Annotated in this window: 49 protein-coding genes, 2 pseudogenes and 1 riboswitch (2 of these 52 running past the window's edge); of the genes and pseudogenes, 15 read left to right on the top strand and 36 right to left on the bottom strand. The window is 40.9% G+C overall.

The window, feature by feature from the left end; all coding sequences use genetic code 11:
- Positions 1–169: the 5' end (the start) of a LolA family protein gene (locus tag CVD28_RS20570; RefSeq protein WP_101595994.1), read on the bottom strand. It extends 842 nt beyond the left edge of the window; only the first 169 of its 1,011 coding nucleotides appear in the window; it begins with the start codon at positions 167–169; its stop codon lies off the left edge, out of view.
- 145 nt (positions 170–314) lie between these two features.
- Positions 315–671 carry a holo-ACP synthase gene (gene acpS / locus CVD28_RS20565; RefSeq protein ID WP_101595991.1) on the bottom strand — a complete coding sequence of 119 codons (357 nt, stop codon included), beginning with the start codon at positions 669–671 and terminating at the stop codon, positions 315–317.
- Positions 672–996: 325 nt separating this feature from the next.
- On the opposite strand from acpS, the gene CVD28_RS20560 reads away from it, so the two are divergent.
- Positions 997–1,599, top strand: coding sequence for a rhomboid family intramembrane serine protease (locus tag CVD28_RS20560; RefSeq protein ID WP_101595989.1), 603 nt, complete (start codon positions 997–999; stop codon positions 1,597–1,599).
- Positions 1,600–1,668: 69 nt separating this feature from the next.
- On the opposite strand, the gene CVD28_RS20555 is transcribed toward CVD28_RS20560, so the two are convergent.
- From CVD28_RS20555 to CVD28_RS20530, 5 genes are all read right to left on the bottom strand, one after another.
- Positions 1,669–3,126, bottom strand: coding sequence for a PH domain-containing protein (locus CVD28_RS20555; protein ID WP_101595986.1), 1,458 nt, complete (start codon positions 3,124–3,126; stop codon positions 1,669–1,671).
- Positions 3,119–3,592, bottom strand: coding sequence for a PH domain-containing protein (locus CVD28_RS20550; RefSeq protein WP_101595983.1), 474 nt, complete (start codon positions 3,590–3,592; stop codon positions 3,119–3,121). Before CVD28_RS20550 ends, CVD28_RS20555 begins: the two co-directional genes overlap by 8 nt.
- A 169-nt stretch (positions 3,593–3,761) precedes the next feature.
- The gene (gene uvsE / locus CVD28_RS20545) at positions 3,762–4,733 is read right to left on the bottom strand and encodes a UV DNA damage repair endonuclease UvsE (RefSeq protein ID WP_101595981.1); all 972 of its coding nucleotides are present in this window, start codon (positions 4,731–4,733) and stop codon (positions 3,762–3,764) included.
- Positions 4,734–5,122: 389 nt separating this feature from the next.
- Positions 5,123–6,583, bottom strand: coding sequence for a DEAD/DEAH box helicase (locus CVD28_RS20535; RefSeq protein WP_257985938.1), 1,461 nt, complete (start codon positions 6,581–6,583; stop codon positions 5,123–5,125).
- Positions 6,584–7,235: 652 nt separating this feature from the next.
- The gene (locus tag CVD28_RS20530; protein WP_101595975.1) at positions 7,236–8,003 is read right to left on the bottom strand and encodes an alpha/beta hydrolase; all 768 of its coding nucleotides are present in this window, start codon (positions 8,001–8,003) and stop codon (positions 7,236–7,238) included.
- A gap of 191 nt (positions 8,004–8,194) precedes the next feature.
- Here CVD28_RS20530 and CVD28_RS20525 point away from each other — a divergent pair, with 191 nt between their 5' ends.
- Positions 8,195–9,112, top strand: coding sequence for a diacylglycerol/lipid kinase family protein (locus CVD28_RS20525; protein ID WP_101595973.1), 918 nt, complete (start codon positions 8,195–8,197; stop codon positions 9,110–9,112).
- 595 nt (positions 9,113–9,707) lie between these two features.
- Here the strand turns inward: CVD28_RS20525 and CVD28_RS29390 are convergent.
- The 5 genes and pseudogenes from CVD28_RS29390 to CVD28_RS20505 all read right to left on the bottom strand — a co-directional run.
- A pseudogene (locus tag CVD28_RS29390) lies at positions 9,708–10,208 on the bottom strand (methyl-accepting chemotaxis protein); the annotation flags it as partial.
- A gap of 312 nt (positions 10,209–10,520) precedes the next feature.
- Positions 10,521–11,108 (bottom strand): annotated as a pseudogene (locus tag CVD28_RS29385) (protoglobin domain-containing protein); the annotation flags it as partial.
- A 784-nt stretch (positions 11,109–11,892) separates the two neighbouring features.
- A complete protein-coding gene (locus tag CVD28_RS20515) occupies positions 11,893–13,278 on the bottom strand; it encodes a UDP-N-acetylmuramoyl-tripeptide--D-alanyl-D-alanine ligase (protein WP_101595966.1) in 1,386 nt (461 codons plus the stop codon).
- Between the two features lie 170 nt (positions 13,279–13,448).
- Positions 13,449–14,531 carry a D-alanine--D-alanine ligase gene (locus CVD28_RS20510; protein ID WP_101595964.1) on the bottom strand — a complete coding sequence of 361 codons (1,083 nt, stop codon included), beginning with the start codon at positions 14,529–14,531 and terminating at the stop codon, positions 13,449–13,451.
- Between the two features lie 281 nt (positions 14,532–14,812).
- Positions 14,813–15,580 (bottom strand): hypothetical protein, encoded by a 768-nt coding sequence (locus CVD28_RS20505; RefSeq protein ID WP_101595961.1) that lies wholly within the window; start codon positions 15,578–15,580, stop codon positions 14,813–14,815.
- Positions 15,581–15,917: 337 nt separating this feature from the next.
- Between CVD28_RS20505 and CVD28_RS20500 the strand changes: the two genes are divergently transcribed.
- Complete coding sequence (locus tag CVD28_RS20500; protein ID WP_180954252.1) at positions 15,918–16,532, top strand: histidine phosphatase family protein; 615 nt, start codon at positions 15,918–15,920, stop codon at positions 16,530–16,532.
- A gap of 103 nt (positions 16,533–16,635) precedes the next feature.
- Here the strand turns inward: CVD28_RS20500 and CVD28_RS20495 are convergent, their stop codons facing one another.
- From CVD28_RS20495 to CVD28_RS20480, 4 genes are all read right to left on the bottom strand, one after another.
- Positions 16,636–17,889: a cation:dicarboxylate symporter family transporter gene (locus tag CVD28_RS20495; protein ID WP_101595957.1), complete on the bottom strand. Its 1,254-nt coding sequence runs from the start codon at positions 17,887–17,889 to the stop codon at positions 16,636–16,638.
- A gap of 119 nt (positions 17,890–18,008) precedes the next feature.
- A riboswitch (cyclic di-AMP (ydaO/yuaA leader) is annotated at positions 18,009–18,152 on the bottom strand.
- Between the two features lie 235 nt (positions 18,153–18,387).
- The gene (locus CVD28_RS20490; RefSeq protein ID WP_101595954.1) at positions 18,388–19,629 is read right to left on the bottom strand and encodes an efflux RND transporter periplasmic adaptor subunit; all 1,242 of its coding nucleotides are present in this window, start codon (positions 19,627–19,629) and stop codon (positions 18,388–18,390) included.
- 12 nt (positions 19,630–19,641) lie between these two features.
- Positions 19,642–20,304 (bottom strand): hypothetical protein, encoded by a 663-nt coding sequence (locus tag CVD28_RS20485; RefSeq protein ID WP_101595951.1) that lies wholly within the window; start codon positions 20,302–20,304, stop codon positions 19,642–19,644.
- Positions 20,305–20,445: 141 nt separating this feature from the next.
- Positions 20,446–21,351: a YegS/Rv2252/BmrU family lipid kinase gene (locus CVD28_RS20480; protein ID WP_101595949.1), complete on the bottom strand. Its 906-nt coding sequence runs from the start codon at positions 21,349–21,351 to the stop codon at positions 20,446–20,448.
- 423 nt (positions 21,352–21,774) lie between these two features.
- Here CVD28_RS20480 and CVD28_RS20475 point away from each other — a divergent pair, with 423 nt between their 5' ends.
- From CVD28_RS20475 to CVD28_RS20460, 4 genes are all read left to right on the top strand, one after another.
- Positions 21,775–23,538 (top strand): mechanosensitive ion channel, encoded by a 1,764-nt coding sequence (locus CVD28_RS20475; RefSeq protein WP_257985937.1) that lies wholly within the window; start codon positions 21,775–21,777, stop codon positions 23,536–23,538.
- A 252-nt stretch (positions 23,539–23,790) separates the two neighbouring features.
- Positions 23,791–24,555: an alpha/beta hydrolase gene (locus tag CVD28_RS20470; protein WP_101595946.1), complete on the top strand. Its 765-nt coding sequence runs from the start codon at positions 23,791–23,793 to the stop codon at positions 24,553–24,555.
- A 312-nt stretch (positions 24,556–24,867) separates the two neighbouring features.
- On the top strand, positions 24,868–26,010 hold the full coding sequence (locus tag CVD28_RS20465; protein ID WP_101595944.1) for a SpoIIE family protein phosphatase: 1,143 nt from the start codon (positions 24,868–24,870) through the stop codon (positions 26,008–26,010).
- Between the two features lie 220 nt (positions 26,011–26,230).
- Positions 26,231–26,746, top strand: a complete 516-nt coding sequence (locus CVD28_RS20460) for a hypothetical protein (protein ID WP_142384807.1) — start codon at positions 26,231–26,233, stop codon at positions 26,744–26,746.
- A gap of 163 nt (positions 26,747–26,909) precedes the next feature.
- On the opposite strand, the gene CVD28_RS28270 is transcribed toward CVD28_RS20460, so the two are convergent.
- Positions 26,910–27,080 (bottom strand): hypothetical protein, encoded by a 171-nt coding sequence (locus CVD28_RS28270; protein WP_180954251.1) that lies wholly within the window; start codon positions 27,078–27,080, stop codon positions 26,910–26,912.
- A 291-nt stretch (positions 27,081–27,371) separates the two neighbouring features.
- On the opposite strand from CVD28_RS28270, the gene CVD28_RS20455 reads away from it, so the two are divergent.
- The gene (locus CVD28_RS20455; RefSeq protein ID WP_101595939.1) at positions 27,372–27,686 is read left to right on the top strand and encodes a YbjQ family protein; all 315 of its coding nucleotides are present in this window, start codon (positions 27,372–27,374) and stop codon (positions 27,684–27,686) included.
- A 121-nt stretch (positions 27,687–27,807) separates the two neighbouring features.
- On the opposite strand, the gene CVD28_RS20450 is transcribed toward CVD28_RS20455, so the two are convergent.
- From CVD28_RS20450 to CVD28_RS20420, 7 genes are all read right to left on the bottom strand, one after another.
- The gene (locus CVD28_RS20450; protein WP_101595936.1) at positions 27,808–28,641 is read right to left on the bottom strand and encodes a CheR family methyltransferase; all 834 of its coding nucleotides are present in this window, start codon (positions 28,639–28,641) and stop codon (positions 27,808–27,810) included.
- 30 nt (positions 28,642–28,671) lie between these two features.
- Positions 28,672–31,473 carry a sensor histidine kinase gene (locus CVD28_RS20445; RefSeq protein ID WP_101595933.1) on the bottom strand — a complete coding sequence of 934 codons (2,802 nt, stop codon included), beginning with the start codon at positions 31,471–31,473 and terminating at the stop codon, positions 28,672–28,674.
- A 167-nt stretch (positions 31,474–31,640) separates the two neighbouring features.
- Positions 31,641–32,954, bottom strand: coding sequence for a hemolysin family protein (locus CVD28_RS20440; protein WP_101596043.1), 1,314 nt, complete (start codon positions 32,952–32,954; stop codon positions 31,641–31,643).
- Positions 32,955–33,139: 185 nt separating this feature from the next.
- Positions 33,140–33,514: a MerR family transcriptional regulator gene (locus CVD28_RS20435; RefSeq protein ID WP_257985936.1), complete on the bottom strand. Its 375-nt coding sequence runs from the start codon at positions 33,512–33,514 to the stop codon at positions 33,140–33,142.
- Positions 33,515–33,838: 324 nt separating this feature from the next.
- Positions 33,839–34,402: a maltose acetyltransferase domain-containing protein gene (locus tag CVD28_RS20430; protein ID WP_101596041.1), complete on the bottom strand. Its 564-nt coding sequence runs from the start codon at positions 34,400–34,402 to the stop codon at positions 33,839–33,841.
- Positions 34,403–34,498: 96 nt separating this feature from the next.
- Complete coding sequence (locus CVD28_RS20425; protein ID WP_101596039.1) at positions 34,499–36,115, bottom strand: catalase; 1,617 nt, start codon at positions 36,113–36,115, stop codon at positions 34,499–34,501.
- Positions 36,116–36,260: 145 nt separating this feature from the next.
- Entirely contained in the window at positions 36,261–37,385 is a 1,125-nt protein-coding gene (locus tag CVD28_RS20420) for an NADH-dependent flavin oxidoreductase (RefSeq protein ID WP_101595928.1), read from the bottom strand.
- A 1,084-nt stretch (positions 37,386–38,469) separates the two neighbouring features.
- Between CVD28_RS20420 and CVD28_RS20415 the strand changes: the two genes are divergently transcribed.
- A complete protein-coding gene (locus tag CVD28_RS20415) occupies positions 38,470–39,102 on the top strand; it encodes a nuclease-related domain-containing protein (RefSeq protein WP_101595925.1) in 633 nt (210 codons plus the stop codon).
- Between the two features lie 538 nt (positions 39,103–39,640).
- On the opposite strand, the gene trhO is transcribed toward CVD28_RS20415, so the two are convergent.
- Together trhO and CVD28_RS20405 are read right to left on the bottom strand one after the other, a co-directional pair.
- The gene (gene trhO / locus CVD28_RS20410; RefSeq protein WP_101595923.1) at positions 39,641–40,609 is read right to left on the bottom strand and encodes an oxygen-dependent tRNA uridine(34) hydroxylase TrhO; all 969 of its coding nucleotides are present in this window, start codon (positions 40,607–40,609) and stop codon (positions 39,641–39,643) included.
- 374 nt (positions 40,610–40,983) lie between these two features.
- On the bottom strand, positions 40,984–42,231 hold the full coding sequence (locus CVD28_RS20405; protein ID WP_101595920.1) for a DUF445 domain-containing protein: 1,248 nt from the start codon (positions 42,229–42,231) through the stop codon (positions 40,984–40,986).
- 369 nt (positions 42,232–42,600) lie between these two features.
- Here CVD28_RS20405 and secDF point away from each other — a divergent pair, with 369 nt between their 5' ends.
- Together secDF and CVD28_RS20390 are read left to right on the top strand one after the other, a co-directional pair.
- Positions 42,601–44,865 (top strand): protein translocase subunit SecDF, encoded by a 2,265-nt coding sequence (gene secDF, locus CVD28_RS20400; RefSeq protein WP_101595917.1) that lies wholly within the window; start codon positions 42,601–42,603, stop codon positions 44,863–44,865.
- A gap of 433 nt (positions 44,866–45,298) precedes the next feature.
- Positions 45,299–45,721, top strand: a complete 423-nt coding sequence (locus tag CVD28_RS20390; RefSeq protein WP_101595914.1) for a DoxX family protein — start codon at positions 45,299–45,301, stop codon at positions 45,719–45,721.
- A gap of 32 nt (positions 45,722–45,753) precedes the next feature.
- Here the strand turns inward: CVD28_RS20390 and arsC are convergent, their stop codons facing one another.
- The 9 genes from arsC to CVD28_RS20345 form a co-directional block, all read right to left on the bottom strand.
- On the bottom strand, positions 45,754–46,173 hold the full coding sequence (arsC, locus tag CVD28_RS20385; protein ID WP_101595911.1) for an arsenate reductase (thioredoxin): 420 nt from the start codon (positions 46,171–46,173) through the stop codon (positions 45,754–45,756).
- 19 nt (positions 46,174–46,192) lie between these two features.
- Positions 46,193–47,491: an arsenic transporter gene (locus CVD28_RS20380; RefSeq protein WP_101595908.1), complete on the bottom strand. Its 1,299-nt coding sequence runs from the start codon at positions 47,489–47,491 to the stop codon at positions 46,193–46,195.
- Positions 47,492–47,512: 21 nt separating this feature from the next.
- Positions 47,513–47,860: an ArsR/SmtB family transcription factor gene (locus tag CVD28_RS20375; RefSeq protein ID WP_101595906.1), complete on the bottom strand. Its 348-nt coding sequence runs from the start codon at positions 47,858–47,860 to the stop codon at positions 47,513–47,515.
- Between the two features lie 89 nt (positions 47,861–47,949).
- A complete protein-coding gene (locus CVD28_RS20370; protein WP_101595904.1) occupies positions 47,950–48,936 on the bottom strand; it encodes a glycosyltransferase in 987 nt (328 codons plus the stop codon).
- A 117-nt stretch (positions 48,937–49,053) separates the two neighbouring features.
- A complete protein-coding gene (locus tag CVD28_RS20365) occupies positions 49,054–49,548 on the bottom strand; it encodes an arsinothricin resistance N-acetyltransferase ArsN1 family A (protein WP_101595901.1) in 495 nt (164 codons plus the stop codon).
- Between the two features lie 141 nt (positions 49,549–49,689).
- Positions 49,690–50,913, bottom strand: a complete 1,224-nt coding sequence (locus CVD28_RS20360) for an MDR family MFS transporter (protein WP_101595899.1) — start codon at positions 50,911–50,913, stop codon at positions 49,690–49,692.
- Positions 50,910–51,815, bottom strand: a complete 906-nt coding sequence (locus CVD28_RS20355; RefSeq protein ID WP_101595896.1) for an ArsR/SmtB family transcription factor — start codon at positions 51,813–51,815, stop codon at positions 50,910–50,912. Before CVD28_RS20355 ends, CVD28_RS20360 begins: the two co-directional genes overlap by 4 nt.
- A 174-nt stretch (positions 51,816–51,989) precedes the next feature.
- On the bottom strand, positions 51,990–52,535 hold the full coding sequence (locus CVD28_RS20350) for a cysteine hydrolase family protein (RefSeq protein WP_101595893.1): 546 nt from the start codon (positions 52,533–52,535) through the stop codon (positions 51,990–51,992).
- A gap of 284 nt (positions 52,536–52,819) precedes the next feature.
- Entirely contained in the window at positions 52,820–53,758 is a 939-nt protein-coding gene (locus tag CVD28_RS20345) for an ABC transporter substrate-binding protein (RefSeq protein WP_101595890.1), read from the bottom strand.
- Positions 53,759–53,965: 207 nt separating this feature from the next.
- On the opposite strand from CVD28_RS20345, the gene CVD28_RS20340 reads away from it, so the two are divergent.
- Genes CVD28_RS20340 through CVD28_RS20325 form a run of 4 tightly spaced genes read left to right on the top strand, consistent with a single transcriptional unit; the run spans position 53,966 to position 57,521 of the window.
- On the top strand, positions 53,966–54,994 hold the full coding sequence (locus CVD28_RS20340) for a FecCD family ABC transporter permease (protein WP_101596036.1): 1,029 nt from the start codon (positions 53,966–53,968) through the stop codon (positions 54,992–54,994).
- The gene (locus CVD28_RS20335) at positions 54,991–56,001 is read left to right on the top strand and encodes a FecCD family ABC transporter permease (RefSeq protein ID WP_101595889.1); all 1,011 of its coding nucleotides are present in this window, start codon (positions 54,991–54,993) and stop codon (positions 55,999–56,001) included. Before CVD28_RS20340 ends, CVD28_RS20335 begins: the two co-directional genes overlap by 4 nt.
- Before the next feature lie 11 nt (positions 56,002–56,012).
- Entirely contained in the window at positions 56,013–56,798 is a 786-nt protein-coding gene (locus CVD28_RS20330; RefSeq protein WP_101595887.1) for an ABC transporter ATP-binding protein, read from the top strand.
- Positions 56,799–56,810: 12 nt separating this feature from the next.
- Positions 56,811–57,521 (top strand): (2Fe-2S)-binding protein, encoded by a 711-nt coding sequence (locus CVD28_RS20325; RefSeq protein ID WP_101595884.1) that lies wholly within the window; start codon positions 56,811–56,813, stop codon positions 57,519–57,521.
- Positions 57,522–57,604: 83 nt separating this feature from the next.
- Here the strand turns inward: CVD28_RS20325 and CVD28_RS20320 are convergent, their stop codons facing one another.
- A protein-coding gene (locus tag CVD28_RS20320) for a GNAT family N-acetyltransferase (RefSeq protein ID WP_101595881.1) crosses the window boundary here: on the bottom strand, positions 57,605–57,671 show its final stretch. 428 nt of this gene lie beyond the right edge of the window; only the last 67 of its 495 coding nucleotides appear in the window; its start codon lies off the right edge, out of view; its stop codon occupies positions 57,605–57,607.

The following is a 57,671-nucleotide window of genomic DNA, read 5'->3' as shown; positions in this document are numbered from 1 at the left end:
GCGGGTCTGTACCCATTTTAAGGGTCATTTTAGCATTCGCTTTATATCCCTTCATCTCAGATAGCTTTTCATCAAGGGCACTCACAACATCTTCCTGCGATTTTTGTCCACAGGCTGCAAGTGCAAGCACCATTAGAATACCCGCAAAAAGCACCAAAAACTTTTTCATCTCTTCATCCCCTTTTTGTCATTTGAACGTAAAAGGGAGAGGGTGGTACTTCACCGGGCCTGTCTCCCTATAGCACTATGATTATATGAGGCAGCCTGGACAAATATGTCCGGGGGATGACAAGCTTTTTTAGAAATTATGGCACTTATTCAATTTCTTCTATGATAACCTGGGCGGCAGCATATTCCCTGCTGTGGGTAATCGTAAGATGGACTCCTTTTGAGAAGGGCTTTAACACATACGGCTTTCCTTTGCTGTCTGTGCAAATTTCAATATCGAGGAACGACACCTCTGACCCGATTCCTGTACCGAACGCCTTAGAAAAGGCCTCCTTGGCCGCAAATCTTCCAGCAAGAAATTCTACCTTTCTTCCATCACTAAGCTGAAGATATTTTTCAAGTTCATTCACAGTCAGGATTTTATCAGCAAACCTTGGCTGCCGTTTAATCAGCGTCTCCATACGTTTCATTTCAAGAATATCCATTCCAATTCCTTTTATCATCTCGCTCAACCTTCTAACTTAATTTTTATCGCATATAGCTTATTAAAAGAAATGCGCAAGCTCCCTGGCAGAGGAAGAATGGCTAAAATGCCAGTGTGTAACTTAAATACTGTTACAACCTTCATCCTTTGGCAAACTTCGACGATATATCGCTGCCGCAGGATTCCTTTTCCTGTGCGTCGGGGCTTTATTTTCCTGCGGAAAAACAGTTGCTGGGCGCTGGTGATAGACATCTGTTAATATTAAAACAGTTATATTTTACTTTTTAATAAAGAGTTATCGGTATTGTTGTTATACACTTTTTCTGTTAAAAGGGGTGATCTTTTTGTTTACTAGGACAGAGTCATTTCAGCAATTTATTAAATTCTATCCGGCCGTTACTATTTTTGTCGCTCTTAGTCTTATTGGCTTTTTGCTGACCTCTTCTTGGTTCTTACCCGGCCACTTTTTCTTTGAAAAGCTTGCGGGCGTCAATTTGTATATTTCAGAGGGGGAATACTGGCGGCTGATTACACCTATTTTTGTCCACAGCTCTTTTAGCCACCTTTTATTTAATGCTTTTTCTCTTGTTATATTTGGCCCTGCACTTGAGAGAATGATTGGCAGCTTCTTGTTTCCCTTGTTTTTTCTGTCTTCCGGACTGGCCGCCAATGCTGCCACATACCTGATCCAGCCCCTGACGTTTACGCATGTTGGGGCAAGCGGGGCGATTTATGGCATTCTTGGCTTTTTCCTCTTTCTCGCTTTGTTCAAAAAAGAGCATCTTTCCAGACAAAACTCCCAAACGATTCTCACGCTTGTTGTCGTGGGACTGATCATGACGTTCATCCAGCCGCAAATAAACGTTCTTGGCCACCTCGGGGGCCTTGCAGCCGGATTACTGCTCGCTCCCGCCATCCTATATGCAGTAAAAAACAAACAGAATTAGTATCTTTACAGTATATCTTGGAAGCTCTGTGTATACAAAAACCTTGTCAGCGCTGACAAGGTTTTTGTTTCATCCTTTTTTCGAAAACCATTGCTTAATATTTTCTGCGTCCTGAAGCTCTAAGTCTACAACTTTTCCCATCCGCGGTCCCATTCCGGATTTAATGGTCGCAGAAATGGTAGCGAGCTGTTTCCTCCTTTGGAACCAGCTAATGTTAGAAGCCAGGGACTGAATTCGCCTTTTTTTAACAAATAACGTTTCCTGTGATAAAAAACGGTATCGTAAAAGAAGCTGATCACCGGTAATACACCAGCCTCCTGAACGGTAACAAAGATAAGCCCATCCTGCACTCAGCGGCAAGAGAATAATGGCCGCAAAACCCCACGGTCTTAGAAACAGAAGACAGCCCACTACAACTGGAAGTGCGGTTAACCAATACCTGAATAGATAACGGGAAAAGGAGCGCTTGGGAATCGGCATCATTTTCCCGCCAATTTCAAACTCTGGAACAAACTCCATCAAAAGCAAAGGAATTCTGGTTTTTTTAATCAACGGGAAAAGCATTACCTGCGTACTTTCCTTATCCATCACAGATCCGCCTGCATATTCCACTATCACACTGGCAAACCCAAGTGGCTGACGAATGGCATTTTCGGTAATTCTGATCCCTTGAATTTTATGAAGCGGGATCGTCAGCTGCCTTCTCTCCATCAGCCCTCTGGAAATAATGAGTTCATCCTCTGTTTTTTTTACAGTGAAAAATGCATATTTCATTATGATACCGGCCGTTGCGATTATATACGCTATCAATAGCCCTATGATAACAGCGAGAATAATAAAAAAGACTCCCGTCTGGACAAACTGCTCTACCCCTTTGAAAATTCTCTTATACGGAATCATTTCCTCAAACTGACTGAACAGGGCCATCGCACCTGAGAAAACAACTCCCACTCCCCCGGAAGTGGCCGCCATTAAAAATAGTTCCTTAAACGGCATTTGAAAAACCTGCTCGGGGAATTCAGCGTTTAATTCGTTATCACATCTATCATCAATATTCTGATCCGCTAACCTTCTTTTCTTTTCTTCAGATAAAAGAAGCATAATTTTGTCCGCTTCTTGTTTGGTGATTGCAGTTAAAACAGCATCGGCTTGATCTGCTCCGCTTGAACCTGCAGTTTCCGCCTTTAGCTTCACCAAGCCAAATAGGCGCTGCAAGATCCCTTCCGATACGTCAATGCTTTGAATACGTTCAAATCGTATGTACCGTTTCTTTTTAATAAACACTCCTGACTCAATCCGAAGCTCTCCATCTTCAATCCAGTAGGTAAATCTCATCCAAGAAAGAATTCCAAAGATAAGGATGAAGAGGAGGATAGCAGGAGCCAGGTATAGTTCTATAATGTCCCATTTGGAATCCCGGTTCCCTCCAAACACAAAGAAAATAACAAGGGGGAATATTGCTTCCTTTAATGTACGCAATGAATTAGAGACAGCTGCAATTGGATGGAGTCTTTTTTGCTCAGACATCCTCTTCCTCCACTCTTGCCAATCTTGATATAAAGAATCTCATGCTATCTGCTTCTGTTGTATCCAGTGCCGGAATTTGATGAGAAGTGGCAGCCGTTGAAATTTCTACAGTAGCCAGCCCGTACCTTCTTAATATGGGTCCCTGTTTAGTATCAACGTGCTGTACGCGGGTCATAGGTACAAGGGTTCGCTTAATAACAAAAAATCCGCTTTGTATCTCAATTTCCGATTCCCTTACTTCATATCTCCATCTTTTCCATCTTACAGAAGGAATAAGAAAAATAAATAAATAGGTATCTATTACAGAGATGATCACAATACCCGCTAAAATCCAATCTGGCCAGTCAAAAATATAAGTTAAAACTGCCACAGCTATTGTAATAATCCATCCAAACAAAGAACTTAACAATCCAGTTATGCGCCATACTTTCAGCGCTCTATTTGAAATTCTGTTCTTCAGCTCCAATATTCAGCTTCCCTTCATCAATAATCTGCCAGCCCTAACAAATTATACTACATTATGAATTTAGCAAATACTGAGGACAATAAGTTTTTAACAAATTCAATGAAAAATTCAGTCTTCAGGCTGAATACTAATCAAAATAAAGCCAGGCTTTTACCTGGCTTCATTCTTCTCATTTAATTAGAAAGCTTGCTCCTCCGACAGTTTCAATCCCTGGATCTTTGCGTAAGCCTTCCATTAAGGCAAATAGCGCATTATCCTTCTGTTTCGCCTCGATCATAATATCTATTTGAGGAACAGTCCCCTTAATTTGGTTTATGAATTCCATAAAGGATTTTATTTCAATAAAATCGGCATGTGCCCTAAACTCCTTTTGGGATCTCGGGCTTGAAATGTGCATTTTTAAGGGAAGCGGAGAATCCCCCCAAGTCTCTATTACACGGATCCATTCTTCTTCCCAATTTGTACCGTCCTCAAAGTTTGCCAGGTGATGGTGGTAATCAAACACTAAAGGAATCCCAAGTTTTTCACAAAGATAAAGAGTATCTTTAAGAGTAAATGTAGTATCATCATTTTCAAGCATTATTAACCTCTGAAGAGATACAGGTACAAGCCCCCAATTATGAATAAATTGCTCCAGTGCCTGTTCTTTGTCGTTATAGCCGCCGCCTACATGCAAAACACAGCGATGCTCTGGTTTAATTCCCATTCCCTTAAGCAGCGCTTTATGCATCTGCAAGGTTTTTAGCGAAACCTGAAAAGCATCTGTATTTTTGGTATTCAGGACAACAAAGTGATCTGGATGAAAATCAATACGCATGTCAGGATGTTTATCTAAATAAGTTCCTATTTCGCTAAGTATACCTTTAAGCGGCTTAATATAATTCCAATCAGGAAGATCCGGGTGATTAGCCATAGGAATCAATTTGGAGCTCAACCGAAAGAAATCAATGCCATGAGCTTCATTATGCCTCAAGAGCCGAAGACAGTTCGATGCATTTGAGACCGCTATCCTTTCGAGTTTACTTATTGCTGCTTCCCGGTCCCTAAGCTTGGAGAATTGTGCGTACGTCATCATTTGGGAAGGAGAGCTATTTTTCACATTCATACTCATTGCTACATATCCAAGACGGACTAAAGTCATCTTTCCCGCCTCCTCATAAGGAGTTTCCCCTAAAAATTAGACCTCATCCTCATGAAAAAAAAGCGCAAGCTGCTTTAAGGGACAGAGTAAGGCTCTTTATCCGGTTTAATCATAACGATGCCAGAAAAATGCCCCAGTGGTGTCACTTAAATCCCCTGCATCTGCCAACCGCTGATTGGGGCGGAAGGCGCAAGACTCCTCGGAAATGCTTTGCATTTCCTTCGTGCGGTGTTTATCCACTGATAGAGCAGGTCACAGGGAGACCCCCTGGCGCTAAGCGCTGAGGAGGCTCCCGAACCGCCACTAGAGCGAGGCTCGTTTACCAGCTTTCCTTATTAAAAGTAAAAGCCCCTCATGCATGTGCATGAGAGGCTCTAGTAACATACTGATTATTTACTTGTTCTTTCTCTTCTTTGGCCCGTACTGCGGCTTCTCTTATTTCCATAATCCTTACGGCCCTGAGGAGATGTGCTTCGTCCATTGCGCTGACGATTGGATGAAGACGAAGACCTGTTGCGGTCCCTTCTCATTGGCATTGGAGCTTCCTCTGTCAATTTCACTGGCGTGCTATCCGGCTCTTTTGTCAGCAATTTAAGGACAGATGCAACCAGGTCGCTTGCGGAATACTTCTGTAATAGCTCTTCAGCTGTAGAAGTATATAAGCTTAAATCTTCCTGTTCCACAGTAGAGATAATTCTGTCAGTAACAGCCTTTTGCTGCCCTTCCAAAGCCTCACTCAAGGTTGGAGCTTTCATCTTAATCATACGCTTCTTGGTTGTATTTTCAACCGCATAAAGCTGGCCTCTTTCCCTTGGAGTAACGAATGTGACTGCCATACCCTTTTTCCCCGCTCTTCCTGTACGTCCAATACGGTGAACATAGCTTTCTGGGTCCTGCGGGATATCAAAGTTGTATACGTGTGTAACGCCTGAAATATCAAGTCCGCGGGCAGCTACGTCTGTTGCGACAAGCACATCAATGCTGCCTTCTTTAAATTTCTTTAAAACAGACAAACGCTTAGCCTGGCTTAGGTCACCATGAATCCCTTCAGCCATGTAGCCTCGGATATTAAGTGCCGATGATAGCTCATCAACCCTTCTCTTTGTACGGCCGAATACAATCGCAAGCTCAGGAGTTTGAATATCAAGCAAGCGCGCAAGGGTATCGAACTTTTCACCTTCACGAAGCTCTAAATAATATTGTTCAATGCTTGATACAGTCATTTCCTTGGCTTTTACTTTAACAAGCTTAGGTTCTTTCATAAACTTTTCAGCAATTTTACGGATTGGGTCAGGCATTGTAGCAGAGAAAAGGAGAGTTTGTCTTTCTGCCGGAACATTTGAAAGAATTGATTCAATGTCCTCAATGAAGCCCATATTCAGCATTTCATCTGCTTCATCCAAAACAACTGTTGATACTTCACCCAAACGAATGTTTTTACGGTTGATATGGTCAATGAGTCTTCCAGGAGTCCCAACAATGATATGAGGTTTTTTCTTTAAAGCACGGATTTGACGGTCAATATCCTGTCCGCCATATACTGCAAGTACGCGAGCACGCTTTCCGTAGCCAAGCTTAAATAGCTCTTCAGAAACCTGAATAGCCAATTCGCGTGTAGGCGCAATAACGATTCCTTGAACATGGTCAGCTTTGATATCGATCTTTTCCATTAACGGAATACCGAATGCTGCTGTTTTACCAGTTCCTGTTTGTGCCTGTCCAATAATATCTGATCCTTCAAGCGCAAGCGGAATGGTTTGGGCCTGTATTGGAGTTGCTTCCTCAAACCCCATTTTTTCAATTGATTTCATAGATGACCTGTCAAGTCCTAATTCGCTGAATAATGCCAAATTATACCTACTCCTTTTAAATAAAATTATTGTGTTTATCTTTAGAAAAAGCTTTCTCATTATGCGCCTTATGAATAAAGCGAAACTTGATCAGGAGGACTGCTGCCCCTTCTCTGATAAAAAGCTTCAGCCTCTTGGGTTACCCGTTAGTGGTACCACCCATGCAGCGCCTAAAGGCCGCTGCGCCAAAGTTCCTAACGTAGCCAGGCTACACTACCTGACTGCACAAATAAAACTTGGCCAGCGCCAAGCTTTTTCATACACAAAATAGGCCCTGTAAAGCTGAGTGAAATCCCCAGCAAAAAATCCACACTTCCTATAGTCAAAATAAATACTGCTTACGAGCAGATTATATTGTTCAAGACACGCGGCCTATTTTATCCGAAAGTAATTTATCCAAATTAAAGCTGTGAATGTAACGGAAATCTCTTTCAAAAGACATGGTGGAACATTTATTTGTTCCTGCTTGTGCCAGTATACTCTGGGAATATCAAGCTTTGGCAATTTTGCCATATCAAGTATGTTACCATTTTAACAAACCTAATGCAATAAAGGAAAACTTTTCATTGTGCGATTCTCGCCGTTTTTTCTGCTGTAATCATGACTTGCCTGCTTACAGTATTCCCCAGACCTCGTCTCCCCATTCAATTGTTTACTCTAATGGTCCCGCATGATGCAGTGCCTCACACGTGAGCTTGTTGTCCATTGCCCCTTCTGCTCTCGACCATTCATTAGAACGGTGCAAGAATTCAAGAATTTCTTTAAAAAGGCTTCTCTTTTCCTCACAGTGACAAATTAAATGTTTCGCCTCTTCTACAATTCGCAGCTCCTTTTCTGGCGCATTAATTTTTTCGAATAAAAAAAGTGCACTTCTAGGAGGTACAATGCCATCCTTTTTGCCTTGAGCGATAAAGGTAGGAATCTTAATATCCTGAAAAACCCGGCGGTTTGCTGCTACAAGCAGCCTAAATTGATAAGCAGCTGAAATAGGTGTCTTTACCATTTTGTTTTTATAACGCAAATACAGTTCATTTTTTCCGAGATTGCCTCTCCAGGCATCCCGTACCATTTCTACGGAGTCCAAGGCAAGCTGCCGGGAATTTATGTACCGGGCAGCCGCACTTAAAAGCACCAGCTTCTTTACGGGATATTTTGCAGCCAGATAGCAGGCTATTATCCCCCCCATCGAAAACCCTATTACATAAACTGTATTACATTCCTTTAGTAATGACTGCAGGGCGAGTTCCGCACAATCAATCCATTCAGTGTAATTAATTCCTTTTAACGACCCTTTTTCCTCGTGACCCGGAAGAGTGGGTACAACAATTTTCCAGTCTGTATGGTCCTTCAGGTATTCCGCTAGTGGCTGAACCTCAAAAGGGGAGCCGGTAAACCCATGGATACACAAACAGCCATTCATTTTCATCCCCCATTTATCGACTATATCTGGTAATATATTATACCCCTGAGGCCCAGCCAGAAAACAAAAACAGAGTCATTTTCTATATTCAATCTGTTAAGGGACAAATGATCACAAAGAAAACTTTGTTTAATGAACCTGGAAAAGAGGTACCTTCGTAATAGAGACCTTTTCTACGGAGGCAGCAGTCAATGAAAAAAGCAATGATTATTCTCAACCCATCTTCAGGAAAAGAAAAATCCCGGGAATATTTACCCCGGCTTCAAGAGGTATTACAGCCTTTTTATAAGGAGCTAACCATTAAGGAAACACAGAAAGAGGGAGATGCCATTTTCTACGCAAAGGAGGCATGCCTCCATAGATATGATTCGGTTATATCAATGGGCGGAGATGGAACAATAAGCGAAACGATTAATGGATTTGGTGAAATAGACTTTATCCCTAGACTGGGAATCATCCCGTTTGGAACCATTAATGATTTTGCCCGGGCACTGCATATTCCATTGAATCCTATGGAAGCCATTGAAATGTTAGCCAGTCAAACTACAAAGATGGTTGATATCGGAAAAATAAATAACGGATATTTCATGAATGTATTGGCGGTCGGGGCAATAGCGGAAGCATCTTACAATGTGACTGTTGAACAAAAAACTAAACTTGGTCCAATCGCTTACTTAATTGAGGGTGTAAAAGCCCTTATCAAAAAAACTCCATTTGTATTGAGAATTGAACATGACAGCGGCGCCTGGGAAGGAAAAGCGTATTTAATGATCGCTGCCCTAACTAACTCTGTCGGCGGCTTTGAGTCACTGGAGCCCAACGCCGAAGTAAATGACGGAAAACTCCATATCTTTATCATTAAAGAAATTTCGATCCCAAAAATCTTCAAAATTATCCCTAGCCTGCTTAAGGGTGAGCTGAAATACAATGACCAAGTTGAGTACATTAAGACCTCTGTCTCGTCCATATCCTCATCTGAAGAATTAGCCGTTAATATTGATGGTGATGAAGGAATGCTTTTGCCGATTCAGGCCAATGTTCTAAGGAACCATTTATCTGTCTTTGTCCCGCCATCTAGCCTCGGCAGGCAAAATAATGAAGAAGAATAAGTCTGCTTTAACCTCTAGCCGATGATGTTATTCACATTATTCACTCAGCAAGACTGCAAACGAGCTTTCCTGAATTTCCTTTACAATAGATAATCCTGCCTCCCTTCTGAAGTGTTGATGGAGGCAGGCGCTTTATTACTCGATAGTTACAAATTGGTCCAGCTTGGCAGATTAGCAGTATCCTCCTGACTGATTCGGCAGGATTAGTAACCTTGATTTTCACTCTTTCAGACATTGGATGAAGCCATATGATAAGGAAACTTATTCCAGTTCTAGTCTCCCCTCTGCGGAAGCGCAGCAGCCTTTTGCAAGTTCCGCTTCTAATACCCGGTTTTGCTGCAGGAGTTATTCACTCCTTCTGATCCTAACACAGACATTGGCACTTCCTCATAGCCAGACGCACTTTGCTGCGTGAAACTAACATTGCAGCGAAGACCTTTTTCCCTATGCTAAAAAATATGCGATCTAGTTTTAATAACATTATCATCTTTCTTAAAATCTACTTCTGCAAAATTCCCGGTTTCATCTTAAGAAATCATTTATTTCGTTCATAAGTACTTCTGCAATTTCCTGGACTGATGAAAAACTTCTTCCTTCAAACTTTAAATGAAGCTGCTTCATAGGTCACCTCGGGTCCCTTGAATTTATCTGTTAGTTCATTATTTAAATAACTAAGCTGCTCCGCCATTTCAGCAATTTGAAAGGAAGCTTTTGTTATTTCTTCAAATGTTGTTTTGAAATCATCGACTGTAGAACCGAAAGTTCCAATTCTGGAATCACTGGTTTTAACGCTATTCACCGAGTTATCCAGGATTTCAATAATATTCTTGTTGATTTCTTTGAACAGGCTCGTTTCTCCTACTATAATCTGAAAGCTTTTCTCGAATTTTTCAATGGTTTCCTGAACAGATGAAATTTGGCTTTGGATGTGATCGAGTGCATTCTCCGTCTGGCGGGCCAGCTTCCTGACTTCCTGGGCCACAATCGAAAAACCCCTTCCATGCTCGCCAGCACGGGCTGCCTCAATCGCTGCGTTTAGAGACAATATATTCGTCTGATTAGATATGCCCCTTATAGTCCGTACCACCTGACCAATTTTCGCAGAGCTCTCGCTTAGTTCATGTGTCAGGTTCTTTGTTTTTTCAATTATATTCACGACGCCGTCGACCTTCGTCAAAGAGGATGAGACATTCAGCTTGCCTTCTTCAACCTGCTTGATCATGTGGCTTGAAGACTCCTGAATAGATTCAATTTCCTCGAGCATAGTTTGTACCTGAACCTCTTTACCCGCAATTACAGAGGTTGTTTGCTGTGCGCTTGCTGCCAGCATTGAGGCTGAATCATTCAGCCGGAACTGCAGTTCTTCAATTTCATTTAATTTCATCATTGAGGACGTATAGGATTCAATATAAGTTTCAATCGCGATCTGCATATCAAAGGAACAGAGTTTTTGGAAGGAGATAAAACACTTGGTTACCTCTTCCCAAGAATCAAGCTCCTTTGTTAAAACCAGCAGCATTTCATTTTGAATCAGTGTAAAAGCTCCAATATACCACTCTGGAAACAAACCAATCCTATTATGGACGTTCCCAATGATTTTGCGCCGTATCACATAATCCCGATTAATTTCTCCGGAAAACATATCAAGCAAATACTTTTTTAATGTTAATTTCAGCCTGTCGATGGTGGAATTATCAAGGATGATTTGGGTTAATGCCGGTATTTCCTGGAGCCTCGAATAAAAGGCCTCTACAATGGACACAGCATTTTTCTCAATAACTGGTTGAAGCTGCATTAAATTCACAATATCTTCTTCTTCAAGGCCCACAAATCTTAACTGGACCGATTCATTCCCTTTTAGCAGCTCCCGGAACGTGGAGGACTTTAATTCTGTCTCTTTTGTCCTTTCTGCTGCCTGGTTCACTTCCTTTTTCTTGAACCTGCCTATCGCTCCAGCCTGATTACCAAGCAACCCTTTAAATGGACAGCCACCCATTTAACTTCCCCCTTGAAAATGAGTCTTTTTACCTGCATGTTGCCTCAAGTATACTGGAAAAGCGAACAGTAAATTTGGAAATTATCTAACAAAATTATGAATTATTTAGAAATAAAATCTTTTGCTCCCATTAATGGAGTATTCTAGAATAAAGTGATTTGCTTGAAACCGGCAAGTAAACTGTACCTAATTGATTAAACAATAAGGCAAGAGGAGAATTTATGAAGCTTCTTACCATTAATCATCCTTTATGCGACAAAGTTCGTCTATTACTATCTGAGACTGTCCAAATGTATAGGTAATTTGTCACTATTAAAAGATGACTTTCTTCACTCAAGCCAGCAGGATTTTTCTCCATCAATAATCATGCTTCCTTGTTTTGTTGACCAAACAGAGACAGAAATACCCAATTTAATTGAGTTTGCGGCGCTCAATGATATACCTGTTTTGTTCATCAAAAAATAACTCGGACTTAATAGACAGGATGCTGCTATCCAGAATGAAGCATTCCGAAATTAATGATGCTATTTGCATCATCCTAGGCACTTTATTTTAGCAGCATGAATTTATGGCTGTTCTTGGTCATTAGGTGTAATGCCAATATAAAAGGCCAGCTGAGATAGTCACGCTTTAGCGGCTATCGGAGCTGGCCTTTCCTTTTTTCGCATCAGATTTTTTTATTAGAAGATAGACACAGGGGCCTTCACCGGTAAAAACCTTACCCTATTTCAGTCCTTTAATAAAGACTCTTCCGCTATTTCAACTCATTCATTTTCTGCGTTTATTAGGATTGTCCGCTGAGTTTATGAGCGACTTCCTCCAGCTTCATTCCTCTGGATCCTTTGACAAGCACTAAATCACCAGCAGAGACATGTTTTTTCAATTCATCAACCAATTCACTCTTTTCATCAAAAGCGAACACATTATCTGCAGAAAATCTCTTTTTCGCACCTTCAGCTATAAAGCGGCCCAGCCTGCCAAAGGTAAATACTTTATTAATATGGGCAGGGTTAATTTCCTCTCCAAGTTTATAATGGAACTGTTCTTCTTCAGGACCAAGCTCCAGCATATCGGCAAGCACTGCAATCTTTTGGCCAAAGCCTGTGAGCTCACCGACCAGATCAATCGCTGCTTTCATCGAAGTCGGGCTTGCATTATAAGCGTCATTGATAATTTTTTCTCCACTTAAGCCTTCAACCATTTCCATTCTCATACTCGTCAGTTGGATATTATTTAAACCGCTCTGAAGCAGCGCCTCATCAATATTAAGCGCTCTTGCTGCTGCAATAGCGGCAATCGCATTTAAAACATTATGGGTTCCAAGGACCGGAATAGAAAATTCCTCTGCGTAGCCATTCAATTTAAAAACAGTGTGATCCTGCTCCGTTTGGATGCTTACAGGGTAAAGGTCATTGTTTTCTCCCTTACCAAAAGAAATTGTTTGGAACAGCCGATCTCCATCATCTTCCAGCTTGTCTCTCAGCAATGGCTCATCACCATGATAAATTACTTTACCGCCATTTTGAAGGCCAGACATAATTTCAAGCTTTGCCTCTGCAATTCCTTCGCGGGATCCTAAGTCAAGAAGATGGGCTTCGCCAATATTCGTAATGATTACCACATTCGGGCGGGCAAGCTTTGAGAGAAGTTCAATTTCACCGCGGCCGCTCATTCCCATTTCCAATACGGCAACTTCTGTGTCTTCATCCATGCCTAACATCGTCAGCGGCAGCCCGATATGGTTATTAAAGTTTCCTTTTGTTTTATGAACCTTATAAGCAGTCCCAAGCAGAGAAGCAGTCATATCTTTTGTTGTTGTCTTCCCATTGCTCCCCGTAATACCAACAATCTTCAAAGACAGCTGGTTACGATAATTGTAAGAGAGCTGCTGCAAGGCAGTGAGAGTATTCTCTACAACGATAATGGGCAGTCCCGAAGGAGGATTTGGCACGTCTTGCTGCCACAATGCAGCTGCTGCCCCTTGGCTAATTGCCTTTTCAACGTATTGGTGTCCATCAACATTTTCCCCTTTAAACGGGACAAAGAGATTGCCTGCCCCCACGCTGCGGCTATCGATGGAGACTCCACTAATCTCAGCTGATTGAAATTCACGGATATCATTTAATCCGCCAGCCATTTCATAGATTTGCGCTAATGTCCTCTTAATCATGCTACTCCTCCTATTTCTGTTTCCCGCCAATATAGTAATTGTCACGGATTATTTTTGGGATGCGCTGCAACTGCCGCTTTGGCGTCATCAGCGACCTAACGCAAGCAGAAGCTGCATTCCGTATGCAGCTTCTGCCTGTCTTCCCTTTTGTATTTCCGTTGAGAAATTTATTAGAAACTATGCTTTATTTTTTGTTTTTCCTGGTAGCGTTCCTCCGCGAGAGAAACCAGTTTCTCTATTAGCTGAGGGTACTCAACTCCTGTATGCTTCCAGAGCAATGGGAACATACTGAACGGAGTAAACCCAGGCATCGTGTTCACCTCATTGATATAGGCAGTGCCTTCCTTGGTTAAAAAGAAATCCGCACGTACCAATCCTGAGCAATCCAGCGCCTTGAAAGCAATTTTTGACATCTCACTAAGCATTTCATATTCTTCATCTGTAATCTCAGCCGGGATAACCATAGCTGTATTTCCATCTTCATACTTCGCTTTATAATCATAGAAGTCCTTCTTAGGGATGATTTCACCTGCTACAGAGCATTCGGGTTCATCATTTCCTAAAACACCGATTTCTATTTCTCTCGCTATTACACCTTCTTCGATAATAATCTTTCTATCGAATTGGAAAGCTTCTTCAAATGCTTGTTCAAGCTCCTCAAGATTTGTGCACTTGCTTATTCCGACGCTTGATCCAAGATTTGCAGGCTTGACAAAGCAAGGAAAACCAAGCTCTTCTTCCACTTTTTTATAGGATTCTCTTTTACTTTTCTCCCATTCTGAACGGATAAGCCAAGTATATTTGACTTGCGGCAGACCCGCCTGCGCAAAAATATTCTTCATAATGACCTTATCCATCCCAGCGGAAGAGGCTAGAACGCCGTTGCCGACATATGGCAGATTCAGCAATTCAAGCATACCCTGTACGGTGCCATCCTCGCCATTTGGTCCATGCAGAAGCGGAAATATTACATCAAAGCCCTGTTCGCCCTTTTCTTTTGCTGTCGGGAACAAGCTTGATCCTAACGATGCAGGTACCATTGCTGTTTCATTAGAAAATGTAAGCTCCTTTACATTTTCTGCTGGAGCTTCCAGCTTTGGCCCGTTCACCCAGGTTCCTTCCTCTGTTATGTAAATCGGATGTATGTCAAACTTTTTTAAGTCTAACGCTTTAATTACCGCCAAAGCAGTTTGCAGAGAAACTTTATGTTCAGCTGATTTCCCGCCATAAAGCAGGCCCAATTTTGTTTTCATGATATATAACCTCCATTGCTTATTACCCCATTAATTGTATCACTTATCCTTACAAACGAAAAAGTTTTCTATTAGTAAAGCGAAAAGCGCCATAATGGTAAGGCTCACTTTGGGTTAGTTTTAGAATCTGCACTGTGATTCACACTGTTTGCAAATCTTTATGCTGCTATTTAAGTGATTAAGCGTCTTAATTATTATATGAATACGACAGCTCGCTCCACAACAAAAAAGTGCAGAAAGATAACCCGATAACAGGGTTTTTCTTTTTGCACTTTCCTTAGCTATTGGATGATAACCGACCATTCCTTTGATTTGCGCTGATAAATTAATTTTGCTGCTGGCGGCTGTTTTTTTGCATCATCAAATACTTCCAGCATGTCGTCCATATTCAGAAAATCACCAACAACCCAAATTGGAATTTCCAACCGGCTGCGGTTCTGCTGAATCCCTGCAAATGAAAAAACCGCACCTTCTTCCATTAGCCTGGAAAGCATCAGCAGTACATCACCCGGAACCTGTGTGTACTCATTTTTTTTCTTCATTCCAAGCCATGTTCGGTCAAGCTTGAGCAATTCCAGTTTTAGCGGAAATAAATTGCTGATGATCCGATAAAAGGAATCAATAGATCGATAATAAACTTTATTGAACCAGCCATCATCATGAGCTAAATAAACAAATTGATTGTTCAGCTTTCGATAGAAGGGTATATGTAAATGGTTTTTACAATGCCCCAGATATAGCAGCTCCGCAATTTCGGGGCCATCCAGCTCATCAAGCCCCATTTCTTCATCAAAATCTATCCAGCAAAAATCACCGGTACCATAAACACCTTCCTTTACAAGCTTGGCCACGTACTCACGGGGAACGAATTCAAGTAATGTATTCCTGTTAAACTCAGCTTCTTCAAATTGTGCTTTTAGTAGCAGTATGTTCTGAAGCGGCTGATTGAGTGAATATGTAAACTCTCGAAACGTCATCCCGTAGGAAAGGACAAATCTTTCTGAGGTTTGCAGGTGCAAATATAGGATTTCTCTGATGCCGTTTTTCATTGTATATACCTCCGGACCGGAATAGGAATCGCTCGCAACCGGGAAACAAATATTAAATGGAATACTAATAAAGACGTTTTATGTTTACACATCGTTTCATTTTTCTTATGAATTTCAGTATTGTAAATAAATGGATCCATCTCTAATATACTGTTTCTATTTTATCAGAAAAAACAAAACTAAAATGGGATTTAAAGGAATATACTTTTGAATTTTATTTTTCAAACTGATACTTTCTATTATAAACAGTTTATAGCGCTTTCAATATCTCCCATATTCCTGCCTTCTGATTATCATATAGTATAATGGATAACACAATGATACGGGAGCTATGCCTATGCTTACTATATACTTAACACGGCACGGTCAGACTGAATGGAACCTGGCAAGGCGGATGCAGGGCTGGGGGAATGCAGAATTAACTTCCCAGGGCCTTCAGGACGCTGCGTCTCTTGGAAAGAGGCTTCAGGATATTCATTTAGATGCGATCTACACCAGCACTAGCAAAAGGGCCTATCATACAGCAGAAATTATTGCCGGCAACAGAAATATAAATATCATCAAGGAAGATTTATTCAGGGAAATGAGTTTTGGAGACTGGGAAGGACGATTGATACAGGAAATCGAAAAAGAATTTCCGGCAGAGTATAAATCCTTTTGGGAAACTCCACACTTGTATACGAGAGATCAAGGAGAACTGTTTTCCGATGTTCAGAAACGGGCCGAAAGCGCTTTGAGGCTAATCATTAAGAAACACCCTTCCGGCACGGTACTGGTCGTCGCCCATTCAATATTCCTCAGAATCCTGATTGCTTATATAAATAGAATTCCAATGGAAGATCTTTTTAAACAAAAAGCACTTGGCCACACAAGTTTAACAAAGGCAAACGTTAAAGACGGGGTGGCTAATATTGTATTTGAAGGCGATTTGTCTCACGTAAATGATAAATAATTAGCCCATTCTTCACATATCCGCTTATGAAAATAAAATAAAAGGATAGGCTACAGAACAATGTCTGCTGCCTATCCTTTTTTAATATGAATTCCTTTTTAAATTAGCTTGCACTTTCACTTTTCATTTGAGAACTTCCGCCTGCAAACTTGCCTTCCCATTTAGAAATAACAATTGCAGCAAGGGAGTTACCCACAACATTGACAGCTGTACGAGCCATATCAAGAATCCGATCGATACCGGCAATAAAGGCCAGCCCTTCAACCGGGAGCCCGACTGTTCCTAGGGTCGCAAGAAGAACGACAAACGAAACGCCAGGTACACCAGCAATCCCTTTAGAAGTAACCATCAAAACAAGCATTAAGGAGATTTGATCAGATAGGCTCATATCAATCCCATACATTTGTGCGATGAAGATCGCCGCCAATGCCTGATATAAAGTTGAACCGTCCAGGTTAAATGAGTACCCGGTTGGGACTACAAAAGATGTAATGTGCTTTGGACATCCAATTTTTTCCATCTTTTCCATGATTTTCGGGAGAACCGTTTCAGAGCTTGCTGTAGAGTAAGCAAGGATCAGTTCATCTTTTAGAGTTTTAATAAGCTTAAAGATACTAAAGCCAACCATCTTAGCAACAGCACCTAAAACTATTAAAATAAAGAATGCCATTGTCGCGTATACCACAATTACAAGCTTCCCTAGAGGCACAAGTGATTCGAGACCGAACTTGGATACCGTTACTCCAATTAGCGCAAATACACCAATTGGCGCGAAATTCATGATTTTATTTGTTATATAGAACATAGCTTCAGCTGTTCCCTGGAAGAACGAAAGAACAGGCTTTCCTTTTTCACCAATTGCAGCGATTCCAAGGCCAAATACAACCGAGAAGAAAATGATTGCCAGCATATTTCCTTCAGCAATGGCTGTTATTGGGTTAGAAGGAACGATATTTACAAAGGTTTCAGCCATTGAATGGCTTGTTGTTTCCGCACTATCCACATAGCTATTGATGTCTGTTTTACTCAGCGCATCCATTTCAACTCCAGCTCCTGGCTGGAAAAGGTTTGCTGCCAACAAACCAACAATAATCGCTATAGTAGTAATAATTTCAAAGTATAGTAATGTTTTACCGCCAATTTTGCCGAGCTGCTTCATATCTCCAACTCCGGCTACACCGACTATGATACTGGAAATTACAATCGGGATAACAATCATTTTAATTAGACGTAAAAATATATCACCAACCGGCTGCAGATAATCTGCTACCTGCGGATTGCCGTAAAAAATAGCGCCAACAGTAATCCCCAGAATTAAGCCGATAAAAATTTGCCACGCTAATCCTATTCTTTTCATTCTATTCCTCACCTTTCTTTTAGTTTTCTACGTTAAAAATGTCTTGGTAAGGGATACAAGATCGTTTTTTTTACACAAAAAAAGACACTGAGGGTGCCTATATGTGCCTGCAATGCACAAACTGTTCCCTAAGACGCTGACGGGGTTAGCTGTCGGATTAGGACCTGGAAACTGGCCCCTCCATAAAGGATTCACCCCTAGCAGCCTGACGGCCACAAAAATGGTTCCCCCGTTCTTTAAATAAGATTAAGCGGTATATATGCGGTAGTGATATATTATCCTATAAAAATAATATTGTAAATAGAAATCTGTTTCCAATTGAATTATTAGCAATAACTTATTTTTCAGAATAATAATTCAACTTAGTCTGATAGAATTTAACAAGAAAATTAATGGGTTGATATTCCTAACCGCATGTTAATTTTAATTAAGTTTTTCTTGCCGAACAATCGGTACAGCTCCCCCCTTTCCAAAAAAAAATGAACCCCTTTAGGAGGCTCATTTTTCCAGAACACCAATCAGAACATAACGAAGCTTTTCACGTTTTGAGAGTTTTTTTATCGTTTTAATATTTGGGTCCCATGTTTTTACTGGTGTGATAAACGGAGCATTCTTAATAGAATCAGGTGCAGCTGACAGCAGTACAGTATTTCCAGATTTCAAGCCCTTTTTCACCTCTTGTTTCCCATTAAAAGAAAGACCCGCTGAAATGGTTTTCTTTGCAAGTAGTCCTGCAGATGTCAATTGGTATACGTATTTTTCTTTATGACCCTTATGCACTGCTTTTGAAGGTACAACCGGTACCCCAGTCACTTTATCCGTGATAACCGTGACATTAACCTTAGATCCGCTAAAAAGTTTCTCAGAAACTTCCTCGATTGTGCCGTTGAATAAATAACTGCTTTCTTTTTTTACAGTAGGCTCCTCAACCGGATATGGATTGATCTTTTGAATGCTTCCATTCAGTTTCTTCTTCAGCGATTCCGATGAGACTTTCACTTCCATGCCTTCGCTTGCTTTTCCCATCTGCTTCTCATTGAAATACCCTTCTACTGAAGGTGTATTGGAGGCAATCACAATTACGGGATTCCCCAAATCTTTGTCAATTCGTTTTACGATCCCATCCACATCGCTGGATATGGTCGCTGCCCCGGATTGTTCTTCTATGCTTTTGATTTGGGCTTCATACTTTTTCACTCTTTGTTCAAGCTTGTTTCTTTCATGCTCCTGCTGGTAAATATCCTGTTCTATAGAACTGATAATTTCTTCAGAAGAATTTTCTATCGTGAAAATTTCTGTGGAATCAGCTGTATCGGGAATCTGCTCGTCTGCCTCAACCGTTAACTGATAATCTTCGAGCTTATCGATTTGTTCCTCAATACTGCTGATTTCCCCTTCTGCCGCTTCTTTTTCTGCTTCAAGCTCTCTTTTTTCTGTCTCAAGCTGAGGTGATGAATATTCAAAAAGCGGAGTACCGGCTGAAACCGCATCTCCCTCATTCACAAGGAACTGCTCAAATTCTTTATCTTGACCATTAAAATATACAAAATGCTCTTCAGACGGCTTTATAACTCCTTTTGTAACAAAGCTTTCTGTAATACTTCCATTCTTAGCCTTCTTCCATTGCTCCACATACACAGTTCTCTGGACCTTACTGTCTTCCCTCAATGTGAGATAAATGTTGACAACAACCAGGAGAATGGCAGGAAGAACGATAGCTGCTATTTTCCAATTCTTCATAATTCCACTCCCTTAAAAAATTAGCGAGATATTAACATATGTCAAAAATGCGGAAACAAGCCAGGCCACTAAATAGAAAACTACAACCGCCGCCAGTACGACATATTTATTTTTATTTGATAGATTCGTTATGTAATAGTATTGAAGTGCGATCATTAAGATTTGAAAGATAGAAATCTCGCTTAAAAAGTGCACCAAATATTCATTGGATGTCACATGCTGGCCAATTACTCCCAAGGAAAACGGGTTAGCATCTTTGTTAATATCCATGGCAACAAAAATAGGAATTAATAGAGCTTTCTCCAGCAGACTAACGCAAAACACAACCATCTGGATAGAAACTAGCTTCCGATATGGAATGTCCGATACAATCCAGAAGAATATTGCCGATAAAAAAAGAAATATCCCAGTAAACAATGTCCCCGCTAGCAGGCGCCCTGCAATAAAGAGCTGTTTCCTGGATTCCAGTTCGGAAGCGGAAAGCTCGGCCACTTCTTTGGAGATCGACTCAGACCCTATGCCGAAAAGGGCACTGACTGCAAAAAGAATAACGCTTATTATAAATAATAGAATAACTTTAGGAATAAAACCTTTCACTGCTTCTGCCTGCTTTAATTGATACCTGGACACGGCAGGGTGAAAGAGGCCTTTTAACAATTGAACCTGATAAATCATTAGTTGTCCTCCAGATTTTGAAAATAATAGCATCTCCTATTTTATATTAAAATCAAAGAAATTGTAGGATTAAAATATCAAATTTTAAAAAACCATATTTCCCCACATTAAATGGCTTTTTTATAGATTCCCTTTTCGCACTTACAATAAAGACTCTGTTCCGCATAAGATCTGAATATGTTTGGGCAATACATGAATCTCCGACGGTGTTTTCATATAAACTTCCCCGTCCGAATCCACGTCCATTTGCTCATGAGTGTAAATGCTGAAGGATTTTGCCTGGAAATAAAGAATTCCGGCTTCTTCCTCCGTGATTTCACTAACTGACCGTTTCATTTCAAAGACTTCTCTAAACAAGGACAGGCTTGAATTTTTTACGATGATAATATCAAGCAGCCCGTCATTGATTTCTATTAATGGAGCAGGAATCTGGCTGGTACCTATGAATTTTCCATTCGCAGCAAGAATCATGACCGCCTCATCTTCCAATACTTTGCCATCGTAAACCATTTTGAAGGGGAACGGGTCCATTTCCTTTACGGTTCTGAGCATGCTTATAAAATAGCTGATTTTCCCGAGGCGTTTTTTTTCATCTGGATCAATATTGATTGATGTTTCAGCAATAAGGCCAATTCCCCAGAAATTTAGAAAATAATGATTCCCATCCGTTCCGATATCTACATCCGCATATTCCCCAAGAACCATTTGCTCTGCTGCCTGCGTGATATTCTGTGAAATATTAAGAGTCCGGGAAAAATCATTGCAGGTACCTCCCGGCAAAATGCCAAATAAGGGTCTCTTTTCAAGACCCGCGAGCCCATTTATGCACTCGTGCACTGTCCCATCACCGCCCAATACAAAAACAACATCCATTTCCTCTCCATATTGCCGGCAGAAGTCAGCTGCATCTCCCTGCTTTTGTGTTTTAAGAAGAAGAAATTCATTTATATTCCGCGCTAGAACAGGCAAGCATCCTGACAGATGTTTTTCAAGATTGTCATGACCTGCCTTATCATTATATATCAATAACCCTCTTTGCCATCTCATGGCTAACAACCCCCTGCAATTAATCACTCCTATTTACCTTCATTTCCCAGACCTGCAGGTTTAAAACCTCTCGTTTATTATTCTTTAGATACCTTTCATTAATTCGTACACCTTGTTATCAGGAGGTATCAGAGTGCAGCATTTTAAGTCCTTTAACAGATTTAACAATCCTAACAATCCTTCCAATAAAATTTTCTTTGGAGTTTCAAAAACAAGTTCCTCCTGCATTTGTCACAGAATGATCCCTTATCTCACGAATTATGAATTAATTTAACTAAGCAAACCCTGCAAATTGCCAAACGGTTCACCGTGGTTTTCGACATTTTATGATATATTTCCACATTAAAGAGACTTAGCAGTTTTGCCCATTCCTTCAAGGGGTAGATAAAACCTAAATTTATTAATTCCTAAGGAGTGAAGGATTTGGAACGGAATGATATTCGGAATGATTATTACTGGAATAACCTGTTTGATAGCCTTCCTGAGTTTCTGATCGCATTATTAGTTCTCCTAATCGGCTGGTTTGTTGCAAAGCTAATAGAAAGAGGTGTATATAAAGCCCTCCAAAAGACAAAAATGGATGACCGCTTGTTTCCCGGGCGGAGCAACCGAAAATATTCGTCCGAGAAAATTATAAGTAAAATTGTTTACATCCTGGTCTTAGCCTTCGTATTCATCTTGTTCTTTAATATCCTGGATTTAAACTTCATCTCCACTCCATTAGTTAATATGCTGTCTTCCATCACGGCTGCAATTCCAAATATTTTAAAAGCAGCGTTAATCCTGCTTGTCGGCTGGGTTATCGCCTCTGCCTTAAGCTTCTTAATTAAAAAAGCAGGTAAAACTCTCCGTGTCCATCAAATGCTGTCCAAGTGGAAAATGACGGAACATCCTCAAGGGGCAGATTCTCTTATCGACAAAACAGCAAAGGTTGTTTTTTATTTAGTACTATTGTTCTTTTTACCCGGAGTATTGGGGGCACTTAATATAGAAGGAATCTCGGGACCGCTTGAAGGCATGCTTCACAACATGCTCACTTTCATCCCTAAATTGATTGCAGCTGCTCTCATTCTGCTGGTTGGATGGTTTATTGCAAAAATTGCACGTGATATTCTTACCGGATTCCTTCAAAGCATAGGGACAGATAAGCTTGTTCAGCGGTTAGGATTTAGTAAGCTCTTCGAAGGGACATCACTTTCCGCTGCCATTGGAAATCTGGTATTTATCCTGATACTAATACCTGTAGTCATCACAGCCCTGGAAAAACTGGATCTTGAGGGGATCTCTCAGCCTGCCGTTAATATGCTGAATAATATCATGTCAATGATTCCAAACATCATCATCGCCGGAATTCTGATCCTTATTGGGCTGTGGCTTGGCAAATGGGTTAATAATTTTGTGGCGAACTTTACAAGGCGCCTTGGAGTTGATTCTTTTTCACAGGGAATGGGCATTAAGAAGGCAGCAGCTTCCCAAGCACCGCTCAATCTTTCTAAAATACTCGGCTATGTTGCACACGTGATCGTTGTTCTGCTATTCGCAGTAGAAGCATTAAATCTTGTTAAGCTAGATTTTTTTGTAACTCTTGGAACAGGAGTCATTGCTTACCTGCCAAGATTATTATCCGCCCTGCTAATTGTCGCGGTCGGTCTGTATGTCGGCAATCTATTAAAAAAACTGCTTGGCAGTATTTTTCAGGGCCAGCATTTCAGAGTGCTGGCAGCTGTGGCCAAGTACACAGTAATTGCAATTTCGATTTTTATGGCCCTTGACCAGCTGGGCGTTGCAGATACAATTGTTAATTCAGCCTTTATCCTTCTGCTCGGGGGATTGGCACTGGCATTTGGGCTTGCATTTGGCCTTGGCGGGAAGGATTTTGCTGCCAAATACTTGCGGATGCTTGATCATAAGATCGAACAAACAACAATCGAAAAACCTTATATTGGCCATAATAATGGCGATCAGCAATTTTTGAATCAAAATGATCAAGAATCAAGCCAGCAGATGGGTGAGAATCCTAATCACTATAACCACAATCATCCAGGATCCCCTCAGGGAAATTTCTTTAATCATCCTAATCAAAGCCCTGGACAAAATACGGACGAAAACTTTAACAAAAATGATCGCAACCCTTACCGGGATACAGACCAGTTTCCTGAAGATGGCGGACAGCCGCCTCGTACATGATAGGTTCAAATACAAATTAACTAACCCAAAGAAGCGATTAGGTGTATGCCCTAATCGCTTCTTTATTTCGGGTTCAAGTTTCTTATGTTATTCATTGACAGTCTTATTTTGCTTTTGTATGATAAAACCAAGTATTTTTATAGGTTTTATCAAAATTACTAAGAATCTTAACTTTGCCATTAATATGTTTGACTATAGTATCTACGGTTTTTGTTAATAATATTTTTTATGCTATTGAAAAGAGGGTTAGAAATGACAATTGATAGCCATCCTGTAATTCCCGGTGCTGAATCACTATTTTACCCGGGGAATGAAATCGGAGTCCTAATCAGCCATGGTTTTAACGGAACACCACAAAGCATGAGATATATAGCAGCACAATTTTCAAAGGCAGGCTATACGGTTTCTGTTCCAAGACTTAAAGGCCACGGGACCAGCCACCGCGAAATGGAGGCTTGTTCGTACAAAGATTGGATTGATAGTTTAGAGGCTGCCTATCATCAGCTTTCTCATTGCTGTTCCAGTATTTTTATCATGGGACAATCTATGGGCGGCACCCTTGCAATTGATTTAGCTTCCAGAAAGAAAGCAGATGGTGTAATAACGTTAAATGCTGCCTTTGAAGTCCCAGATTACGAACGGTATAAAGATGCAGCCACACCAAGATTCATCGAAGAAGGCGAGCCAGATATTAATGACGAAGATGCAAGTGAAATTACGTATAAAAAGGTCCCGCTTCAATCAATTAAGGAGCTGCTCGCATTGATTGAAGCTACAAAAGAAAAGGCATCTTCAGTTCACTGCCCAATCCTGTTTTTCCAGTCGCCCGAGGACCACGTTGTGCCGGCAAAATGTACAGAGGAGCTTTATCATTCCGTCCCTGCACGCTATAAAAGAATTTACGCTCTATTAAATTCTTATCATGTCGCCTCATTAGACTATGATAAAGATTTTATAATATCTAAATCTCTTCAATTCATTTCGGGTTTTACTGCTGCCCAGAATCCATCAGACTAGGGTGATTTCGCCACTAATAATCTTTGTCGAATGATTAGAACTGCAATCGATAAATACTACAGCGCTGCTATAATCCTAAGCAGCGCTTTTTTATATATTTTCGCTATACCCATAAACGTTTTAGCAGAATGCTAAATGGGTAACTTATTAAATATGCCTATACAAGAGAGAGAATAGTATAACGATTAAAAGGAAGGGTAGCAGCTATCAGCCTCCATATTTTATACCAAACTCTCCTTGGACTATAATAGAGATAGATTGATAGAATTTAAACTGTCCCTTAAAGAAACAAGACCGAAGGAGAACAGAAGAATGTCGATAGTAATTGTAGATGATAACGAGGTTAACTTATTTGTAATTGAGAAAATTTTAAAACGCGCGGGGTATTTTGACCTTATCTCACTGACTTCTGCACGGGATTTATTTGACTATTTACAAGTCGATAATCTATCTCCTCAGGGAGTGAAAGTGGACATTATTTTAATGGATATAATGATGCCCGACATAGATGGAATTGAAGCATGCAGAAAACTTCAGCAGATCCCTCATCTAAAAGACATTCCTGTCATTTTCGTTACAGCCTTGGAGGATTCATCGAAAGTTGCTGAAGCACTGGATGTGGGCGGAATCGATTACATTATGAAACCGATCAACAAAATCGACCTGCTGGCTAGAATCCGTGTTGGCCTCAGGCTAAAATATGAAAAAGACTGGCATAAAGACCAGGAAGAAAAAATAAAGAATGAGCTGGATTTATCAATGCAGGTTCAAAGCAGTGTATTAAGTGAACCAATCAGTGAAAAACATCTCAAAATAAAGGCATCTTATTTGCCAGCAAATAAATTAGCCGGGGATATGTATTACTGGCACAAAATTGATGAGCATCGTTACGGGATTATCCTGCTGGACATGATGGGCCATGGAATTTCAGCCTCCTTGGTCTGCATGTACATCTCATCGGTGCTTCGTGATGCCATTAGGACACATACTGACCCTGTGGCTGTCATAACAGAGTTAAACCGCTGGATGCTTCTATTACATAAACAAGGCGATTCAATTCCCTATTATTTTACTGCTATTTATTTAGTCATCGATACTGAAAACAAAAACGTTGAGTATGTAAATGCCGGGCATCCCCCTGGCTTTGCCTTGGTGGACGGTTCTGTCGTCCAGCCGCTTACTTTAGGAAGCTGCGCGGTTGGTTTCTTCCCTGATATAAAAGTACAGAAATCAGTAATTAATTATAAGGAGGAAATCCAGATTTTACTGTTCACTGACGGAATCATGGAAGCCATTGATAAGAATTCAGATCTCAGCCTTTCAATCCTTAAGCAAGCAGCCTCTCAGGAATGGCAGCCTGCAAAATATGGAGCACCAATAGATTTCGTTCTTCCGGTGGAATTGCAGCACGAACAGCCGGATGATATGTGTGCGGTAATTATTCAAGCCAAATAAAAAGGTTTGCCTCCTTATTAAGTAACTTTTTTTTATCCAAAGTTAAAAAAACCAAAGAAAGAATTACTGCATACGAAATAGTTGACCAGTTTTCAGCCTTATTGTAAAATATGGAATTGTGTCACCCATGATTTTACATAAAAAAGGATGTTAAGCCTGTTTGCAAGTTGCAGCAAACAAGCTGACATATATATTAATAGTTACAAAGGGGGAAACAAAAATGAAAAAGTTCTGGTTATTAGCTTCTTCAATTACATTGGCTCTTGGTCTGGCAGCTTGCTCAGACAAAGAAGAAAGTAAAACAGAAGAAAAAACGTCAGGGGAAACCGCAAAAGAAGAACCAGCTAAAGAAACTAACCTAAAGAAGCCAATGGTAAACTTCTATTCTGAGCTTACAACAGCAATCAATGGCGCGGATGCTGACCTTAATGCATATGAACATGAAGAAAAGCCTACTCCTGAAATGAAAACAAAGGCTAGCGAATCAGCTGCAGCTGTTGCTGAAGCAGTTAAAGGCGTTCAAATTCCAGAGGAATTGAAAGACCAAAAAGCTGATCTTGAAGCAGCCCTCAAGGATCTTAGCGATTCATACCAGGCAAAATCACAAGAATTGACAAAGCCGGCTCCTTCATTAGACGCAGCGTCTGCTACCTTTACACAGGGTGTTGACAAGCTTGGTGCCACTTTTGAAAGCGTAGAATTACTTAAACCAGACTTAGGTAAACAGGTAAACTAATTATACTGTTTTACCTGGAGCAAGCCTCGCTATTTGGGGCTTGTTTTTTCATTTTATATTCTATTTTTGTGCCAATGACAAGAGCAGCCTTTAGCAGTGATAACTCATTTGTACAGTGTCTTCTAAGAGAAAGGCCCGGCATTATACCGGGCCTTCCTTTACTTTAAACCTCTTCTTCTTCCTCAGATTCTACCCGGTTTTTAAAGGCCTCCTGAACTACAATCAACTCTTCATCTCCTGGAGCCTCAGCAGTATGTTTCTCAGTCATGATTCCCTCAGGAAACTCACCTGGATGACCCTTTTTCTTATGATTAAATGATTTACCGCGCGCCATAGACTAACCTCCTTCCTATTCCTATGTAGGATACCCTTACGAAAAAAGAAATATTGTTAAAACTTCTAATAAAGAAAGTCAGTTAGATCTAATTAAGGGGCTCGAGGAATTTTGACAGGCAAATGTTAAAGGCAGGAGATAAGGGCGCGTGAGAAGGATCCTCCTAAATTGTAAATGTATGGTAATTTATCATACCAAAAAGGCTTCCCCTTTGATAGAATAATATCAGAACAAAAACGTCTCAGAGATATTGTCAGCGTATAGCAAGTTAAAGATATAGGAGGAATGGAAATGATAGTTACAACAACACAAAGCCTGCAGGGAAAAGACATTGAACGGTACATAGGAATTGTATCCGGTGAGGCTATTATGGGGGCAAACGTTGTACGGGACTTTTTAGCAAGCGTCACTGATGTAATTGGCGGCCGCAGCTCTGCTTATGAAAATAAACTTGCTGAAGGCAGAGAAATCGCACTGCGCGAAATGCAGGAAAAAGCGCGTCAAATGGGCGCCAATGGAGTAATTGGGGTTGACCTTGATTTTGAAACGCTGCGTGAAGGCATGATGATGTGTGTTGCTACTGGAACAGCAGTTTTTATTAGATAATCTTCTTAAAAAAGCAGCCTAAGTTGGGTGAACTCCCAAAACACAGGCTGCTTTTACTTATAAGTATTTATTATAAAATGCATTGGGCAGAATAGATTTTTAAAAGGGTATACAAGTTCCATTATTTCTTCCGGTAAATCTTTTCTGCCCCATCAAAGACTTCATACTTTTCTACAAAAGGATTGTTTCTCAAAGTTTCTTTTCTGCCAATTCCTAAAAATCCGCCTTTTGAGAGGCTATCTAAAAATAATTCATTCACACTGTTTTGCAGTTCAACCGTAAAATATATCATTACATTTCGGCAAATGATAACGTGAAACTCATTGAAGGAACGGTCTATTACAAGGTTATGCTGAGCAAAAATAATATTTTCCAGAAGCTTTGGGAGCAGATAGGCATTTTCATAATCCGTAGTATAATACTCCGAAAATGCCCGTAATCCTCCTGACTGAAGATAGTTTTTTGTATATGCCTGCATGCGGCCGAGGGGGAGTACCCCCTTCTCAGCCTTTCTCAAAACATTTTCATTCATATCTGTGGCATATATTTTCGCCTTATCATAAAGGCCTTCTTCCTGCAGGAGAATCGCCATTGAAAATACTTCTTCCCCTGTTGAGCAGCCAGCGTGCCAGATGCGGATTTCCGGTAATTTTCTTAAATGCGGTATAACCTTTTGGCGAAATGAACGGAAGAATTCGGGATCACGGAACATTTCAGTAACATTAATTGAAAAATCATTCAGCAGCTTTTCCAAATAACCCTTTTCATGAAGAACCTTTTCCTGGAGTCCGCTGATTGTCCGGATTTTATCAATATTCATCCGGTGCTGAATTCTTCTGACAATGGATGACCGCATATATTGACGAAAATCAAAACCGGAAGCACGGTAGATTGCCTGCAGCAATAAATCAATCTCAATGTTTTCACGTTCGTCAATCTCTAGCAAGTCTATCATAGACTAACGCCCGCCCTTCCTTTTTGTTATTTAGTTAGAGAGCCACACGCGCAGTACTGAAAGCAGCTGATCCAGGTTCAGTGGTTTACTGATATAATCAGATGCCCCTGCCTGCATACATTTCTCACGGTCCCCTTTCATTGCCTTTGCAGTTAAGGCAACAATCGGAAGTTCTTCGTATAAAGAATTGGACCGGATCCGGCGCATTGTTTCATAACCATCCATTTCCGGCATCATAATATCTAATAAAACTATATCAATATTATTTGGCTTATCCATGATCTTTAAGCATTCAAGCCCATTACTTGCGGTCAGGATGTTCATGCCCTCCTGCTTTAGCACATGTTTCAGGGCAAAAATATTGCGGTTATCATCATCGACAATCAGTACCGTTTTCCCGGCGAACTTTGCAGACCTTGATGGAGTATTCTGTTCCTTGATAGGCTCTTCTACTTCCGCTTCCTCTGACTCGGCCTCATCCAATGGAGAAATTGTTTGTTCAGTCATCAAATCAGAAGCAGCAGCAGCTTCTTCAACCACTGTTGGAAGGCCATTGGGAAGGCTTGGTATAAATAGTGTAAAAGTACTTCCTTTTCCTACTTCACTTTCTACGTGAATACATCCGCCAAGCAAACGGGCGAATTCCCGGCAGATGGACAGTCCAAGTCCTGTTCCTCCATATTTGCGCATGGAAGCACCGTCCACCTGCTGGAATGCTTCAAATATTAACTTCTGTTTATCTTTTGGTATTCCGATTCCAGTATCAGTAACCGTTACCTCCACCCAGTTATCAGCACATGAAGTCTCTATTACGGATGAAACCTGTACTTCATCCGCTTTACGGATGTTCACTGCTACCGATCCTTGTTCTGTGAATTTAAAAGCATTAGAAAGCAGATTTTTAATAATTTGCTGCATTCTTTGTTCGTCTGTGTAAAAAATACCAGGAATGTCGTCATCCATTTTAATGCTGAAATCAATTCCTTTATGTTTTACAATAGGCGAGAAATTCCGTTGCAAAAAGGCAGGAAGCTCCGCTAAATTAGTCTCGTTGAATTCAACTTGTAATTTTCCAACTTCCACTTTGGATAGATCCAAAATATCGTTTATGAGCGCAAGCAAATCCTGTCCTGATGAATTAATTACTCTAGCAAATTCCCGGTGTTCAGCTGAAAGCTCTTCATCTGGATGAGTCATCATTTCGGACAATATTACAATGCTGTTTAACGGTGTGCGAAGCTCATGTGACATGTTGGCCAGAAATTCAGATTTATATTTTGAGCTTAATTTTAATTGTTCTGCCTGAAATTCCAAATCTGCCTTCGCCTTTTCCAGTTCGTGTGATCTTTCCTCTACTTCCCTGTTTCGCTCTTCAAGCTGTTCATTGATCATTCGGAGCTCTTCAGATTGGGTTTGCATTTCTTCCGATTGTGCCTGAAGCTCTTCGGATTGGGATTGCAATTCTTCCGATTGTACCTGAAGCTCCTCTGTTTGTGCCTGTGATTCCTTTAATAGCCTCTCTATTTCCATTCTTCCCTGAACATTGTTTAGCGCAATCCCCAAGGTATCTAAAACCCTGGAAACAAATCTTTGCTGAAGCTCAGTGAACGGCTGAACACTTGCCAGTTCAACCATTCCAATAACCTCATCCTCAAAAATAACAGGGGCAATGAGCAGGCTCTTAGGCTTAACTCTGCCTAAAGCAGAAGAAATCCATGTATAATCCTCAGGCACTTCAATCATTTGTATTGTTTTCTCAAAAGCCGATTGTCCAATCAAACCTTGTCCAAACATAAATTCTTTGACTCCTGCATCGCTCCCTTCCCCTGCAAATGAAGCCTGCCTCACAAAACGGGTTCTTTCTCCATTTCCTTTTTTGATATAAAAGACACCCATTGAAGCTCCCATCATCCGAGAAAGCTTAGAAATGGTATTTTCTGCCAGAATTTCGACGTCAATAATACGCTGATACATGGTTGCAATGTCTGCCAGTCTTGTCTGAACCCAATTCTGTTCTTCAATCTTCACTTTAAAATCTTGTTCTTTCTTATTATATGACTCTAAAGAACCAGCCATTTCATTAAACGCATTAGCAATTTGTCCTATTTCATCCTTGGTGGTCACTTTAGTAATCTTCGGCACATCTGTTAAATCCTCAAAATTAACTTTTTGGATCACATCCGTGATGTTTGTGAGACTTTTCGTTGTGCTCTTAATAACCCAATATGCGGTAAGCGCTACTAGCAGTAAAATGAGAGCTGAAGCTGCAACCATTAAGGAAACTGCGTTATCGTACGTTTTTTCGGCCCTCGTAAATGAATCTTTCATCAAGCTTTCCTGGTATTCTTTGAATTCCTCGACTGTGCCTAATAGGTGCTGACGCTGAGCGCTTTGCTCGGCTCGCAGCGAACTAAATTCAGCAGCTGAGCCTCCGGCCTGGTGCTTTGCAATGATTTTCCGGCTAAGCTCCTTATTGGAATTATGAAGAATTTCAATCTCGCCTAATAACTGCTTTGATTTGTTCCTATTCAAAATCCCAGAAAGTTTAATAATTTCATTTGTAACCATCTCGTGATTTTGATTAATGATTGCAATGCTGCTTTCAGCCTCCCTGCCTTTTGCTCCAGTCATCAAATTAAGCAGCTCCCGGTCAGTTTGGTAAAGCATTTGCCTGATTTCCATGGAACTAGAGACTTTATTGTACCTGTCTTCTACAATTTCGTTCATTTTCGCTTTTAAATCATTTAACATAAAAATAAAGCCTGTAAGAATGATTGCAAAGAAAATCAAAACTAAACCGAAGCCAAGGACCTGTTTCTTCTTAAAACTCATTTTTCAATTCTCCTTTCAATAAAAATACCACTTATCTCTAGCATTTAAATCTCTATTATTTTTTTAATTCTCTTTAATATTTTATCACTTTTAAAACCGGAAGAGGGTTTCCAGGCATCAATAAAAAACAGGCTCAAAATGAAATGAGCCCGTTTCTCCAGGATAATTTAAATTTCTTGTATGGCATCAGGCGATTTTTCCTTTTGTGCCTTCTTTACTTCAACATACATGATATGGTGCCCGTCCATTTCTTTTACCTTAAACTCATGGCCTTCAAATTCAAGGATATCTCCAATTTCAACATTATAGTTTTGAGTGAGGATCCACCCGCCCAGTGTATCGACTTCTTCTTCTTCCATTTCAATACCTAATGTGTCGTTTACATCCTCGATCAATGTTTTAGCATCAAAGATGTACAGATTGTTGTTTACCTTTTGAATGTTTGGCCTTTCATCCTGGTCGAATTCATCCCTGATTTCGCCAACAATTTCCTCAAGGATGTCCTCTACGGTAACCAATCCGGCAGTACCGCCATATTCATCTGACAATATAGCCAAATGAATTCGCTCCTTTTGCATCTTTAACAAAAGATCATGAATCGCTACCGTTTCCAGGACTCTGATAACCGGGGTAACGAAGTTCTCAAGCGAAAATTTCGATACATTATCCTGGGCCAATATCGCTGTGAAAAGATTTTTCATATTGACCATTCCGATTACATTGTCCTTATCCCCTTCAATCACAGGGTATCGGGTGAATTTTTCTTCCTGTACAAGTGCAAGAACCTCTTCAAGCGTGCTGTCCTTCTCAAGGGCAACCAATTCTGTTCTTGGCACCATAATTTCTTTTGCAATTCTTTCATCGAATTCAAATATCTTATTTACGTATTTATATTCAGACTGGTTAATTTCACCGCTTTTATAGCTTTCTGAAAGGATTATTCGCAGCTCCTCCTCGGAGTGGGCAATCTCATTCTCCGATGCAGGTTTTAACCCAAATATTCCTGTCACAAAGCGGGCAGAGTGATTTAATGCCCAAATGAAAGGATACATTACTCGATAAAACACAATTAAAGGTTTAGAAAATAGCAAAGTGACCGTTTCTGCTTTTTGAATAGCTACCGTTTTTGGTGCCAGCTCCCCTACCACTACATGGATGAACGTGACGGAAGCAAATGCAATTCCAAACGAAAGAACATGACTAAGCGATTCATTTAAATGAATTTTTTCAAAAAGCGGATGAAGCAGTGCTTCTACCGTAGGCTCACCAAGCCAACCAAGTCCGAGGGCGGTAACAGTAATACCGAGCTGGCAGGCCGACAAGTATTCATCCAAATGTGAGGTAACTCTCTGCGCTGCCAGTGCATTTTTGTTTCCTTCCTCAATCAATTGGTTCACCCGCGAGCTCCTAATCCTAATGATAGCAAATTCGGATGCCACAAAAAAAGCGGTTAAAGCTATTAATAAAGCCACTAAAAACAAATTAAGCGTTATATTATCCAATGAGCAGCCCTACAAAATGTAAGGCATACACCTCCTATATAAATGAAGACAAGTTATTTTGAAAAGAATTCATTCCGCCTTACTCGCTGGAAAAATATTTTCTATTTCCTTAGATTGTGCGATACCCTTATCTTCGATACAGTAAACTTCACAGTTATATTTTCTTATACGAGTAATAAAATAAGGGACTGAATAAGTGAAAGGCTTTCTTTGGAAATAGTCCTTTTTACATGCAGCTTGCTATTTCCGTCAGCCTTCTCCAGCATGGAAAGAATTGTTCCAAGATCAGTATTTAAGTCTTTTAATTTTTCCCCAAGCTCCCGGCTTGCTTTCTCAATATCTGGCTGTTTTAAGTCCCGGCACTTTATAAGCTGTTTTATACTTTCTAACGACAAACCGTTATTTTTGCATTTTTCTATGAAACGCAATTGATCGATAGCCTCTTTATCATAATACCGATAGTTTGAATCAGAGCGTGAAGCTTCTAACAAACCTTTTGTTGTGTAATAATCAATTGTCCGTTTTGTTACATTAGCCAAATCGGCCAATTCACCAATTTTCAGATGCTCGACCCCATTATTGTTCCCCCCAAACCATAACGTTTTGGTTATAGGAAAATTATAGATAACTTCAATACAGACTTCAACTTATATGCATTTAGGAATAAAACGGGGTTATAAGAGCAAGTACAAAGTGCAATCGCCCTTTTTCAGAGGAAGAACGGCTAAGATCGCGACGTCGGCACTAACGCGTACTTGCGTCGAGGCTGGGCACTGGAGAAATCCAGTTACATCGATGAACCATTAAAAAACCGAAATGCACACAATTAAAAGCCCCTGCTGCTAAGCAAGGACTTCTGTGTTTCATGTTATGCCCAATTTCTTTATTACCCTGGCTGGGTTTCCGCCGACCACCACGTTGTGTGGGACATCCTTTGTTACAATGGATCCTGAAGCAATGACAGCGTTATTTCCGATGGTAACTCCCGGGTTTACCACAGCCCTGCCGCCAATCCAGACATTATCTCCTATCACTACAGGTCTTCCATACTCCGCTCCGCTTATCCTCTGTGCAGCATCTAGAGGATGTGTCGCTGTATAAATATGGACCCCCGGTGCTAAAAGGCAGTTTTCGCCAATCGTCACTTTGCAGACATCAAGAATCACACAATCAAAATTCGCATAAAAATTTTCACCAACATGGATGTTATAGCCATAATCACAGCGAAAGGCGGGTTCTATATAAATATTATTGCCAGTTGTGCCGAATAAATCTTTTAGCAGCGCTGACCGCATTTCATCCTGAGTTTCCTCTGTATCGTTATAAAGCCGTGTTAATCTCCTGGCATTTTGCCTATCCTTAACAAGTTCCTGATCTGATGCAATGTATAACTCACCTCGTAGCATTTTTTCTTTTTCAGAATTCATCACAAGCCTTCAACCTCCGCCCCAGGAAAGTATACTTTCTTATCTATTAAAAGCCCCTCAGATAATCTGGAGGGGCTTTACCGCTATATCCCAAAGTCAATAAGGATCCTGTGAATGTCCTTTTTCTTCAGCCTGCCGTGGTGCATCTTCTGCACCTTCAGCACCAATTGGTTCACGTGTGGAAGTGTTGCCGGTAGAGGCATTCCGTAAACCTTCCTCCACTCTTCTGCCATAATCTTCATCACACTTGTAAAACATCTCCATCATTTTATCCTTAATTCGTTCATCACAAGGAGCTAGCGTATTGACTAGGTTTGTAATTAATTCTTCTCTTTCCCATTCATCAAGGTGCCTGTAGGTATCTCCAGCCTGTCCAAAATTATTGGTACGGTCAATCGGAGTGCGGACGAGTTCTCCTTCCACATATGGAGTATGCGGCTTGCCTGTTTGCTTCGCTTCCTTTAAGCCGTCTAGGGTCGATGGTTCATAGTTTACATGCGGATTCTGGTTTTCTCCTAAATCTACTTTATATTGCATTTGCCCGCCGCGCTGATTTGTTGCAACACGTTTTTTTGGTGCATTAATTGGCAGCTGCAAATAGTTAGGCCCCACCCTATAGCGCTGCGTGTCGGAATATGAAAAGGTTCTTCCCTGAAGCATTTTATCGTCGGAGAAATCCAATCCATCGACTAGTACACCAGTACCAAAGGCAGCTTGCTCTACTTCAGTGAAGTAATCTTGAGGATTTCTGTCCAGAACCATACGTCCAACCGGCAGCCATGGAAACTTATCTTCAGGCCATAGTTTTGTATCATCCAAAGGATCAAAATCCAGCTCAAGATGCTCTTCATCGCTCATAATTTGTACAAGGAACTCCCATTCAGGATAATCACCGTTTTCGATTGATTCATATAGATCCTGAGTCGCATGGTTGAAGTTCTTTGCCTGAATTTGCTCAGCATCCTTTTGAGTCAGGTTTTTGATGCCCTGCTTTGGCTCCCAGTGATATTTTACGAGAACAGCTTCGCCTTCTTCATTTACCCACCTGTATGTATTTACACCAGAGCCTTGCATTTGTCTGTAATTAGCCGGAATACCCCATGGGGAAAATAAAAAGGTAATCATGTGCATTGCTTCAGGGGTGTTGGAAATGAAATCGAAAATCCTTTCTCCATCCTGCAGGTTTGTCACCGGATCAGGCTTAAAAGCATGAATCAAGTCAGGAAATTTAAGTGGATCACGGATAAAGAATATTTTCAAATTGTTGCCGACCAGATCCCAGTTTCCATCTTCCGTGTAGAATTTTACTGCAAAGCCGCGCGGGTCCCTTAGCGTTTCCGGAGAATGGGTACCATGGATTACAGTTGAAAAGCGGACAAAGACAGGAGTTTGTTTACCCTTCTCCTGAAACAGCTTTGCACGCGTATATTTGGATACAGGCTCATCGCCCACCGTTCCATAAGCCTCGAAATAACCATGCGCCCCCGCACCACGGCCGTGAACAACGCGCTCAGGGATTCTTTCTCTGTCAAAGTGGCTTATTTTTTCAAGAAAATCATAATTCTCCAAAGTCACTGGCCCACGGTTTCCTACTGTCCGAACGTTCTGATTGTCAGTTACCGGGTGGCCTTGCCTGTTCGTCAGTGTATCAGTTGTTTCCTGATTGCTCCTGGGTGTATCTTCTTCTGGCCTGCTGATCGAATTACCCAACATGTCCTCATTTTTCAACTATCTTTCCCTCCCCTAAATGATAAGTCATAATAAACACCTTACATTTTTACCCTCCACCGGAAAAAATATGCATTTACTATATAAAAACGCCTTGAGCCGAAGGACGGTTCAAGGCGTATAATAATCGTTATTTTTCAAGGGGAAACCAACCCGGTATAGTCGTGATCATATTCCATAGAGGATCAGGAACTTCGATTTCTTGCTTTCTTTCTTCTGCAGGAAGAAGCGATGTATAAATTTCTTCTTCCTTGCCTTCTTTCACTTTTTCAACCCAGTCAGGCTCGATGATAATTCCACGACCTAATGCAATTAGTGAAACGCCAGTGTTTTTAGCAGCCAGAACTTGATCTGCTGAATAAAGGCTGCCGATTCCAATCAATTCCGTCTTTCCTTTTATTCGGTCGTGAATTTGTTCAATTCGGCTTCGATCCAGCTCTCCACCCCTATGCGGCTTAGACCAGAAATCCTGCAGTGAAATGTGCAGATAATCCAGTTCCTTAGCACTGAGGGCATCGATTAAACGAAGGGTATCATCCATCGTGATTCCTTCCGGATATGCTTCTTCCGGCGAGAGGCGGTAGCCGACCAAAAACGGACGGTCCGCATGCTGCTTGACCGTTTTTTGCACTTCCTCGACGACAGCAAGCGGAAATGCCAGCCGTTTCTCAAAGCTGCCTCCCCACCGATCTTCCCTCCTGTTAGTGAAACCGGAGAAAAATTGCTGAATCAAATAAGTGTTTGCTCCATGTATTTCTACTCCATCAAACCCTGCTTCTATTGCCCGTCTCGCAGTTTCACCAAACGCCCTGACCATTTCATCGACTTCAGATTCTTCCAATGCACGGGGCGTTACAGGAATTGTATCCGGATCTGGAACTGCACTTGCACTGACGATATCCGATACTAAATCTGGGGGAGCCATCCGCCCCGCATGAAAAATCTGCAGAACGGCTTTCGCACCCTGTTCTTTTATCGCAGTCGCAAGCCGGCGCATGCTAGGAATAAAATCATCGCTGTATCCGGCAAACTCCCCCGGGAAGCCCTGGCCATTTTCAGTAACATTGATACAAGCAGTGATCACCATCCCTACCCCTGTTGAACGACGGCTGTAATAACGAAGTTCCGCGTCAGAAACTGTACCATCCTCGTTTGAAGAATAATTAGTTAACGGCGCCATCACCAAACGATTCCGAAGCTCTACGCCGCTGCGAAACGAAAGCGGCTCAAATAACGGTTTGTATTTTTCATTCATATGTATTGCTCCCATCTATAGTCTTATCGTAAAAAGGATTTATCATGAAGCCTGTTTTTATACCGTAATTAATTAATCAAAAAAAATCAATTAATGTGCTTCAGTTCATTCCTCTGACTTTTACGCTTTTTAACCGCATTAGTGCTCAAAAATTAAGTCGGAGGTCAGCGTGTCCACGGAAATTTGACTTTCGCGGGATTAGAGCCTTTTTTCGCGGGATTATTCCCTATTCTCACGGAATAACTCCATCTTTTCATCGGATTAGTGCTCAATCTCACGGTATTTTTTTAAATCGGAGTTCTTCACGCCAACGAATATTTGACTTTCGCGGGATTGAAGCCTTTTTTCGCGGGACTATTCCCTATTCTCACGGAATAACACCATCTTTTCATGGGATTAGTACTCACTCTCACGGTATTCATTTCAAGTCGGGGGGCTACGCACAAACAGAAATTTGACTTTCGCGGGATTGAAGCCTTTTTTCGCGGGATTATTCCCTATTCTCACGGAATAACTCCATCTTTTCACCGGATTAGTGCTCACTCTCACGGTATTTTCTTAAGTCGGAGTTCTTCACGCCAACGAATATTTGAAATTCGCGGGATTGAAGCCTTTTTTCGCGGGACTATTCCCTATTCTCACGGAATAACTCCATCTTTTCACCGGATTAGTGCTCACTCTCACGGTATTTTCTTAAGTCGGAGTTCTTCACGCCAACTAATATTTGACTTTCGCGGGATTGGAGCCTTTTTTCGCGGGATTATTCCCTATTCTCACGGAATAACTCCATCTTTTCACCGGATTAGTGCTCACTCTCACGGTATTTTCTTAAGTCGGAGTTCTTCACGCCAACTAATATTTGACTTTCGCGGGATTGAAGACTTTTTTCGCGGGATTTATTCCCTATTCTCACGGAATAACTCCATCTTTTCATGGGATTAGTACTCACTCTCACGGTATTTTTTAAAACCGGGGTTCTGCGCACCAACGAAAATATAACTTTCACGGGAATAATTTTTTAATTCCCGCAGGACTTACGGGCTCTGAAGAAGAATTGTTGTTTAAACGAAAGGAGTGAACAATTGTGATTGTTAAAGAACGCAGGGTGCCGTTACGAATTCTGATGAATGAGGCATTATTACGTCGTCTGCCAAAGAATCATCTGCAATTGCCTGCAATTGAAGCGGATTTATTAAAAAGAAATGCTGGTTACAGAGGCGAGCAAACTATTGATTTTGAATTAAATCTTCTCCTTGAAAATAATTTTCTTATTTTCCATGATCTTCGCTTACCTAGTGGCAAATATTATGTCCAGCTTGACACTTTAATTATTTCTCCATATTTTGCTCTCATAATTGAGGTAAAAAATATTTCTGGTACCTTATTATTTGAAAGGCATTTCCAGCAGCTTATCAGAACAATTAACGGTAAGGAAGAAGGCTTTCCTGACCCTCTTTCACAGGTTAACAAGCAGAGGCTACAGTTACGGAATTGGTTCAAGTGTCATAGAATGCCTGACCTCCCCGTAGAATGCCTAATTGTTATTAGCAATCCCTCCACTATCCTGCAAACTAATCGTGAACACTCAGATTTTTCCCAAAAGGTGTGCCATGCTACACATCTGGCTGCTAGAATTGAGAAACTGTCAAACTTGCATACGAATCAAAAATTAACGACAAAACAGCTTCAGAAAGTAAAAAAAACTTATTATGGCTGAACATACGGTACTATACCAGAATATCCTAAAGTCCTATGGCATTTCTAAATCCGATATTACAACAGGAGCTCAATGCAGCAAATGTCAAAGCTTTCATTTACTGCGAAAGCCTGCCCTTTGGTATTGCCCAAGATGCTTAACAACTTCGAGAAATGCACATATTCAAGCCATGCTTGAATATTATCTATTAATAGAACCCTCAATTACCAACCAACAATTCCGACAGTTCCTTCATTTAACCTCCCCGAATATTGCTAGACATCTCCTAGCTTCCATGAATCTTCCGTTTACAGGGTCAACTAGAGACCGGGTATACCAATTAGAGCCTATCAGCTTGCTTGCCTATTGAACAAAACTTTTGAGCCGTTGTTCCTACTAACATCCCAAATGTTTCCCATAACTGCGAGGCTCGGCGAATACTCCAATACTTACAAGCTGGCAAAACCCGCCACTTTTCACCCTCTATATAGGTTCCCATTTTCCCTAAAAATTCACACGCACAAAAACACCCCCTGATCCCAGGAGGTGTTACTAATGATTACTGTTTCACAGCTTCTTCTTCAATTTTAGCAAGTCTTTCAGCTACTTGCTCTTCTGTGAGACCATGCTCTATGACGTAGCGGTTTCTTTCATCCGTACGGCATTCGTGTGAGCAGCTGCGCATATATTTGTGTTCATTCTCTTCAGAAGAAAGGATTTTTTTGTTGCATGCAGGGTTTGCGCAGTTTACATAGCGTTCGCACGGCTCGCCGCTGTAATAATCACGGCCAACTACAACGTGCTCCGTTTGATTTACAGGCACTGCAATTCTTTCATCGAAAACATACAGCTGTCCATCCCAAAGCTTGCCCTGTACTTCAGGATCCTTTCCGTATGTTACAATGCCGCCGTGCAGCTGTGAAACGTCCTCAAAGCCTTCATTCAATAGCCAGCCTGAAAACTTTTCACAGCGGATTCCGCCTGTACAATATGTGACAATCTTCTTGCCCTCAAGCATCTCCTTGTTCTCCCGAACCCAGTCAGGCAGGTCGCGGAAATTTTGAATATCCGGACGGATCGAGCCACGGAAATGCCCTAGATCATATTCATAATCATTTCGAGCATCCAGAACGACTGTATCTTCATCATGCAGCCTTTCGTAAAACTCTTTTGGATTTAAATATTTACCGGTTACCTTATGCGGATCCACATCATCTTCAAGTCTTAATGTTACCAGTTCTGGCCTGTGGCGGACCTTCATTTTTTTGAAGGCGTGTCCTTCCGCTTCATCGATTTTAAACACCATATCAGCGAAACGCGGGTCACTCTTCATTTTGTTCATATATTTATCGGTCTGTTCCACTGTACCGGAGACCGTTCCGTTAATTCCCTCTTTCGCAACCAGTATTCTGCCTTTGAGGCCAATTTCCTCGCAGAAAGCCTTATGCTGGTCTGCAAATTCCTCAGGATTGTCTATAGTTACATACTGATAATACAATAATACTCTGTATGGTTTTGTGTCTGTCATTTTGTTTGCCACCTATCAATTTAAATTTGCAAGATTTAAATGTATTTTTGGCGATTTATTCAGTTGATACACTTTCTCTCACAATTTTTTATTATAACAAAAATTAACCGGACCGGTGAAAAATTTGCTTGGAATTGCCGGTTATCCTTTCCTCTATATATTATTGGTGCGTTTTTTGGTAAAAATACCTATCCCCATACACATTTTAAGTTGTACTTAGTGAGTGTTTTTATTAAATTAAAGCAACCTGGTCTGTTATACCTTTCCCATCATTTTCTGATCAAACCAAGTTGAAAAATGTACGAACAAAATAAAAACTCACCAAAGGAAAAATTGATGAGTTTTCATTTTTATTATCATTAATTTAACCCGGCTCAGATTAACGCCTTAAATCCTGTTAATATAATCCCAATTAAAAACCCGCAAACAGCCCCATTTACACGGATCCACTGCAGATCCTTTCCGATATTGTTCTCCATCATTTCAATAAGGGACTCGGTGTCGAGCTTGTCCAAGTTCTCCTTCACGAGATTACCGATTTTAGAATGATTTTCGCTGATAAGTCCGGCAATTTGTTTTTGGATAAAACCTTCGATCTTATCAAGTGTGGCTGTATCTTCTTTTAACTTATTTAATAACCTTGTTAGGCCAGGAAGAATATATTCATCGATAAATGTATCCTCCTGTACGATATCCAGCAGCTTTTGCTGATACTTTTGCAGGAATTCAGCAATTTTTTCAGAAGGGCTCCATTGTTCAATAAGAGTTTCTTTCATATTTTCAAGTTCTTCTATTATACTCTTATTATCCGAAAGAGCAGTTAGCTGTTTTCGCAGCTGGTTCAACAGTTCTGCACGGTTCAGGCTATCGGTTTCTTGCAGTCCTTTCAACGCATTCATCAGCAGACTTTGGAGGATGCTCCCCAGCTTTTCTTCATTTATCATGCTTCTGAACGATTTAAGGGCAAACTGCAAGATGCCGTCCAGTTCTATGTTATCAAGGGCCTTGATCGCGATTCTGCCTAATTCATATTTTTGATTTTCTTTACTTACCCATTCCTCTGCCTTTTCCAACGCAAAATCAAATGCTTTTTCCTCATATTTTCTTGCAAGTGCCTGTTTTACGATCAAATCAGCAATCGGGCTGATTTTAATAAGAGAAAGATTTGCTTTTATTTCTCTTTCAACAAACGGAACAAGCTTTTTTATGTCTGCTTGTAAAATCATTTCTTTAAAAAGAGATTTCATCCCCATTTTTAGAGCTGGAGAATGAAGCTGTTTTTCGAAAACCGGCAATAGCTTTTCTGTTATTTTTATTTGGCTGATTTTTACCTTAATACTTTCCTTTGAGAGCCATTCGTTTTCAAGAGTGGAAACCAGTGCCTTGGTCACTCTATTACGATTCTTCGGAAGGAGAGCTGTATGAGGGATAGGTATCCCTAACGGATGCCGGAATAAAGCTGTAACAGCAAACCAGTCGGCCAAACCGCCCACAAGCCCGGCTTCAAATCCTCCATGTAGTAACCCTAATGGAATCGACCCTTGAAAAGGAATTGTCGCAAGAAATCCTGTACCCATAATTGCTAATGATATGCTAGCTAAGTGCTTTGAATTTTTTGACATAATTATCTACATCCATTTTATAATTTTTATGTTCTATCAATAATGCATGATCTATGGCCTGTAACCGTGATAATGCATGCAGCTGACTACATTTATACTAATCAACTCCTATTTAAATTGCAATTGAAAAAACCGGAAAAAATTGGCACCTCCATCCCCTTAAGCCAATTGGAAATTAGAGGTTACGCGTAATTGACAGCCATTTCATTCTATCCCATAATGAGAGTGTTGGTTTTTTCCGAATTAATATGGTATCAGTGAAGAGCTGGCCATATGAGGCATTAGGCAGTTATTTATATGATAGTGGCCGTTCGTTTGGCGCTGTAAGAATGCCAGATATGGCTTTTATCAAGGGAGGATATATATCAAATGATAAAAAGAGGCCGGATTATCGCCTTTTTATGCTTTCTTGTTTTAGCAGGAGGTTTATTAGGGGCAACAACTAAAGACATACTGGGCAACATAAAGCTCGGTTTGGACCTCCAGGGGGGGTTTGAGGTCCTGTATGAAGTCAAGCCAGCCAAAAAAGGGCAGAAAATTGATAGTGAAGTGATGGCTAGTACTGCTGAAGCGCTGGACAGGCGTGTTAACGTCCTTGGTGTAAGCGAGCCAAATATTCAAATTGAAGGCGAGAACCGCATTCGTGTTCAGCTGGCCGGCGTTGAGAATCAAAACCAGGCTAGAGAAGTTTTATCAACTGAAGCTAACTTATCCTTCCGTGATGCAAACGATAAGTTAATGATGGATGGATCTGACCTTGTCGAGGGCGGAGCGGACCAAACATTTGATGAAAATGGAAAGCCAAGTGTATCACTAAAGTTAAAAGACAGTAATAAGTTCCGTGAAGTAACAGAAAAGATCGTGGCAATGGCTCCCAATAATGTTTTGGTCATCTGGCTTGATTTTGAAGAAGGAAAAGATTCTTACCAAAAAGAAATTGCCAAAAAAGAACCAAAATTTATTTCAGCTCCAACAGTCAGCCAGGTTTTTAACCAGGATACAGTTTCTATTGTAGGAAGCTTTACAGTCGATGAAGCAAAGCAATTATCTGATATTCTTGATGCGGGTGCATTGCCGGTAAAGCTTGATGAGATTTATTCCACTTCCGTGGGTGCCTCATTCGGAGAGCAAGCAATGAACAAAACCGTTAAGGCCGGTATTATTGGTGTAGCGGCTGTGTTCTTATTTATGATTTTCTATTACCGTTTCCCAGGTTTTATCGCAGCGATAACCTTATCGGTCTTTATTTACCTCACTGTCCTTGTTTTTGACTGGATGAATGTTGTACTGACATTGCCGGGAATTGCGGCCTTAATTTTGGGTGTCGGGATGGCCGTTGATGCCAATATCATCACCTACGAGCGGATACGTGAAGAAATAAAAGTTGGCCGTTCGATTAAGAACGCCTTTAAGGCCGGGAATGAAAGTTCATTCTCCACGGTTACTGATGCTAATCTGACAACCCTTTTAGCAGGTGTGGTGCTGTTCTTCTATGGTACAAGCTCTGTAAAAGGATTTGCAACAAGTTTGATCATTGGTATTTTAGGAAGCTTTATCACAAACGTATACTTATCCAGATGGCTGCTTGGCCTATGGGTAAACAGCGGTATTTTCAATAATAAGCCAGGCTGGTTTGGTGTTAAGAAGAGTGAAATCCACGATCTTTCTGAAAATGTAGATACTCTTGACTTGCCTACTAAGTTTGATCGATTTGACTTTGTTAAACACCGCAAAAAATTCTTTGTAATTTCGAGTGCACTTCTTGGTATTGGAATCATTGTGCTGGCGGTATTCCGCCTGAACCTAGGAATTGATTTCACCTCGGGTACAAGGATTGAAATTCTTTCCGAAAAAGCATTAACTAAAGAAACAATTTCAGCTGAATTCCAAAAAATGGATATCGATACCGATGATATTGTTATTTCGGGTGAGAAGAACAATATTGGGGTAGCCAGGTATAAGGGCGTATTATCAAAAGATGAAATTGCTGATGTAAAAAACCACCTTAATAAAGAATTTAATGGAGATACAAACGTAAGTACAGTGACACCTACTGTCGGTAAGGAAATAGCGAAAAATGCCTTGAAAGCTTTAGGACTTGCTACTTTAGGATTGATTATTTTCGTAACCTTCCGTTTTGAATTGCATATGGCAATAGCGGCCGTTATCGCTTTGATGTATGCGGTATTCTTCATCATCCCGTTCTTCAGCATTACGCGGCTTGAAGTTGATATAACCTTCATCGCCGCACTTCTGACGGTTGTTGGTTATTCGATTAACGATACTATCGTTACGTTTGACCGGATGAGGGAAAACATGCAGAAGCGTAAACGCCTGAAATCGTATGAGGATATTGCTGATGTTGTAAATACAAGCTTACGCCAGACATTAGGGCGCTCCGTCAATACCGTGTTAATGGTTGCTTTGTCAGTAATCGCCTTGATGATATTCGGAAGTGAATCCATTCTTTCCTTCTCTATTGCACTACTTGTCGGTTTGGTAGTCGGAACTTATTCCTCTATCTTTATCGCTGCCCAGTTATGGGTGGAATGGAAGCATAAAGAATTGAAGAAAAAAGGTACGATTATCACTTATAAAGAAAAAAAGAAATACACTGATGAACCTCAGGTATAAAATATGATTTTATAAACTCCGGCTAAAGGGCCGGAGTTTTTTTATACACTTCATACTTTTCTAGGAGAAGCTACAATTTTTCTTTTGTATACGGTTTGATTAGCCGGGAAAAATACCTTTTGTTAGAATTTCCAGGAGGCAGATTTTATGTAAAAACATAAACTGGCTTTACATAAAGCAATGGAATTTTATGAAATTCTTAATTTTAAAACGGTTTGCATACTCAAGTGAAAATGATGCAAGGTTTTGTATTTACCACCATAATATTTGTTACTGCAAAGACAGCGATTTCCCCAAAAATGGAATCGGTTTTTCGGACTTTTCAGGAGAAGAGTATCCCCCGAGGTATACGAATTATGAAATTCATAAGAGAATAAAAGCTTCAGTAAAAGGAAATAGTAACCTAAAAGATTTTATTAAGGAGTAATAATAAATGGAGGATATTGGACTTTTTATAATACGTGTTGTTATTGGCCTTTATTATGCTGCACATGGTTCCCAGAAGTTATTTGGCCTGTTTGGCGGGGGAGGACCGGCAGGAACAGGGGCATTCTTTGAACAATTAGGACTAAAGCCGGGAAAGACGATGGCTTTAATGGCGGGGCTGACTGAATTGGCCGGTGGAATATTGTTCCTGCTTGGCCTTCTAACTCCTTTGGCATCTATCTTCATTATTATCCCAATGATTGTCGCTATTTTGAAAGTTCATGGAAAAAATGGATTGTTTTCAGATAAAGGCGGAATTGAATATAACCTGGTGCTTATAGCAGTTGCGCTGGGAATTGCGATGACAGGACCTGGAGATATATCTGTTGATGCAGCAATGGATCTTTCGTATTGGGGAGATTCAGATTAGGAAAAGGGAGCCTGGATGGGCTCCCTTTCCTATTACTTCCCTGTCTCAGCAAACTGCTTAATTCGCTCTCCTATTTCATTACGGACCCGCTGGAAAAAGGCCCATTTTTCTTCTTCGGTCCCTTCTGCCTTTGCCGGATCGTCAAACCCCCAATGTTCGCGTTTCACATGTGAAGGCGTGACGGGACAATGTTCTGCAGCATGGCCGCATAGCGTAACCACCAAATCAGCATTGTTTAATATTTCAGGATCTATTACATCTGACGTTTGATTGGAAATATCAATTCCCGCCTCATTCATAGCTTTTACAGCATTAGGGTTTAACCCATGCGCTTCAAGCCCTGCACTTTTTACTTCCCACTCATCAGATAAATGTTCTTTTGCCCAGCCTTCTGCCATTTGGCTCCTGCAGGAATTTCCTGTACAAAGGAAATAGATTGTTTTTTTAGCCATAGTCTTCATCTCCTTTTTTTTAATGAATAACAAGTAACCAAACATAAAGTCCAACTAACGTAAGTAACAAGGTTGGGATGGTTAAGATAAGACCTGTTTTAAAATAAGTTCCCCAAGAGATTTTCACACCTTTTAAGGACAACACGTGCAGCCATAATAGGGTAGCCAATGAACCGATTGGGGTAATTTTAGGACCTAAATCGGAACCAATCACGTTAGCATAAACAAGCGCCTCTCTTACCATTCCTGTAGTATTCGTATCCGAAATCGCCAGGGCATCAATCATAACGGTTGGCAAATTGTTCATAATAGATGAGAGAATTGCCGCGATGAACCCCATTCCGATTGCAGCGGTAAATAAACCTTGGTCAGCGGCCATTTGAATGAGATCGGCCAGTACATTTGTTAACCCTACATTACGCAGGCTGTAAACTACCACATACATTCCTATCGAGAAGAAAACAATAGCCCACGGTGCGCCTTTAATAACTGTTTTAGTATTCACTGCTGGACTTCTCCTAGCTATCATGAGGAAAAAAATAGAAATAACACCAGCAATAATGGAAACCGGAATACCTGTAAACTCACTGGCAAAATAGCCGATAACCAGGACACCCAGTACAATCCCGGATACACGGAACATTTTTTCATCCCGAATGGCTTCAACCGGCTTTTTCAAGTGAGACACTTCATAATTCTTCGGAATGCTTTTTCGGAAAAATAGATATAAAACCAAAATGCTGGCAGTCAGTGAGAATAAGTTCGGCACGATCATTCGTGATGCAAATTCAACAAAACCAATGTCAAAAAAGTCTGCAGAAACAATATTTACAAGATTGCTTACTACCAATGGAAGCGACGTAGTATCAGAGATAAAGCCGCTTGCGATGATAAAAGGGAATATCATTTTTTCATTGAAATTCAGGTTCCGTACCATTGCCAGTACAATGGGTGTAAGAATAAGAGCTGCCCCATCGTTTGCGAAAAAAGCTGCTACAATAGCTCCCAGAATACTTACATACACAAACATTTTCAATCCATTTCCTTTAGCTGCCCTGGCCATATGCAGCGCTGACCACTCAAAGAAACCAATTTCATCTAAAATAAGAGATATGATAATAATTGCAATAAATGCTAACGTAGCATTCCATACAATCGAAGTAACTTCTATAACATCATGAAGGTCGACTACTCCTGCAATTAATGCTAAAATTGCGCCTCCGCAAGCCGACCAGCCAATTCCCAATCCTTTTGGCTGCCAAATAACCAATGTTAATGTAGCCAGAAAAATCAGAATGGCTAAAATTACTGAACCCATTCGTATAAAACCTCCATGTTGTTAGTCGCACGAGATTCGCTTTCCCTCTGCTTCTAATTGTTCCAATTTATATTGTTGACTTGGCAATTCACTGAGCACAGTTTGTACAAAAAAATAATAGGGAGAGGATTGATTTAACGAATAAAAAATCCATTGGCCCTTTCTTGATTCTTTCACGATTCCGCTATCTTTAAGTTTTCGTAAATGCTGGCTGATAGCTGGCTGGGTCATTTTAAAAAGAGCCACGAATTCACAGACACAGCATTCATGGTCAGCCATAATTTTCACCATAGTCAAACGGGTTTTATCACCTAATAGCTTTAGGACAGCAGCTGCAGATTCCAAGTCAAGCTCTGCTTTAGTTTGCATCGAGCAACCCCCTGTCAAATTAACTGGCTTCTTAATTTCTCCAATATTATTCACGCCATTATTATATAAGCATATTCTTATATGCACAACTAATAATTACACAAATTTTCATACAGACTTCTATAACTATCTGCCTCGCTTTCTGGTGAGCTATGCAGGGATATCCACTCCCTTGCCTGCTGGACAACCTGTTCCCGAAGCATCTCATTCCTAACAATAGAATGCACCGCCTCCATAAATTCATCCATCGTATCATATAGCCAGCCTGTTTGTTCATGCTGAATCAGAGCTTCATTGGCTGCATTTTTTCTTGCGATGACAGGGCGCCCCATTGCCATTGCCTCCATAACAGCAAGTGACTGGCCCTCAGAAATCGAAGTATTAATTATAATTTGGGATTGATCATACCAGATTTTCATAACCTCGTAAGGCACAACACCGGCATATTTCATCCAATGCCGATTGCCTGCGGCTTTTTGCACCAGATTATAAACATCATTATCTAAGTTAGCACCCAGTATGGAGAAATCCATATGGGGGTACCGCTCAACTAAATGATCAAGCGCAGGAAGAGCATGCAGTACATCTTTTACCGGACGCAATCCGGCAGGAAGCAAAATACGGGGAGACAGTTCCTCCTGTATCGGCGAGATTCTCCATGGCAGCCAAATTCCCTGGGGAATTACCTTTGTTTTATCAAGCCAGCTGGAGTGTAAATTCCCTACCTTCTCCCTTGCATCCTCTGTAAAAACTGTAATAAAGCTGGCATCGTTTAGAAAGGAAAATATATCATCCTCCATGTCCGGCTGCAGGTCAATATTAATATCAGTACCGCCCATTGTAACAACATAATGGCGATTAATTGTGAAATTATTATCTTTAGCCCACTTAACAAAGCGGGTAGCGTGCAAAATATGAAAAATATCTGCATCAGGTAAATACCAATTATCATTCTCCAGGTAAGGAATGACCGATGTGTTTAAATTCTGCTGCTGCAAAAAATGAACGATTCGCTTGATTGTTGTAGAATTGCCTCTTGGCTGATTAAAATATGGAGCAAAAAATAATATATGCATCAGGTTCACCCATTCTCAATTTTAAGTAACCATATCATAATGTTAAGCGGCGGAAATCACAAATAAATAAAAAGCCATCTCCATATACGAAGATAGCCTTTCTCCTGTACTTAACAATTAGAGCAATTTTTCCATCGCCATAACATCAATAAATTTCCCGTCTATTATTCCTTGATTTTTAAACAGTCCAACCTCCCTATACCCTTGTTTTTGATATAAACCTTGGCCTTGAAGGTTGAATGGGAAGGTAAACAAAATAATCTTATGAAATCCGTTTTCTTTGGCAGATCTTTCTATCGTATGTAACAGCTGCTGTCCAATTCCTTTTCTTCTATGGTCCCTGGAAATATATATAGATAAATCTGCTACCCCTGCATATGCTTTGCGATTATTGTACTGATTCAATGAGGCCCATCCAACAACCTGTCCTTCGTTCTCGGCAACTAAAACCTTATATCGCCCCTGGTGCTTCCCAAACCATTCCTTCATATAGGGTAAATCCTTAATTTCTGATTCTAATGTGGCTATTCTGTCTTCAATGCCCTGGTTGTAGATTTCTAAAATTTCCTGAATATCATTTAATTTCGCTTCTCTTACCGTTACACTTTTCATATATTCAGCTCTCCCGTACTCGCAATATATCTAATATGTATCCTCATCAATAGGTTTTGTGCATCACACGCATCCACGAACGTCCCATACGATATTCGTTGCTCACCTAAGAAAAAGGCTGTCAGCAAAATAGACAGTCTTCTACAAAGATTTCTTCAACCGCACTTCCAGCAATTCTCTTTTAATTCCTTTTGCCCGAATTCCCCAGCCATAGAAAAGGATACTGCTAATTGCTATTGCAAAGAGGACAGTAAACATAATCTGACTGTTAAACTGGGTCAATAAGAAACCCGACAATCCTGGTCCTATAAAGGAGCCTAAGGCCGTAAAGCTTACCGCCCCGTAATAGGTCCCGCGAATAGAATCTGGTGTAATTTCATCAATGATGGCATACTCTGCAGGTATCAGAAAAATTTCTCCTATTGTAAAAACAATCATCGAGATTAAAAATGCGGGAAAATTTATCGATAAACCAAATCCTGCAATTCCTGCTGCAAATAATGCTGTGCCAATTATGATGGAATGCATCGGCGGCCTTTTACCCATGAAACCTGAAATAGGGACACTAAATAGAATGATAACTAGTGAGTGGGCTGACCATAATAACGCCAAAAATCCTAATCCGCTTTGAAAGTCTGCATAGAAGTATTGGGACAATGTGACGGAAAACTGCCCATGGACTATAGTTGCCAGCAGTCCGCCAACCAAAAATAAAAACAGCACCCGGTCTTTCATCATGGCTTTACAGGAAGCCTGAAAAGTAACCTTTTCAGCCGGCCCGGAAACAGTACTTACATTAAATTTAATAAGTAATAGATTTAACACTATGCTGTAGGTCAGGAATATTATAAATGCAATGAAAAAGGGCATTGCACTGGTTTCAGTCAGCCCTAATATGGTTCCGATAATGGGGCCGATCGCAAATCCCAAATTCCCGCAAAAGTACTTCATTGAAAATGCGCGAAGACGCATACTGCTTTCTGTCAAATCCGCAATTAGCGCCTTGGAGCATGGTTCAAAAAAGGATAACGTAAAGCCTTTTACAACAGTTAATATCATAAGCAAATAAGGAAATTCCTGAAGGGTAAGACCGAGGAGGATAAAAGCGGAAAAAAATAATGAAGCAATCATGATCCTCCTTCTCCCTAGCAAATCTGATAATGTTCCTCCCAAAAACCCTCCAAACATTCCCGCTAATGAGCTGGCTCCGATAAAGAATCCAATTTGGGAAATCGACAGGCTTGAATGCTCACCCAAATAAATCGCAAAATAAGGAACAATCATGCCGTTCCCCATGCTGGTTAGAACTGAACCGGACAAAATAATCTTTATTACGGGGTGAAACTCCCTCCAGGCTTTTATCATGTAGCTTCCCCCTTCAAATAAGAAAGAAATTTTTGCTGCATCTCAGAAGCAGTGTCCAGCCGAAGACTATAGCTTTCAACCCTTTCGCTTGAGTGAAGGGCCCGAATAAGCCCGGCAGTACGGAGCATGGCGAGATGATAATGAAGGTTGCTCTTAGCAAGGCCCGTTATTTCTATTAATTCTTTAAAAGTCCTTTTTGATCCGTACAGGCTTTTTAGGATAAGAACGCGGTTTTCATCTGACAAACTGCTAAAATAATGAATCGCTCTTTTAGATATAAACGGTGAAGACGATGTATTTTCTATAGGATATAAACAAGTGATGAACCCTTCATAATAGTCAATCACACTGGAAGGGGCATAATGGTATTGAGGAACCAGCAGCAGCTTTTGAACACGTTCCGATTCAATGCGGATGCCATTCGTACTTTGCTCAACTAAATCAGCAGGGGCGGTATTTATGAGCAGCTCCCTTTTCTCTTTAGCATCCTGCTTCAACAGATTAAGGATAAGCGGATCAATGTGTTGGAAATACTGTTCGTTCCATTCATTGAATAGATATGCAAAGTGTTCATGCAAAACAAACATGTCTTTTGGAATCTCACGTACCCAAGGCAGCATGCAATCATACATTTCAGATGGAGAAAGCCCCCTGAACCATGAAATAAAGGTTTCAGGTGTTCTATCTCCCGGACACTTGGGAACCAGCAGACTAAGCCTATGAATAACCTCCATCCGCTTATCCTTTAACGCTTCCTTAAACACGGGGGTTAATTTCTGGTCGATCTCCTTTTTCCATGCAGTTCCCAGCTCATAGATTTTCAGCCGGTCTTTATTAATGTAGAAATACAAGCTCGTAATAAACTCGTATGCAGGCGCATAATCCACTTCCACTTCGTACATAAGGTAACCACCTTACTTTTCCTTGTTCTATTTTTTTATAACTAATACAGTTCAAATTTTATATAACCACTTCAAAAATGTCAATAATTAGCATTTAGTTGCAGCCCAATAAAAAAACCCCCTTCTTTACAGAATAGGAGTTATCTCACTGGTCTATAAAAATCAGGTGTAAATCTATACATATGCTCCGAACTTAATCTTATCTGCCGGCATAACAGATACTTTATTATGGGGAGTGTTAACAGTGCTTAATGTATGGTTATGGTGCTTGATGATTGTTTCGGCAGGTATCGTTCCATCAACCGTTGTATGACCGTCTTCAACCAATGTAACTGCAAATCCTAACGACAATGCCGCACGGCAAGTGGTATCAACACAAAACTCTGTTCTTGCTCCTGTTACTACTAGATGGTTTATCCCAAGTACTTTCAATTCTTCTTCAAGGGAAGTTTGATAAAAGGCATCTGCAGCCTGTTTATGGATTATAATATCTTGCGGCCGCGGGGATATTACGGGGTCCAGCTGCCAAAACTGCGAACCTCTTATTAAAAATCCCCCCGGCAATTCTTCATGCTGGGTATAAATAATCGGTATCTCCTCATCTTCAGCTTTTTTAATCATGGCTTGAATGACTGACAGTATTTCTTCTTTTTTATAAGCTCCCCAAAGCGGTCCAAATTGTACGTCCATAATAAGTAAAGCTGATCTCTGTTCCTGCATCGGACACTCCCCCTTATATTATGAAATTTAATCCAAACTAATTTGACCCATCTGTTTTCTACTTCTATATAATTCATTTAATTCTGCAGGATATGTCCCTAATCCTCCTTTTATACATTCGTTTTGGTATTCGTTATCTCCAATTCATTTTTCTTTTTAATAATTGTACGCTGATTATTAAAAAAAGCTGGCTCAAAAGGTTACTATCCCTTTGAGCCAGCTTTTTACTTACTTTCTATGACAGTGTTTGCTTAAATAAATAGGGTTTGATGGATATTTATATTTTATTTCTTTGTTAAAGATGACACGATTTGATCAATCGTCAGGTTGTTGGCAACAGGGCCATTGCTTGTCCAGTTGCTTGGGTCTTTCATCTCATATACCTTCCCTGCTTTTACAGCAGGAAGGCCCTTCCAAACGGAACTGTCCTTCAAGCTGGCTAAACCGGGTTCATTTGGCAAACTGGCCAGGAATATATGATCAGCATCCAAATCTGTCAACGCTTCAAGAGAAATAGGGTTCCAGGCTGCCTCCGCCTTAGGCAGTCCTTTAATCATGTCAGGCTGGGCGACACCTAAATCTGTATATAGAACATTAGCCGCAAATCGTGTGTTTTCAAACAGATAGTACTGTTTGCCAATAATCCATATTATAGCTGCTGTTTCATCCCCAAGTGCTGCCTTTATTTTTGCTCCCTGCTCCTTAGCTTTCGCATTATAATCTTCCTTCACTGATTTTGCTTCCTTTTCTTTCCCTAAAAGCTCACCCATTATCTGAAGCTGCTTTCTCCAGTCCGCACTTTCTTCTTCTTTAAATACGTATGTTGGCGCAATTTTTTTATATTCTTCATATTTGCCATTTTGGATTGAACCAGGTGAGCCAAAAATAATTAAATCAGGCTTTGCTTTAATGGTTTGTTCCAGCGGTAAATCCCACTCTATCGTTGGCACATCCTTTAATTGCGGCTGCAGATAGTCATGGACTGTCGTTCCAATTGCCCACTGAGCCGGTGGAGTTATTCCAAGGGCAACAAGGGAATCTTCCATATTGGGGGCAAGAATTCTTTTAGCATCTGCAGGGATGGTGACTTCTCCCATAGCATCTGTTACAGTTCTATCTTGTTCCTTTTTGGTATCATTGCTTTGGCTTTCTCCGTTACCGCATGCTGATAAGAATAGAGCAAAACATAATATTATGCCTGAAAATAATTTAGCTCGAGTCATCCTGTTTGTCCTCCTAATAGATGTGTATATTGGTAATGATAATCATTATCATAATGGGTGTCAATCATCTTCACACATTTTACAATTTTAAAATATCATTATTCTTATATTTATTGAAACTATTCAAGTATACTTTTATACTTGACTTAATGAAAATGATTCTCATTTTTTCTGCAGTCATAGAGAGGTTGAAAGCATATGGCAAAGATGGAAAATCATAGGACAGGAAATGCAGATGGCCGCGGGTTACTGCTGTTCTTAATTTTGGCAGTTGGCCTGCTCGCAATCCTGGCTTCTATTATTATATCCCTTTTATACGGAACGAAGAATTTACAGCTCCCAATCCTTTGGGAAGCTATATTCAACTACAATACTGAAACAGCTTCACATCAAATCATCCATGATATACGTCTTCCAAGGGCATTGGCTGCTGCGATGATTGGCGCTTTCCTGGCAATTTCCGGTGCAATCATGCAGGCTCTGACAAGGAATCCTCTTGCAGAACCATCACTTTTGGGCATCTCTTACGGAGCTGCTTTTGCCTTGGTAGTAAGCATGGCCATTATCGAGAATATTTCGCGCACAGGGGCAACAGCCGCTGCGATGATCGGCGCTGGTTTAACGGCTGTCCTGGTTTTTGGACTAGCCGCTGCATCCAAAGGCGTAATGACACCGGTCAAACTTGCATTAGCAGGCGTTGGAATCGGAATGTTCCTGAGTTCATTTACTTCAATAATTGCTTTGTATTCCAATACTTCAAAGGATATTAGCTTTTGGTATGCCGGAGGATTGGCAGCTATCGATTGGAGCTCAGTAAAGATGCTGGCGGTGACTGGTTTCATTGGTATTCTTATAGTCCCCCTGCTTGCCCGCCCTTTAACACTGCTTAGTCTGGGTGCAGATGTCACAAAAGGCCTTGGAATTAATTTAAACATTGTCAGAACATTAAGTGTGCTGGCAGTTTTGCTTCTAACTGGCAGTTCAGTGGCATCTTCCGGAGCAATAGGCTTTGTTGGACTGGTTGTTCCCCATATCAGCCGCATGCTGATTGGTGCTGATTACCGCTGCCTGCTCCCTGTTTCCGCAGTGCTCGGCAGCCTGCTGCTCATATTGGCAGATGTCGGTACCAGAATGATAAACCCACCGTTTGAAACACCAGTGGGAGTCCTGACAGCATTGATTGGAGTGCCGTTTTTCTTATATTTGGTTCGCAGTGAAAGGAGCCAAACTTCATGATTTACTCACGTGTTAAATTTAAATGGGCGCTGGTTATTTTATTGGCTCTCCTGCTGATTACTGGATTAGTCAGCTTAAACCTGGGTGCTGTATCCATATCACCTGCTGGAGTATTCCGTACCTTCTTTGGCCTAGGAACTCAGCAGCAGCAGTTGATATTATTTGATTTCCGTTTGCCTTCGATCATTCTGGCCCTCCTAATTGGAGCAGGAATGGCCATCTCAGGAGTCATTTTGCAGGGAATCACCCGTAATGAATTGGCTGACCCGGGGATCCTGGGAATTAACTCCGGCGCAGGGCTTGCGGTCATCATTTATATTGCATTTTTCCAAAATGCGGCCGGCAGTCTCAGCATTATTAATACTTTCATCCTCCCTTTATTTGCTTTAACCGGAGCGTTAGTTACTGCCGGTTTAATTGTTATATTTGCATGGAAACAGGGCTTTCAATCCATCCGTTTAGTTTTGGTCGGTGTTGGTGTGAATGCCGGCTTAAGTGCAATCTTAATTGCTATTCAGTTAAGGCTTGAACCCCAGGACTTCATGAAGGCTCTGGTGTGGCTCTCCGGAGATTTATGGGCAACCCAGTGGCAGTATGTTTGGGCTCTTTTGCCATGGTTTTTGGTGCTGATCCCATATACACTGTATAAGTCCCATACATTGAATGTATTAAACCTCGGCAGCCAGTTATCAACTGGACTCGGTGTCCATTCCAACAGAGAACGACTGGTTCTCCTTGTGCTGGCAGTTGCTATGGCTGGCCTTGGTGTCGCCGCAGGTGGCGGTATTGCGTTTTTAGGGCTGATTGCACCACATATAGCACGTCGAATCGTCGGTGCTAAACACCAGGTATTGCTGCCTATATCAGCTTTACTCGGATCCCTTATTTTACTTTTAGCTGACACGATTGGGAAAAACATACTATCTCCCATTGAAATTCCGGCTGGGATGATCGTTTCAATCATAAGCGCCCCGTATTTTATCTATTTATTGATGAAAACGAAGTAAGGAGCATAAATATGACAAATCTCGCAGCAGAGAAACTAACAATTGGATATGAAGATCGGACGATTGTAAGCGAATTAGATGTGGTTTTTCCTACAGGCAAGATAACCGCTATCATTGGGCCAAATGGCTGTGGAAAGTCAACAATCTTAAAGACGATGGCCCGTCTGCATCCCGCTTCATCCGGCTCTATATATTTGGATGGAAAGCTGATTCATCAAACACCTACTAAGGAAATCGCCAAAAAGATGGCTGTTTTGCCTCAATCTCCTGAAGCTCCCGGCGGCCTGTCGGTTTATGATTTAATTTCCTATGGGCGAACTCCCTATCTATCAGGGTTCTCGCGGCTATCCCAGCATGACCGGGACATGGTAGAATGGGCTCTTAATGTCACCGGCTTAACTGAATTGAAACACCAAGCTGTCGATACGCTTTCAGGCGGCCAGAGACAGCGGGCATGGATAGCGATGGCGATTGCCCAGGAAACAAATCTCCTGCTCCTGGATGAACCAACTACTTACCTTGACCTCGCTCATCAGCTTGAGGTACTGCAGTTATTAAAACAATTAAACGAAGATGAAGGACGTACAATCATCATGGTCATCCACGATTTAAACCATGCGGCAAGGTTTGCGGATCATTTGGTTGCACTGCGCCAGGGGAAAATTATTAATCAGGGAACTCCTGAACAAGTAATGACTGCCCCTGTCCTGCAAAAAGTATTTAACATCGAAACAGCCATTGTCACTGACCCGCGTACAGGCAAGCCTGCAATGATATCGTATGATTTGATTAAATAGAGGTGTTATCAAGTGACGCAAGATCTAGAAATTTGGAAAGACCTTGAACAATATAATGTTTACCGAAGCGGTGCAACCATGGCAGCTTGTTTCGGTGCTGATTTAGTTCCTTTGCTTGAATTGGCGAGGCAGAGAACCGGTGCAGAACAGCCATACGTCAATGCTTCAATGGTTACCCGTTGTGCCGCATTTATTTTCACTGCCCGTTTATTTGCATTGTGCAAGTACAGGGTGAAGTGGACTGGACAGTTAAGCAGCATCGGGCTGCAAGACCATGTTGGCAATGGGAACTGGTTTCCCCGGTGGGTGTTTTCAGACGGAAGCTGGGAAAAAGTACAGGATGAAGCAGATATTCTCGCAGAGTTAAAAAGAATTCTTTGCATCGATTGCCGCCAAATCGTCAAATCAGTGGCATCTCAGGCAAATAGTCCTCAACATGTGTTGTGGGAAAACATTTGGGGGTATGTGCTTTGGATGTATGTACAGCTTCTCCGTCAGCCTGGTGAACTTGCGGGCAAAGCAAGCAATGATTTAAGCATAGTGCTCGATTCAAAAACTTGGTCTGAAGTTGAACGGTCCTCACCCTTTAACCGCTTCTTGAGAGGAAAAAAACCCGTGGAAGCAATGGATCACTTCAGCCGGGTCACTTGCTGTTACTACTATAAAATACCGGGACATCAAAAGTGCTCCTATTGCCCGAACCTGCAAAAGAAAGAATCTTAAGACGATTTGCTACTTTAGAAATTCAGAACTGTGAACCGTAATTAATTCCGCCATAATTTCCTGGCTTTAAACGGATCAAGATACTAACGGATTGGTAAAACTAAAATATGCTGAGGGCCAATCGGGCCAATTCTTAACACTCCGCTGTCC

Source organism: Bacillus sp. M6-12, from assembly GCF_002860285.1.
In the GTDB taxonomy this organism is placed as follows: Bacteria; Bacillota; Bacilli; order Bacillales; family DSM-1321; genus Peribacillus.
The sequence above is the reverse complement of the archived record's forward strand: the minus strand, read 5'-3'. Positions and strand labels throughout refer to the sequence as shown.

What these genes read in the sequence shown, in the direction of transcription:
- CVD28_RS20340 (WP_101596036.1), top strand. Translation starts at nt 53,966, where the DNA reads ATGGAAAATCATAGGACAGGAAATGCAGATGGCCGCGGGTTACTGCTG.
- CVD28_RS20455 (WP_101595939.1), top strand. Translation starts at nt 27,372, where the DNA reads ATGATAGTTACAACAACACAAAGCCTGCAGGGAAAAGACATTGAACGG.
- CVD28_RS20490 (WP_101595954.1), bottom strand. Translation starts at nt 19,629, where the DNA reads ATGAAGAATTGGAAAATAGCAGCTATCGTTCTTCCTGCCATTCTCCTG.
- secDF (WP_101595917.1), top strand. Translation starts at nt 42,601, where the DNA reads ATGATAAAAAGAGGCCGGATTATCGCCTTTTTATGCTTTCTTGTTTTA.
- CVD28_RS20530 (WP_101595975.1), bottom strand. Translation starts at nt 8,003, where the DNA reads ATGAATGGCTGTTTGTGTATCCATGGGTTTACCGGCTCCCCTTTTGAG.
- CVD28_RS20420 (WP_101595928.1), bottom strand. Translation starts at nt 37,385, where the DNA reads ATGAATGAAAAATACAAACCGTTATTTGAGCCGCTTTCGTTTCGCAGC.
- CVD28_RS20525 (WP_101595973.1), top strand. Translation starts at nt 8,195, where the DNA reads ATGAAAAAAGCAATGATTATTCTCAACCCATCTTCAGGAAAAGAAAAA.
- CVD28_RS20345 (WP_101595890.1), bottom strand. Translation starts at nt 53,758, where the DNA reads ATGACTCGAGCTAAATTATTTTCAGGCATAATATTATGTTTTGCTCTA.
- CVD28_RS20375 (WP_101595906.1), bottom strand. Translation starts at nt 47,860, where the DNA reads ATGCAAACTAAAGCAGAGCTTGACTTGGAATCTGCAGCTGCTGTCCTA.
- CVD28_RS20485 (WP_101595951.1), bottom strand. Translation starts at nt 20,304, where the DNA reads ATGATTTATCAGGTTCAATTGTTAAAAGGCCTCTTTCACCCTGCCGTG.
- CVD28_RS20500 (WP_180954252.1), top strand. Translation starts at nt 15,918, where the DNA reads ATGCTTACTATATACTTAACACGGCACGGTCAGACTGAATGGAACCTG.
- arsC (WP_101595911.1), bottom strand. Translation starts at nt 46,173, where the DNA reads ATGGCTAAAAAAACAATCTATTTCCTTTGTACAGGAAATTCCTGCAGG.
- uvsE (WP_101595981.1), bottom strand. Translation starts at nt 4,733, where the DNA reads ATGACTTTAGTCCGTCTTGGATATGTAGCAATGAGTATGAATGTGAAA.
- CVD28_RS20360 (WP_101595899.1), bottom strand. Translation starts at nt 50,913, where the DNA reads ATGATAAAAGCCTGGAGGGAGTTTCACCCCGTAATAAAGATTATTTTG.
- CVD28_RS20330 (WP_101595887.1), top strand. Translation starts at nt 56,013, where the DNA reads ATGACAAATCTCGCAGCAGAGAAACTAACAATTGGATATGAAGATCGG.
- CVD28_RS20425 (WP_101596039.1), bottom strand. Translation starts at nt 36,115, where the DNA reads ATGTTGGGTAATTCGATCAGCAGGCCAGAAGAAGATACACCCAGGAGC.
- CVD28_RS28270 (WP_180954251.1), bottom strand. Translation starts at nt 27,080, where the DNA reads ATGGCGCGCGGTAAATCATTTAATCATAAGAAAAAGGGTCATCCAGGT.
- CVD28_RS20460 (WP_142384807.1), top strand. Translation starts at nt 26,231, where the DNA reads ATGAAAAAGTTCTGGTTATTAGCTTCTTCAATTACATTGGCTCTTGGT.
- trhO (WP_101595923.1), bottom strand. Translation starts at nt 40,609, where the DNA reads ATGACAGACACAAAACCATACAGAGTATTATTGTATTATCAGTATGTA.
- CVD28_RS20555 (WP_101595986.1), bottom strand. Translation starts at nt 3,126, where the DNA reads ATGTCTGAGCAAAAAAGACTCCATCCAATTGCAGCTGTCTCTAATTCA.
- CVD28_RS20365 (WP_101595901.1), bottom strand. Translation starts at nt 49,548, where the DNA reads ATGAAAAGTGTAACGGTAAGAGAAGCGAAATTAAATGATATTCAGGAA.
- CVD28_RS20450 (WP_101595936.1), bottom strand. Translation starts at nt 28,641, where the DNA reads ATGATAGACTTGCTAGAGATTGACGAACGTGAAAACATTGAGATTGAT.
- CVD28_RS20505 (WP_101595961.1), bottom strand. Translation starts at nt 15,580, where the DNA reads ATGAAAAACGGCATCAGAGAAATCCTATATTTGCACCTGCAAACCTCA.
- CVD28_RS20445 (WP_101595933.1), bottom strand. Translation starts at nt 31,473, where the DNA reads ATGAGTTTTAAGAAGAAACAGGTCCTTGGCTTCGGTTTAGTTTTGATT.
- CVD28_RS20370 (WP_101595904.1), bottom strand. Translation starts at nt 48,936, where the DNA reads ATGCATATATTATTTTTTGCTCCATATTTTAATCAGCCAAGAGGCAAT.
- CVD28_RS20430 (WP_101596041.1), bottom strand. Translation starts at nt 34,402, where the DNA reads ATGAATTCTGAAAAAGAAAAAATGCTACGAGGTGAGTTATACATTGCA.
- CVD28_RS20350 (WP_101595893.1), bottom strand. Translation starts at nt 52,535, where the DNA reads ATGCAGGAACAGAGATCAGCTTTACTTATTATGGACGTACAATTTGGA.
- CVD28_RS20380 (WP_101595908.1), bottom strand. Translation starts at nt 47,491, where the DNA reads ATGGGTTCAGTAATTTTAGCCATTCTGATTTTTCTGGCTACATTAACA.
- CVD28_RS20510 (WP_101595964.1), bottom strand. Translation starts at nt 14,531, where the DNA reads ATGAAAACAAAATTGGGCCTGCTTTATGGCGGGAAATCAGCTGAACAT.
- CVD28_RS20390 (WP_101595914.1), top strand. Translation starts at nt 45,299, where the DNA reads ATGGAGGATATTGGACTTTTTATAATACGTGTTGTTATTGGCCTTTAT.
- CVD28_RS20405 (WP_101595920.1), bottom strand. Translation starts at nt 42,231, where the DNA reads ATGTCAAAAAATTCAAAGCACTTAGCTAGCATATCATTAGCAATTATG.
- CVD28_RS20465 (WP_101595944.1), top strand. Translation starts at nt 24,868, where the DNA reads ATGTCGATAGTAATTGTAGATGATAACGAGGTTAACTTATTTGTAATT.
- CVD28_RS20355 (WP_101595896.1), bottom strand. Translation starts at nt 51,815, where the DNA reads ATGTACGAAGTGGAAGTGGATTATGCGCCTGCATACGAGTTTATTACG.
- acpS (WP_101595991.1), bottom strand. Translation starts at nt 671, where the DNA reads ATGATAAAAGGAATTGGAATGGATATTCTTGAAATGAAACGTATGGAG.
- CVD28_RS20335 (WP_101595889.1), top strand. Translation starts at nt 54,991, where the DNA reads ATGATTTACTCACGTGTTAAATTTAAATGGGCGCTGGTTATTTTATTG.
- CVD28_RS20515 (WP_101595966.1), bottom strand. Translation starts at nt 13,278, where the DNA reads ATGATTAAGAGGACATTAGCGCAAATCTATGAAATGGCTGGCGGATTA.
- CVD28_RS20470 (WP_101595946.1), top strand. Translation starts at nt 23,791, where the DNA reads ATGACAATTGATAGCCATCCTGTAATTCCCGGTGCTGAATCACTATTT.
- CVD28_RS20480 (WP_101595949.1), bottom strand. Translation starts at nt 21,351, where the DNA reads ATGAGATGGCAAAGAGGGTTATTGATATATAATGATAAGGCAGGTCAT.
- CVD28_RS20495 (WP_101595957.1), bottom strand. Translation starts at nt 17,889, where the DNA reads ATGAAAAGAATAGGATTAGCGTGGCAAATTTTTATCGGCTTAATTCTG.